The sequence below is a fragment of the Pseudomonas sp. HUK17 genome (assembly GCF_001566765.1).
In genome coordinates, this window is record NZ_LSMW01000015.1 from 167,087 (window position 1) to 222,052 (window position 54,966).

56 protein-coding genes and 4 tRNA genes (2 of these 60 only partly in view) are annotated in these 54,966 nt (G+C 65.7%); 39 read left to right on the plus strand and 21 right to left on the minus strand.

Annotated features, from left to right (window positions below):
* The 4 genes from pheT to AX284_RS11090 all read left to right on the plus strand — a co-directional run.
* Window positions 1-1,709 carry the 3' portion of a phenylalanine--tRNA ligase subunit beta gene (gene pheT / locus AX284_RS11075; protein WP_068385421.1) on the plus strand. It extends 670 nt beyond the left edge of the window, so 1,709 of the gene's 2,379 nt are visible here — the last part of the coding sequence; the start codon falls outside the window, past its left edge; the stop codon is at window positions 1,707-1,709.
* Window positions 1,710-1,712: 3 nt separating this feature from the next.
* Window positions 1,713-2,015, plus strand: coding sequence for an integration host factor subunit alpha (gene ihfA / locus AX284_RS11080; RefSeq protein WP_007159196.1), 303 nt, complete (start codon window positions 1,713-1,715; stop codon window positions 2,013-2,015).
* Window positions 1,996-2,355 (plus strand): MerR family transcriptional regulator, encoded by a 360-nt coding sequence (locus tag AX284_RS11085; protein ID WP_007159195.1) that lies wholly within the window; start codon window positions 1,996-1,998, stop codon window positions 2,353-2,355. Before ihfA ends, AX284_RS11085 begins: the two co-directional genes overlap by 20 nt.
* A gap of 64 nt (window positions 2,356-2,419) precedes the next feature.
* Window positions 2,420-2,496, plus strand: a tRNA-Pro gene (locus AX284_RS11090).
* 414 nt (window positions 2,497-2,910) lie between these two features.
* Here AX284_RS11090 and AX284_RS11770 read toward each other — a convergent pair.
* The 9 genes from AX284_RS11770 to dapA form a co-directional block, all read right to left on the minus strand.
* The gene (locus AX284_RS11770) at window positions 2,911-3,162 is read right to left on the minus strand and encodes a hypothetical protein (protein ID WP_082731546.1); all 252 of its coding nucleotides are present in this window, start codon (window positions 3,160-3,162) and stop codon (window positions 2,911-2,913) included.
* 243 nt (window positions 3,163-3,405) lie between these two features.
* The gene (locus AX284_RS11100) at window positions 3,406-4,167 is read right to left on the minus strand and encodes a DeoR/GlpR family DNA-binding transcription regulator (RefSeq protein ID WP_068385427.1); all 762 of its coding nucleotides are present in this window, start codon (window positions 4,165-4,167) and stop codon (window positions 3,406-3,408) included.
* 55 nt (window positions 4,168-4,222) lie between these two features.
* Window positions 4,223-4,906: an SDR family NAD(P)-dependent oxidoreductase gene (locus AX284_RS11105; RefSeq protein WP_068385429.1), complete on the minus strand. Its 684-nt coding sequence runs from the start codon at window positions 4,904-4,906 to the stop codon at window positions 4,223-4,225.
* An 11-nt stretch (window positions 4,907-4,917) separates the two neighbouring features.
* Window positions 4,918-6,048, minus strand: coding sequence for a sialidase family protein (locus AX284_RS11110; protein WP_068385432.1), 1,131 nt, complete (start codon window positions 6,046-6,048; stop codon window positions 4,918-4,920).
* Window positions 6,035-7,447, minus strand: coding sequence for a sodium:solute symporter family protein (locus AX284_RS11115; RefSeq protein ID WP_068385435.1), 1,413 nt, complete (start codon window positions 7,445-7,447; stop codon window positions 6,035-6,037). Before AX284_RS11115 ends, AX284_RS11110 begins: the two co-directional genes overlap by 14 nt.
* 60 nt (window positions 7,448-7,507) lie before the next feature.
* On the minus strand, window positions 7,508-8,527 hold the full coding sequence (pdxA, locus tag AX284_RS11120; RefSeq protein ID WP_068385438.1) for a 4-hydroxythreonine-4-phosphate dehydrogenase PdxA: 1,020 nt from the start codon (window positions 8,525-8,527) through the stop codon (window positions 7,508-7,510).
* The gene (locus AX284_RS11125) at window positions 8,520-9,773 is read right to left on the minus strand and encodes a four-carbon acid sugar kinase family protein (RefSeq protein WP_068385441.1); all 1,254 of its coding nucleotides are present in this window, start codon (window positions 9,771-9,773) and stop codon (window positions 8,520-8,522) included. The genes pdxA and AX284_RS11125 overlap by 8 nt, the downstream gene beginning before the upstream one ends.
* On the minus strand, window positions 9,770-10,936 hold the full coding sequence (locus AX284_RS11130; protein WP_068385444.1) for an iron-containing alcohol dehydrogenase: 1,167 nt from the start codon (window positions 10,934-10,936) through the stop codon (window positions 9,770-9,772). The genes AX284_RS11125 and AX284_RS11130 overlap by 4 nt, the downstream gene beginning before the upstream one ends.
* Window positions 10,937-10,948: 12 nt before the next feature.
* On the minus strand, window positions 10,949-11,824 hold the full coding sequence (gene dapA, locus AX284_RS11135; RefSeq protein WP_082731549.1) for a 4-hydroxy-tetrahydrodipicolinate synthase: 876 nt from the start codon (window positions 11,822-11,824) through the stop codon (window positions 10,949-10,951).
* Between the two features lie 362 nt (window positions 11,825-12,186).
* On the opposite strand from dapA, the gene AX284_RS11140 reads away from it, so the two are divergent.
* The 3 genes from AX284_RS11140 to AX284_RS11150 all read left to right on the plus strand — a co-directional run bounded on the left by AX284_RS11140 (window position 12,187) and on the right by AX284_RS11150 (window position 14,395).
* A complete protein-coding gene (locus tag AX284_RS11140) occupies window positions 12,187-12,663 on the plus strand; it encodes a GlcG/HbpS family heme-binding protein (RefSeq protein WP_068385447.1) in 477 nt (158 codons plus the stop codon).
* A gap of 11 nt (window positions 12,664-12,674) precedes the next feature.
* Window positions 12,675-13,073 (plus strand): hydroxyisourate hydrolase, encoded by a 399-nt coding sequence (uraH, locus tag AX284_RS11145; RefSeq protein ID WP_064306604.1) that lies wholly within the window; start codon window positions 12,675-12,677, stop codon window positions 13,071-13,073.
* Between the two features lie 548 nt (window positions 13,074-13,621).
* Entirely contained in the window at window positions 13,622-14,395 is a 774-nt protein-coding gene (locus AX284_RS11150; RefSeq protein ID WP_017638827.1) for an LPS biosynthesis protein, read from the plus strand.
* 77 nt (window positions 14,396-14,472) lie between these two features.
* Here AX284_RS11150 and AX284_RS11155 read toward each other — a convergent pair whose 3' ends face one another.
* The 3 genes from AX284_RS11155 to AX284_RS11165 all read right to left on the minus strand — a co-directional run bounded on the left by AX284_RS11155 (window position 14,473) and on the right by AX284_RS11165 (window position 16,698).
* Window positions 14,473-14,910, minus strand: a complete 438-nt coding sequence (locus AX284_RS11155) for a YqaA family protein (protein ID WP_037062948.1) — start codon at window positions 14,908-14,910, stop codon at window positions 14,473-14,475.
* A gap of 112 nt (window positions 14,911-15,022) precedes the next feature.
* Window positions 15,023-15,562: a DsbA family protein gene (locus AX284_RS11160; RefSeq protein WP_064306603.1), complete on the minus strand. Its 540-nt coding sequence runs from the start codon at window positions 15,560-15,562 to the stop codon at window positions 15,023-15,025.
* Window positions 15,563-15,654: 92 nt separating this feature from the next.
* The gene (locus AX284_RS11165) at window positions 15,655-16,698 is read right to left on the minus strand and encodes an SDR family oxidoreductase (protein WP_064306602.1); all 1,044 of its coding nucleotides are present in this window, start codon (window positions 16,696-16,698) and stop codon (window positions 15,655-15,657) included.
* A gap of 162 nt (window positions 16,699-16,860) precedes the next feature.
* Between AX284_RS11165 and AX284_RS11170 the strand changes: the two genes are divergently transcribed.
* On the plus strand, window positions 16,861-18,252 hold the full coding sequence (locus tag AX284_RS11170; protein ID WP_082731547.1) for a CoA transferase: 1,392 nt from the start codon (window positions 16,861-16,863) through the stop codon (window positions 18,250-18,252).
* A 34-nt stretch (window positions 18,253-18,286) separates the two neighbouring features.
* Here AX284_RS11170 and yghU read toward each other — a convergent pair whose 3' ends face one another.
* The 3 genes from yghU to AX284_RS11185 all read right to left on the minus strand — a co-directional run bounded on the left by yghU (window position 18,287) and on the right by AX284_RS11185 (window position 21,295).
* On the minus strand, window positions 18,287-19,120 hold the full coding sequence (gene yghU / locus AX284_RS11175) for a glutathione-dependent disulfide-bond oxidoreductase (protein WP_068385450.1): 834 nt from the start codon (window positions 19,118-19,120) through the stop codon (window positions 18,287-18,289).
* Between the two features lie 112 nt (window positions 19,121-19,232).
* Window positions 19,233-20,135, minus strand: coding sequence for an AraC family transcriptional regulator (locus tag AX284_RS11180; RefSeq protein WP_017638820.1), 903 nt, complete (start codon window positions 20,133-20,135; stop codon window positions 19,233-19,235).
* Window positions 20,136-20,200: 65 nt separating this feature from the next.
* Window positions 20,201-21,295 carry a GNAT family N-acetyltransferase/peptidase C39 family protein gene (locus AX284_RS11185; protein ID WP_068385453.1) on the minus strand — a complete coding sequence of 365 codons (1,095 nt, stop codon included), beginning with the start codon at window positions 21,293-21,295 and terminating at the stop codon, window positions 20,201-20,203.
* A 139-nt stretch (window positions 21,296-21,434) separates the two neighbouring features.
* Between AX284_RS11185 and AX284_RS11190 the strand changes: the two genes are divergently transcribed.
* Window positions 21,435-22,928: a RimK family protein gene (locus tag AX284_RS11190; protein WP_064306599.1), complete on the plus strand. Its 1,494-nt coding sequence runs from the start codon at window positions 21,435-21,437 to the stop codon at window positions 22,926-22,928.
* A gap of 121 nt (window positions 22,929-23,049) precedes the next feature.
* Here AX284_RS11190 and AX284_RS11195 read toward each other — a convergent pair whose 3' ends face one another.
* Together AX284_RS11195 and AX284_RS11200 are read right to left on the minus strand one after the other, a co-directional pair.
* Entirely contained in the window at window positions 23,050-23,247 is a 198-nt protein-coding gene (locus AX284_RS11195) for an SEC-C metal-binding domain-containing protein (RefSeq protein WP_017638816.1), read from the minus strand.
* Window position 23,248: 1 nt separating this feature from the next.
* A complete protein-coding gene (locus tag AX284_RS11200; RefSeq protein WP_064306598.1) occupies window positions 23,249-23,731 on the minus strand; it encodes an LEA type 2 family protein in 483 nt (160 codons plus the stop codon).
* A gap of 169 nt (window positions 23,732-23,900) precedes the next feature.
* Between AX284_RS11200 and AX284_RS11205 the strand changes: the two genes are divergently transcribed.
* Window positions 23,901-24,467: a hypothetical protein gene (locus AX284_RS11205; protein ID WP_068385456.1), complete on the plus strand. Its 567-nt coding sequence runs from the start codon at window positions 23,901-23,903 to the stop codon at window positions 24,465-24,467.
* Between the two features lie 12 nt (window positions 24,468-24,479).
* Here AX284_RS11205 and AX284_RS11210 read toward each other — a convergent pair whose 3' ends face one another.
* Both AX284_RS11210 and AX284_RS11215 read right to left on the minus strand, forming a co-directional pair.
* Window positions 24,480-24,944: a YchJ family protein gene (locus AX284_RS11210; protein ID WP_202401800.1), complete on the minus strand. Its 465-nt coding sequence runs from the start codon at window positions 24,942-24,944 to the stop codon at window positions 24,480-24,482.
* 10 nt (window positions 24,945-24,954) lie between these two features.
* Entirely contained in the window at window positions 24,955-25,452 is a 498-nt protein-coding gene (locus tag AX284_RS11215) for a DUF6231 family protein (RefSeq protein WP_068385463.1), read from the minus strand.
* A 135-nt stretch (window positions 25,453-25,587) separates the two neighbouring features.
* On the opposite strand from AX284_RS11215, the gene AX284_RS11220 reads away from it, so the two are divergent.
* The 4 genes from AX284_RS11220 (at window position 25,588) to AX284_RS11235 (ending at window position 30,277) form a co-directional block, all read left to right on the plus strand.
* The gene (locus AX284_RS11220; RefSeq protein WP_064306594.1) at window positions 25,588-26,247 is read left to right on the plus strand and encodes an OmpA family protein; all 660 of its coding nucleotides are present in this window, start codon (window positions 25,588-25,590) and stop codon (window positions 26,245-26,247) included.
* 90 nt (window positions 26,248-26,337) lie between these two features.
* Window positions 26,338-26,598, plus strand: a complete 261-nt coding sequence (locus AX284_RS11225; RefSeq protein ID WP_017638810.1) for a DUF1145 domain-containing protein — start codon at window positions 26,338-26,340, stop codon at window positions 26,596-26,598.
* 135 nt (window positions 26,599-26,733) lie between these two features.
* Window positions 26,734-28,878, plus strand: coding sequence for an ATP-dependent DNA helicase DinG (gene dinG / locus AX284_RS11230; RefSeq protein ID WP_068385466.1), 2,145 nt, complete (start codon window positions 26,734-26,736; stop codon window positions 28,876-28,878).
* Between the two features lie 253 nt (window positions 28,879-29,131).
* Window positions 29,132-30,277, plus strand: a complete 1,146-nt coding sequence (locus AX284_RS11235) for a serine hydrolase domain-containing protein (protein WP_068385469.1) — start codon at window positions 29,132-29,134, stop codon at window positions 30,275-30,277.
* A gap of 9 nt (window positions 30,278-30,286) precedes the next feature.
* Here the strand turns inward: AX284_RS11235 and AX284_RS11240 are convergent, their stop codons facing one another.
* The gene (locus tag AX284_RS11240; RefSeq protein ID WP_017639689.1) at window positions 30,287-30,880 is read right to left on the minus strand and encodes an NYN domain-containing protein; all 594 of its coding nucleotides are present in this window, start codon (window positions 30,878-30,880) and stop codon (window positions 30,287-30,289) included.
* A gap of 255 nt (window positions 30,881-31,135) precedes the next feature.
* Window positions 31,136-31,555 carry a hypothetical protein gene (locus tag AX284_RS11245; RefSeq protein WP_017639690.1) on the minus strand — a complete coding sequence of 140 codons (420 nt, stop codon included), beginning with the start codon at window positions 31,553-31,555 and terminating at the stop codon, window positions 31,136-31,138.
* Window positions 31,556-31,862: 307 nt separating this feature from the next.
* Here AX284_RS11245 and AX284_RS11250 point away from each other — a divergent pair, with 307 nt between their 5' ends.
* From AX284_RS11250 to AX284_RS11775, 25 genes are all read left to right on the plus strand, one after another.
* Window positions 31,863-32,708 carry an OmpA family protein gene (locus AX284_RS11250; RefSeq protein WP_068385472.1) on the plus strand — a complete coding sequence of 282 codons (846 nt, stop codon included), beginning with the start codon at window positions 31,863-31,865 and terminating at the stop codon, window positions 32,706-32,708.
* Between the two features lie 80 nt (window positions 32,709-32,788).
* Window positions 32,789-33,436, plus strand: coding sequence for a pyridoxamine 5'-phosphate oxidase (gene pdxH, locus AX284_RS11255; protein WP_068385475.1), 648 nt, complete (start codon window positions 32,789-32,791; stop codon window positions 33,434-33,436).
* 132 nt (window positions 33,437-33,568) lie between these two features.
* Window positions 33,569-34,033, plus strand: coding sequence for a glycine zipper 2TM domain-containing protein (locus AX284_RS11260; RefSeq protein WP_017639693.1), 465 nt, complete (start codon window positions 33,569-33,571; stop codon window positions 34,031-34,033).
* A 186-nt stretch (window positions 34,034-34,219) separates the two neighbouring features.
* On the plus strand, window positions 34,220-35,440 hold the full coding sequence (locus tag AX284_RS11265) for an aspartate aminotransferase family protein (RefSeq protein ID WP_017639694.1): 1,221 nt from the start codon (window positions 34,220-34,222) through the stop codon (window positions 35,438-35,440).
* Window positions 35,441-35,502: 62 nt separating this feature from the next.
* Window positions 35,503-36,522, plus strand: a complete 1,020-nt coding sequence (aruF, locus tag AX284_RS11270; RefSeq protein WP_068385478.1) for an arginine/ornithine succinyltransferase subunit alpha — start codon at window positions 35,503-35,505, stop codon at window positions 36,520-36,522.
* Between the two features lie 26 nt (window positions 36,523-36,548).
* On the plus strand, window positions 36,549-37,556 hold the full coding sequence (astA, locus tag AX284_RS11275) for an arginine N-succinyltransferase (protein ID WP_068385481.1): 1,008 nt from the start codon (window positions 36,549-36,551) through the stop codon (window positions 37,554-37,556).
* Window positions 37,557-37,565: 9 nt separating this feature from the next.
* The gene (astD, locus tag AX284_RS11280; protein ID WP_068385484.1) at window positions 37,566-39,029 is read left to right on the plus strand and encodes a succinylglutamate-semialdehyde dehydrogenase; all 1,464 of its coding nucleotides are present in this window, start codon (window positions 37,566-37,568) and stop codon (window positions 39,027-39,029) included.
* Window positions 39,026-40,387, plus strand: a complete 1,362-nt coding sequence (gene astB / locus AX284_RS11285; protein ID WP_068385487.1) for an N-succinylarginine dihydrolase — start codon at window positions 39,026-39,028, stop codon at window positions 40,385-40,387. The genes astD and astB overlap by 4 nt, the downstream gene beginning before the upstream one ends.
* Before the next feature lie 14 nt (window positions 40,388-40,401).
* Window positions 40,402-40,698: a hypothetical protein gene (locus tag AX284_RS11290; protein WP_017639699.1), complete on the plus strand. Its 297-nt coding sequence runs from the start codon at window positions 40,402-40,404 to the stop codon at window positions 40,696-40,698.
* A 37-nt stretch (window positions 40,699-40,735) separates the two neighbouring features.
* Complete coding sequence (gene astE, locus AX284_RS11295) at window positions 40,736-41,743, plus strand: succinylglutamate desuccinylase (RefSeq protein WP_037063295.1); 1,008 nt, start codon at window positions 40,736-40,738, stop codon at window positions 41,741-41,743.
* Between the two features lie 12 nt (window positions 41,744-41,755).
* On the plus strand, window positions 41,756-42,754 hold the full coding sequence (gene ltaE / locus AX284_RS11300) for a low-specificity L-threonine aldolase (RefSeq protein WP_068385490.1): 999 nt from the start codon (window positions 41,756-41,758) through the stop codon (window positions 42,752-42,754).
* Window positions 42,755-42,939: 185 nt separating this feature from the next.
* A complete protein-coding gene (gene alaS, locus AX284_RS11305; RefSeq protein ID WP_068385493.1) occupies window positions 42,940-45,564 on the plus strand; it encodes an alanine--tRNA ligase in 2,625 nt (874 codons plus the stop codon).
* An 84-nt stretch (window positions 45,565-45,648) separates the two neighbouring features.
* Window positions 45,649-46,884, plus strand: a complete 1,236-nt coding sequence (locus tag AX284_RS11310; protein ID WP_068385496.1) for an aspartate kinase — start codon at window positions 45,649-45,651, stop codon at window positions 46,882-46,884.
* Window positions 46,885-47,039: 155 nt separating this feature from the next.
* Window positions 47,040-47,225, plus strand: coding sequence for a carbon storage regulator CsrA (csrA, locus tag AX284_RS11315; RefSeq protein WP_007159101.1), 186 nt, complete (start codon window positions 47,040-47,042; stop codon window positions 47,223-47,225).
* 61 nt (window positions 47,226-47,286) lie between these two features.
* A tRNA-Ser gene (locus AX284_RS11320) sits at window positions 47,287-47,377 on the plus strand.
* 106 nt (window positions 47,378-47,483) lie between these two features.
* A tRNA-Arg gene (locus tag AX284_RS11325) sits at window positions 47,484-47,560 on the plus strand.
* Window positions 47,561-47,620: 60 nt separating this feature from the next.
* Window positions 47,621-47,697 (plus strand) — tRNA-Arg (locus tag AX284_RS11330).
* A 142-nt stretch (window positions 47,698-47,839) separates the two neighbouring features.
* Window positions 47,840-48,280 (plus strand): acyl-CoA thioesterase, encoded by a 441-nt coding sequence (locus AX284_RS11335; protein ID WP_068385500.1) that lies wholly within the window; start codon window positions 47,840-47,842, stop codon window positions 48,278-48,280.
* Window positions 48,281-48,282: 2 nt separating this feature from the next.
* Entirely contained in the window at window positions 48,283-49,281 is a 999-nt protein-coding gene (locus AX284_RS11340) for a tRNA dihydrouridine synthase (protein WP_068385503.1), read from the plus strand.
* Between the two features lie 154 nt (window positions 49,282-49,435).
* Window positions 49,436-51,439: an FUSC family protein gene (locus tag AX284_RS11345; RefSeq protein WP_068385506.1), complete on the plus strand. Its 2,004-nt coding sequence runs from the start codon at window positions 49,436-49,438 to the stop codon at window positions 51,437-51,439.
* On the plus strand, window positions 51,426-51,629 hold the full coding sequence (locus AX284_RS11350; protein ID WP_017639707.1) for a DUF1656 domain-containing protein: 204 nt from the start codon (window positions 51,426-51,428) through the stop codon (window positions 51,627-51,629). The genes AX284_RS11345 and AX284_RS11350 overlap by 14 nt, the downstream gene beginning before the upstream one ends.
* Window positions 51,630-51,657: 28 nt before the next feature.
* A complete protein-coding gene (locus AX284_RS11355) occupies window positions 51,658-52,560 on the plus strand; it encodes an efflux RND transporter periplasmic adaptor subunit (protein WP_017639708.1) in 903 nt (300 codons plus the stop codon).
* A 96-nt stretch (window positions 52,561-52,656) separates the two neighbouring features.
* On the plus strand, window positions 52,657-52,968 hold the full coding sequence (locus AX284_RS11360; protein ID WP_068385509.1) for a DUF485 domain-containing protein: 312 nt from the start codon (window positions 52,657-52,659) through the stop codon (window positions 52,966-52,968).
* On the plus strand, window positions 52,965-54,620 hold the full coding sequence (locus tag AX284_RS11365) for a cation acetate symporter (RefSeq protein ID WP_064306579.1): 1,656 nt from the start codon (window positions 52,965-52,967) through the stop codon (window positions 54,618-54,620). Before AX284_RS11360 ends, AX284_RS11365 begins: the two co-directional genes overlap by 4 nt.
* A gap of 201 nt (window positions 54,621-54,821) precedes the next feature.
* Window positions 54,822-54,966, plus strand: partial view of a DUF3309 family protein gene (locus tag AX284_RS11775; RefSeq protein ID WP_007159093.1) — the 5' portion only. It continues 14 nt past the right edge of the window; the window shows 145 of its 159 coding nt (coding positions 1-145); its start codon is at window positions 54,822-54,824; the stop codon falls past the right edge of the window.

The following is a 54,966-nucleotide window of genomic DNA, read 5'->3' on the forward strand; positions in this document are numbered from 1 at the left end:
ACCTGTCCCGTCCGACGCCGGACTGGATGGTCGAGCGCCTGCGCCGCAGCGGCGTGCGCAGCATCGACGCCGCCGTCGACGTCACCAACTATGTGATGCTCGAACTGGGTCAGCCCATGCATGCCTTCGATCTGGACCAGATCAAGGGCGGCATCCGCGTGCGCCTAGCCGATGCCGGCGAGCGCCTGGTACTGCTGGATGGCCAGGACATCGAACTGCGCAACGACACCCTGGTGATCGCCGACCACGAACGCGCCCTGGCCATCGCTGGCGTTATGGGGGGCGAGCACAGTGGCGTCGCCGCCGGTACCCGTGATCTGTTCTTGGAAAGCGCCTTCTTCGACACTATCGCCGTTGCCGGCAAGGCTCGCTCCTATGGCCTGCACACCGATTCCTCCCACCGCTTCGAGCGGGGCGTGGACTTCGAACTGGCACGCAAGGCCATGGAGCGCGCGACTCGTCTGCTGCTAGATATCGTCGGCGGCGAACCGGGTCCGGTGATCGAAGCGGTCAGTGCCGAGCACCTGCCGCAGGTCGAGCCGATCCTGCTGCGCGCCGAGCGCATCGAGCGCGTCCTGGGTCTGACCCTGGACGATGCTCAGGTCGAGCGTCTGCTCAGCGGCCTGGGTCTGGCCGTGGCGCGCCTGGAAGCCGGTCGTTGGCAGGTGGGCGTACCCAGCCACCGCTTCGACATCAGCATCGAAGTGGACCTGATCGAAGAACTGGCGCGCCTCTATGGTTACAACCAGCTGCCGATCCGTTTCCCCCAGGCCCGTCTGGCGCCGCAACCCCTGCCTGAAAGCAAGGGCGAGCTGAGCCAATTGCGTCGCCTGCTGGTGGCCCGCGGTTACCAGGAAGCCATCACCTACAGCTTCATCGACGAAAAGACCTTCCGGCTGTTCGCCCCTGAGGCCCAGCCGGTGATGCTGGCCAACCCCATCTCCACCGACATGGCCGCCATGCGCTCGTCGCTGTGGCCGGGCCTGGTCAAGGCCGTGCAGTACAACCTCAACCGTCAGCAGGACCGCGTCCGGCTGTTCGAGTCGGGGCTGAGATTCGTTGGTCAGCTGGAAGGCCTGGTGCAGGAAAACGTCCTGGCTGGCGCCGTCTGCGGTTCGCGCCTGCCGGAGAGCTGGTCGTCCGGACGTGAGGCGGTGGACTTCTTCGACGTCAAGGCCGATGTCGAGGCGCTGCTGGCTCAGTCCGGTGCGGGTAGCGACTTCCGCTTCGTCACAGGCGAGCATCCGGCGTTGCACCCGGGGCAGACCGCGCTGATCGAAAGGGCAGGGCAGCCAGTTGGCTACCTGGGCGCCCTGCACCCGGAAGTGGCGCGCGAGCTGGACGTGGATCGCCCGGTGTTCCTCTTCGAGCTGGCACTGGATGCCCTGACCACCGGCAGCCTGCCGCGCTTTGGCGAGCTGTCGCGCTTCCCGGAAGTGCGGCGTGACCTGGCACTGGTGGTGGACGAAGCCGTCGCCGCAGGCGACCTCTTGGCCGACATCCGCGGAAACGCCGGAGAAGGCCTCAAGGAACTGCGTCTGTTCGACGTCTACCAAGGCAAAGGTATTGATCCACATAGAAAAAGCGTCGCCATCGGCTTGACCTTGCAACATCCATCGCGCACATTAACCGATGAAGAAGTCAACGAAACGACGCAGAAAATCCTCGTTTCTCTGGAAAGAAGGTTCAACGCCACGTTAAGGAAATAGCGCATGGGGGCCCTGACGAAAGCTGAGATGGCCGAACGTCTGTTTGAAGAGCTCGGTCTGAACAAACGTGAAGCCAAGGAATTGGTCGAACTGTTCTTCGAAGAAATTCGTCATGCGCTCGAAAGCAACGAGCAGGTCAAGTTATCCGGTTTCGGCAACTTCGACCTGCGCGACAAGCGCCAGCGCCCCGGACGCAATCCCAAGACAGGGGAGGAGATACCCATCACGGCACGCCGTGTGGTGACCTTCCGCCCCGGGCAGAAACTCAAAGCCAGGGTCGAGGCCTATGCTGGAACCAAGTCATAACGACGAACTGCCGGTCATACCAGGCAAGCGCTACTTCACCATCGGTGAGGTGAGCGACCTTTGCCTGGTCAAACCGCACGTGCTGCGCTACTGGGAGCAGGAATTTCCCCAGCTGAACCCGGTGAAGCGCCGCGGTAACCGGCGCTATTACCAGCGTCACGACGTGCTGATGATCCGTCAGATCCGCTCTCTGCTGTACAACGAAGGCTTCACCATCGGCGGGGCGCGCCAGCGTCTCACCCAGGGCGACGAGACCCGCGATGAGGGTTCGCAGTACCACCAGCTCATCCGCCAGATGATCAGCGAACTCGAAGAAGTCCTCGTCGTACTGAAAAAGTGAAAAAAAGCTTCCATTAATCAAAGTGTTGCAGTAAGATGCACGCCGTTCCCTAGAGGAACACAGTCGGGGCGTAGCGCAGCCTGGTAGCGCACTTGCATGGGGTGCAAGGGGTCGAGTGTTCGAATCACTCCGTCCCGACCAAATTAACGAGAAGGCTCAAGCACTTAGTGGCTTGGGCCTTTTTCGTTTCTGGAACCAAGCCAAAATAGAATCAAAATCAGCTGGCGATTCGCTGGGTAGGGCTCCTGGTAGCTTTTGACCGTGTTGCTGCAAGGGTATTGCTGGTTACAAGCATACCTACCTTACTGAGTCTTCCACCCCGCCTGCTCATTGGTAATGACGTATAGAGACATCCAGCTCAGTTGAGCTCGGCATTACCTGCGCAGATGTTCTCACTATCGCCTGTGGCAGCTTATTCGATCTTGACTGCCCTTTGCGGGATACGCGCCTCGACCACAGCCTAAAGCATAATCCAACCTGCTTCCGGGCCAGCCGCTGCTTTGGACTAGCTAATAAAAATAGGAAGGCCCAGCGTTAGTACTGGGCCTCCTAATGTCATTCAGCGTTCTTAGCGGCATCTGCTCCAGCAGAGGTGAGCTTTATCGGTAGCACCAAAGAGCGATCGCCTTGAGCGTCGACGTGGACGTTGCCCTTATGAATCAGTCCATGCTCTTGCAGGTCCTGAAGAACGTCCATAACGGCATCTTCGCCGTGATGGTTATCGAGAATTTCACTACCCAGGCCCGATGGATGCGAGTGATACAGGCGGCGCAAGATTTCAGCTTTGAGTTCTGCATTGATAGCCATGTGGTCTCCTCGTATGTGTGCAAGGGTTATGACTACTAGCTAGATAATCAGTGCCTATGGGAGTGATATTCGGCAACTTTGAGGCATTGTCGTTGTGCAAGTCACCGGACATGACTTCGCTGTAGCCGAGGCCCTATCAGGTCTTGATCTAGGGAGGGAAGCTAGTGGCACGCGAATTTTTCGATGCGTAGGCTAATCGTTCTGTGGTGATGTCTGCCATGTGAATAGACATTGCCCTCTCTGTCAGGAAATGGTCTCTACCCGAACCAGTGCCTGCTGCCTGAAGGGGTTCAGGACGTCGGTCGCCGTAGCATCGGTAATTAGCGTCCAGTCCGTTTTGAGCGGCGTCCAGTGTTGCTGACGATCACGGCCGAGCTTGGTCGAGTCGGCGAGGACGAAGACTTCCGCGGCTTGCTGGATCATCAGCTCCTTGAGATAGGCCTGCTCGGTGCTGGCCTCACAGAGGCCGCGGCCGGCGACGACGCCGTCGGCGCTGAGGAAGACCTTGTCGGCCGACAACCGCTCGAGCATGGTGAAGGCCGCCGGGCCGAAGGTGGACATGCTGCCGGGGCGGAGGTCGCCGCCGAGCAGGGTGACGTGGCCTTCCGGCAGATCGCGCAGCATCGGCACCGCCAGCAGGTTGTTGGTGATGACGTGCAGGCCGCGTCTTTCGTTGAGCAGCTTGGCCAGGGCGGCGGTGGTGGTGCCGCCGTCCAGCACCAGGGTGTCGTGGTCGTTGATATGGGCGAGGGCGGCGCGGGCAAGCAGGGCCTTTTCCGGACCGGACTGGTTGCTGCGTTGCTCCAGCGACGGCTCGGGCTCACGGGTGCCGATATGGGTCGCCCCACCGTAGGTGCGCAGGATCTGGCCCTCTTCCGCGAGGGCAGTCAGGTCGCGGCGGACCGTGGCTTCCGACACCTCCAGATGCCGGCACAGGGTTTCGACATTGGTGTGACCGGCCAGAACCAGTTCGAGGATGGCCTGGCGACGTTTGGCGACCTTCATGGGGAATCCATCGGGAAAGACCGCGCTACTCTAGCGCAGTCGTGCTTCCCCCACATCACAGCGAGGCGCCGCCGCAGACCGTCAGCGTCTGGCCGGTGAGGGCGCCGGCATCCGGGCCGAGCAGGAAGGCGGTCAGGCCCGCGACCTCTTCGGGCTGCACGTAGCGTCCCAGCGGCGGCAGCCGCGGCGGTGTGCCGGCACGACCCGGATCACGCAGCATAGGCGTCTCGGTCGCCCCGGGCGCCACCAGGTTCACGGTGATGCCACGCGCGGCCAACTCCAGCGCCCAGGAGCGTACCAGGCCGACCAGGGCTGCCTTGGTGGCGGCGTACTGGCTGCGTCCGGCCGCGCCCTGCATGGTGCGGCTGCCGATCAACACGATACGGCCGCCTGCGGCGAGGCGCTCGATCAGGCGATCCACCAGGCGGCTGGCCACGGCGACGTGGAGGTGCCACATGGCAGCGCCATCGGCCGGGTCCAGGGCGCCCAGCGGCGCGGTGCGCATGAAGCCGGCGGCGTGGACGAGGGCGTCCAGCGGGCCGATGTTGGCCAGCACGGTATCCAGCGCCTGGGCATCGGCCAGGTCGACGCCGATCCAGGTCAGCGCCGGATGGGGCTGTTCCGGCGGGCGACGGCTGAGGCCCGTCACCCGCCAGCCCTCGGCGAGCAGCCGCTGGGTGATGGCGGCGCCGATGCCGGAGCTGACGCCGGTCACCAGGGCATGAGACTGAGTTGTCATCGCCGTCTCCTCTAACGCAGCGCGGCCAGCGGCAGGCGGACGTGCTTGATGCGTTGGCGGAAGTAGGTGAAGGCCAGGTGCACATCCCCATCGGCCGCCTGCACCAGGCTCGGGTAGGAATACTCGCGATTGAGCTTCTCGGTGGAGTTGTTGGTCAGGCAATAGCCATCGCCGGCCTCGACATCCAGGCGCCGCCAGCTTTGACCCTCGTCCGTAGACACGGCCAGGCTCATGGGGCCGCGTGGTACGCCCCAGATGGCGCTGCGCTCGCCGTCCTTTGCTACCGGATCGACGCGGCTGTCGCCATCGTCGATCTCGTCGTAGAGCGAGGCGCGGCGTTCGCTGTACTCGGCGGCGCTGGTGGGGTTGTAGGCCACCACCAGTTCGCCGCTGGCGAGGCGCACGAACTGGATGGAGGAGTTGTTGTTGGGCAGGGCCGTCGGGGTGGGGGCGCTCCAGCTGCGACCGCCGTCCTGGGAGCGGCTGGCGTGGATGAAGTCGGCCCAGCGACTGCGGAACAGTGCCAGCAGGCTGCCATTCCCCAGCAGCTGGATATTCATGTGCACGCAGCCGGTGCTCTCCGGTACCGCATGCTCGGTCCAGCTGCGGCCCTGGTCGCTGGAAATCAGCACGGCGCTGGTGTCATGGCTGCCCACCCATTTCTCGCCGGGGCGGGCGATGCAGTGGAAGATCGGCAGCAGCCAGTCGCCGTTTGAGAGCACCACCGGCGGCTGGCGAACGAAGGTCCCTAGGGTGTCGATCAGGGTCTCGATGGCGCCCCAGCTTTGGCCGCCATCGGTGGACAGCCGACGCCTGACGATGGCGGTGTCCTGGTTGCCGGCCACCTGGGCGGTCCACAGCAGCCACAGCGGGCCATTTGGCGCCTGGAACAGGATGGGATTCTGCTCGGAGCGAGTCGGGTCGTCCGACAGCTGCACGGGCTCGCTCCAGGTACCGATCTCCGGGTCGCGGCGGCTCAGCAGCACCGAGATGTCGGCCTTGCCTTCCTGGGTGCCGGCGAACCAGGTGCACAGCAGGGTGCCGTCAGGCTGAGCCAGCAGGTTGGCGGCGTGGTTCTGCGGATAGGGCGTTGGCAGGAAGCTGTCCTGGCGACCGGCGATGGCGATTTCAGTGGTTGGCATGGGGGACCTCGGCAGGGGCGGCTTTGGCGGCGGACTGGGGGAAGAGCCGTTCGATGACCACGACGATGGCGGGCGTCACCAGGGCAACGTACATGTTGTCGATGCCATAGGGATTGCCCAGCAGATACCAGACGCTGGTGGTGATGGTCGAGGCCAGCAGGCCCAGGGTCGCGCCGCGGTTGGTGGCGAACAGCGGCAGGTAGATCGCGATCATGGCGATCACCGCGATGGACAGGCGCAGTGCGCGGGTGAAGAACGACAGGTTCAGGATCTCGGGGACGAAGAACACGAAGAACAGCGGCACGAAGCCGATGATCAGGGAGATCACCCGGGTGGCCTTGAATTCACGTTCTGGCGTCGGCTTGCGCAGCGGCACATAGAAGTCCCTTACCACCAGCGAGGCGATGGCCAGGGCCACGGTGCTGACGCTGACAAAGATGGAGGCGACCAGGGAAATGGTCACCACCCCAGCCAGCACCGGGTGCATCGACTGCAGGAAGACCGGCAGGGCGTAGAGACTGCTCATCTCCGGGTGCAGGTACTTGGACGCGACCCCGATGAAGCCCAGCGCCAGGGAGATGGGGATGCACAGCAGCGAGGCATGGAAGGTGGAGCGTTGCGCGGCGCGCGCATCCTTGGTCGAGGAGATCGCCTGGATGATGAACTGGGTGGAGAAGATCGCTCCGACGGTACCGATGATCCAGGCGAAGATCTTGCTGCCGCCAATGGCGCCGTCCCAGGTGAAGTAGTGCTCCGGCATGTTCTGCATGACCGGGGTGAAGCCACCGGTCATGTGCAGGGCCACGCCCAGGACGATGAGCACGCCCACGTACTTGACCGAGGTGTGCAGGATGCTGACGTAGGCCACGCTCTTCAGCCCGCCGAAGACGTAGTACAGGGTACTGACGATGGCAGTGATGAAGGCCGCGGTGGGCAGGTTGATCTTGAGCACCGTGGCGATGGCCGCCGCGCCGCTGACGTAGTTGCCCACGTTCACCAGCAAGAGGGCGTAGATCATGATGATCGACACCATCAGCTTGGTGGACAGGCCGTACTTCTGGGCGATGAAACCGGAGATGGTGAATTCGCCGGAGGCATAGAGCTTTCGCGCCATCAGCAGGCCGAACAGCGGAAAGCCGATGGCCGCAGCGATCACCGACCAGGAGGCGGAGAAACCGCTTTCGAAGGCCGCCTGGGCGGTGCCCACCGTGGACTTGGCGCCGATGAATTCCGACATCATCAGGATGCCCACCACGAAGGCCGGCATGCTGCGCGCGGCCACCATGAATTCGCCGCTGGTACGGCTGCGCAGGCGGATGCTGAGCCAGGTGGTGAAGAGGATGTAGGCCACCACCATCCCGATGATGATGGCGGTGCTTTGCACGTCGAACGTTTGCATGCGAGTGACTCCGTTTGTTGTTGTTGGATAGCACTGGCGTTACGGGAAAAGCGGTACTCCTCAGGCGATGGCGGCCTGGCTGGCGCGATGCCGGCTGGCGAGTTCGGTGGCCTGGCGCAACGCCTCGATGAGGCTGCGCTCGTCGGCGATGCCCTTGCCGGCGATGTCGAAGGCGGTGCCGTGGTCCACCGAGGTGCGGATCACCGGCAGGCCGACGGTGACATTGACGCCCGCCTCCAGGCCCATGACCTTGACCGGCCCGTGGCCCTGGTCGTGGTACATGGCCACCACGCAGTCGAAATCGCCGCGACCGGCGCGGAAGAACAGGGTGTCCGCAGGCAGTGGGCCTTCCACGCGCCAGCCACGGGCGCGCAGCTCGTCGATGGCCGGCTGGATCTTGGTTTCTTCTTCCCCGTAGCCGAACAGGCCGTTCTCACCGGCATGCGGGTTGATACCGCAGACGGCGATCAGGGGATCCTGGATGCCGGCCCGATGCAGGGTGGCGTGGGCGCGTTCGATGGTGCGCTTGACCAGACCCGGCTCGATGCGCGCGATGGCATCGATGATGCCGATGTGGGTGGTGACGTGGATGACCTTGAGGATCGGCGTCATCAGCATCATCGACACCTCCTCGGTGCCGGTGAGGTGCGCCAGTAGCTCGGTGTGGCCCGGAAAGATATGGCCGCCCGCGTGCAGCGCTTCCTTGTTCAGCGGGGCGGTGCAGATGGCATCGAGTTCACCGGCGGAGGTGAGCTGCACGGTGCGTTCGATGTAGCGATAGGCGGCGTCGCCGGCCAGGGCGGACAGCTTGCCGTAGGGCAGGTCGGCGGGAATCAGCCCGAGGTCGATGCAATCCACCACGCCGGGCTGGAAGCGCGCCTGATCGGGACGCTCGATGGCGTTGATCTGCAGGCGGCCGCCGACGATGCGATTGGCATCCTCCAGGCGACCCGCGTCGCCAATGACCAGCGGGCGACAGCTGTCGTAGACCGAGGCGTGGGCCAGGGACTTCATGATGATCTCGGGACCGACGCCGGTGGCGTCACCCATGGTGATGCCGATGACGGGACGTTCAGACATGGTGGGCTTCCTTCTGCAGGGAGGCCATGGCGGCCTGTGCGGGTAGGCTGGCGCGCAGGTGGCGCCAGGCGTCGAGGAGGGTGTCGGATTGGCCAAAGCCGCCGGCCTTGGTCACTACCCGCAGGGCGCGACCACGCCAGCGGGTGCTGGCCAGCGCCACGCCCGGGGCGAGGGCGCCGTGCAGGTCCAGCGCCGTGATGCCGGACTGGGCGAGCAGGGCGCGTGCGGTCTCGCCACCGGTGGCCATGACGGCAGCGGCTTCCTGCAGTGCGGGCTGCAGCAGTTCGGCCAGGGCCTGGCTCAGGGTCACGGCCTGGCGCGGGTCGCGGGCCTGCTGGTCAAGGCTCACCAGGACGTCTTCGCCGCGGGCGAGCTGCCGAGCGAGGGCTGCGGCCAGCGCGGTACGCTCGGTGGCGCGCTGCGGCTCCAGCAGCCAGGCAGGGGCCAGCCGCTGCCAGTGTTGGCCGCTCCCCGCCACCAGCCGCTCGGCCTGGGCCTGGGAGTGTCGTGACATGCTGCCCACCACCGTGAGGATCGGGCCGTCGCCCTGGGGGCGCAGTGCGGTGTGGCCGGTTAGGCCCAGGGCAGCGGGCAGCGCCTCGGCCAGGCCTGCGGAGCCGACCCAGAACAGCTGCTGCGCCACGGGCGCGGAAGCCCGGGCCAGTGCCTCCAGGTCCGTTTGCCGCTCGGCGTCGCAGACCAGCGCGGGCAGGCCACTGTCCAGCGCGCGGCGCAGAGCGGCGGCCAGGGCCACCGGCTGACGAAGAGTGGCGAGGTCCAGCCGCGCACAGCTGATGCCGTGATCGGTCAGCTGGGCGACCAGGTCGGCACTGCCAGTCAGTCCCTCGTTGCGCCAGACATCGGTCTGATCGACCGGTACGCCGTCCAGGTACTGGATACCACCCTGAGTCGTGCGGCCCAGTGCCGGGTAGGCGGGCGCAACCAGGGCCAGGCCGCGCGGGATGAGGGCCGCCACCTCGGCGGCGACATTGCCACGCAGGGTGGAGTCGATCTTCTTGTAGAGCGCGGCGCCCGCCAACGCCGGGTGCCCGAGCAGGGCGGCGTGGCGCGCGGCGGCCGCGCGCGCGTCCAGGCGACGGCTGTCCAGGTCCAGTGCCGTCACCGGTGCCTGGGCATCCAGGGCCTCGGCGTCGAGCAGCACCCGGGTCGCCTGAGCCTTGGCGAAGCCGAGGGCGCAGTCGGCGGCGCCGCTGAGGTCGTCGGCCAGGATCAGCAGGCGGGTCATGGCAGCAACCGCCGGTACAGCGCCTGGATGTCGTCCAGGCTCAGCGGCTTGGGATTGTTGACCATCAGCCGGGTGACCTTGGAGGCCGCCACCGCCATGTCTGGCAGGTGCTCCTCACGCACGCCGAAGGCGGCCAGGTCCTGGGGGATCTCCAGGGTGGCGGTCCAGGCGGCGATCTGCTCGATCAGCTTGTGCGCGGCGGCCTCATTGCTGTCTTCCTCGCGGGCCAGACCGCAGACCACGGCCGCGCGCTTCAGGCGCGGCGCGCAGCTGTCCAGGTTGAAGGCCATGACGTGGGGCAGCAGCATGGCGTTGGCCACGCCGTGGGTGACGTGGAACTTGCCGCCCAGGGGGTAGGCGAGGGCATGGACAGCAGCGGTGCCGGCCGCGGTCAGAGCCACGCCGCCGTAGGTGGAGCCGAGCAGCATGTCGCTGCGGGCACCCACCGAGTCCGGTTGCTGGTAGGCCTCGACGATGCTGCCGGCGATCAGGCGCATGGACTCCAGGGCAAAGGTATCGCTGACCGGGTTGGCCTTGTTGGAGATGAAGGATTCCAGGGAATGGGTGAAGGCGTCCATCCCGGTAGCCGCGGTGATGGCCTTGGGCAGGCTCAGGGTCAGCAGCGGATCGAGCAGCACCAGGGCGGGCAGCAGGTGGCGGCTGACCACGCCCACTTTCAACTCTTCGTCGGGCAGGGTGACGATGGCATTGGGCGTCACTTCCGAGCCGGTGCCGGCGGTGGTCGGGACCAGCACGGTGGGCAGCCCGGCGCGGGCGACCTGGTCGATGCCGAGCATGGATCTGAGCGACTGCTCGTTGGTGAGCATGACCGCGAACAGCTTGGCGGCATCCAGCACCGAGCCGCCGCCGATGGCGAGCAGGGCGTCCGGTTGGCGCGGCGAGACCTGTTCGCGAAAGACCTGCTCGATGTTCTCAAGGGTCGGCTCGATCTCGACGTTGTCGATCACGGCCACGTCGATGTCGCGGGCGGCCAGTTGCGCCTTGACGCGCTCGGTCACGCCCAGGCCATGCATGGCGTTCTGGGTAACTAGCACCACGCGGCGCAGCGGGACATCGAGGAGGGCGAGCTTGTCGCCGAGCTGATCCAGGGCGCCGGCGCCGTGGACCAGGTGTTTGACGGTCTGGAAATGATAGAGGGACATGGGCGCTCCGGATCAGTCGCGATAGATGGCCAGCAGGCCTTCGAGCTTGTGCACCGTGGCTTCGTCCAGCGGCGCGACCGGGGCCCGGCAGGGGCCGACCGGGACGTTGAGCAGGTCGGCGGCCTTCTTCAGTACCGACGGCATGGTGCCCAGGGCGAAGGCATCGCGCAGCGGGCGCAGCTTTTCCTGGGCGGCGCGGGCGGTGGCGTGGTCGCCGGCCTGGAAGGCGTTCCAGATGGCCATGACGACCTGGGGCACGGCATTGGCCGTGGCCGCCACCGCGCCATCGCCGCCGGCCAGCAGGTTCCAATAGATGAGGGAGTCGGTACCGGCGAAGACGGCGAAGTCATCGCTGCGGTACTTCATCATCTGCACCAGGGCGTCGAAGTTGCCCGCGCTGTCCTTGATCCCCTTGATCTGCGGATGCTGGCTCAGGGCGGCCACAGCGCCGATGCCGATCGACATGCCGGTCTTGGCCGGAATGTTGTAGAGCATGAGCGGCAGTGGGGAGGCGTCGCCAATGGCTTCGTAATGAGTGATCAGCTCTTTCTGGCTGACAGCATTAAAGTAGGGCGTGATCACCGACAGGGCATCGACGCCGCGATCCGCCATCTTTTTGTTCAGTTCAATCACTTCGTGCGTCGCGAAGGCACCGGTACCGGCTACGACCGGGACCCGGCCGCCCGCGGCGTCCACCGTGAGCTCGGCGATACGCAACTTTTCGGCTTCGGAGAGGGCGAAGAACTCGCCGTTGGTGCCCAGTACGAACAGGCCGTGGACGCCGGCGCCAATCAGGTTTTCGATCAAACCGCGCAAAGCGTTTTCATCGACACGTTGTTGGGCGTCAAAGGGGGTAACGAGGGCGGGAACGATGCCGCGGAATTTCATGGTCATGCCTACCTTGTGATTGTTCTGATCACAATAAAGCATGTTTTGATCTAATCGATCAATAGAGGCCCGATGGTTTTGCGTGGTCGATGGGCCTGTGCACCTTTGGAAAGCAACGGCCCTTCGTGAGGCCACTGTCGGCTCGGGTCGCTGGTAATAAAGAGGGATAAAGGCAACAGGAGCCTCGGCGCGTTAACCACGCGCCGCGAGGCAGGAATGTTAATGCTGCGGGCGAGGGGTAACGCTGTCGGGTCGGGACAGCTATCCCGCTGATCCTTCTGACAAAATTGTCATTCTGCAGTACCCGTTCCTGACCGAACGATCAGGATAAGTTGGCGGGGTCATCTCCTGGACCTCGAATCATGTCGCGCTTTCTTTCCTCTCTCTCCCTCACGCTGCTGGGCGCTGCCGCCCTCGGTCAGGCGCAGGCGGCGTTGCCGCAGCATCCCGATCTCGACCTCGCGGCTGCCCAGCGTCTGGCGCAGGCCGCGCCCTGCAGCGCCGCGCTCGCGGTGCTCGACCGCAGCGGTCAACTGATCCTCCTGCAACGCGATACCCGCGTCGGGCCGCACAACGCCGAGGCGGCGCGGCGCAAGGCCTTTACCGCACTGTCCACCCGTACCCCGTCGCAGGCGTTGGCCGAGCGCGCCCGGCAGAACCCGGATGCGGCCAATCTCGTCACCCTGCCCGAGTTGCTGCTGCTCGGCGGTGGCATCCCCCTCTACGAAGGCGACCAGCTGGTCGGCGCCCTGGGCATCGCCGGTGCCGGCGGTGGCGGGGCGGACGAGCGCTGTGCGCTGGCGGCCGCCGAACACCTCAATCTCACCTCCCATCCCTGAAGGAAATCTCCATGAAGACGTTTGTCCTGTTGTCTGGTCTGGCCCTGTCCGGCTTCGCGATTGCTGCACCCAATCCCCTGAGCGTCCATGTGCTCAACCTGGAAGACGGCAAGCCGTCGGCGGGGGTGCACGTGACCCTGGAGCGCCAGGTAGGGCAGGGCTGGCAGCCGCTGGCGGAGCAGGTCACCAACGAGCAGGGACGGGTGCCGGCGCTGTTTCCCCAGGAAAAGACCTTCGAGAAGGGTGAATACCGGGTGGTCTTCAAGACCGGCGACTACTATCGCCAGCAGGGTCGCAGCGCCTTCTTCCCGGAAATCCCCGTGGTGTTCGACGTCACCCAGCCGGAGCAGCACTACCATATCCCGCTGTTGCTCAGCCCCTACGGCTTCAGCACCTACCGCGGTTCCTAGGGCGCCGGCGCGGCGTAAGTCCTCGCGCCTGTCCACCGCGCTCGTACAGGCACAGTGCGGCTGGCGGCAACCTCCAGCCCTGTGACCCTGCCATGCTTGGTGAGGGCCATTCGCGAGCGGTCGAGGCCCTGCGCGAATGGCGCCTCTCCGCGCGGTATTCCTGATCGTCGGAGCGGTGTCTCCGTTAAGGGGCAATCGGTCGTTCGCGAGGCTCCACGAGCGGCGCGATGTCGCTGGGGGCAGGGCGGATCTCCGGATCGTTCCAGGCCCTGGGCCGCCTCGGCTTCTACTGGCTCACAGACAAGTCTTTTAATTGCTATGGACACCACATTCGGTACAGGCACCTTAAGTGAGTCCTAAGCGGCAAAACGTAGCGTTGGTGGCGTCATTCACCAGGGTGCTCGTTTACTTTTTATCGGTACCGTTGAATATGTATGACTAATAACCTTCGTCATTGCCGTACAGGGAGCTGGTGGTATGCCACTCGAGCAGCTTTCAAACTGCCTGTCCAAGGTCCTTGATGCCGCGCGTCCAGGTGGGTCGCCGCTGTGAGCCAGGACTTCGCGCCCTTGCGCAACAGTCAACGTGGCCCGGTGCTCCTACTGGCCTCCGGACCTTCGGCTGCCGAACTCAACCTGGACGCCTGGCAGGATGTGCCGATCATTACCATGAACGGCGCCATCGCCAAGCTGAGCGGGACCGACATCCGCCCGCTCTTCTACGTCTGCAGCGACCTGAGCTTTGCCGAGCAGCAACCTGATCTCTACGCGCGCGGAATCGAGCAGGCGCAACGGCTTGCCCTGTGGCCCGCGGCGATCGAACGGCTCGCGGAAAGCCGGCAGGCCAAGGCTCATGCGTTGCGACGAGCGCCCAGTACCCGGCTGGAACACTACCTCGGGCTGGAACGCGACCAGGCCGAACGCACGCTCACCTTGCTCAGTCGCCGAGCGCGCGACATCGGTTTCAGCCGAGACATGGACTACGGCATCTTCGATGTCCGGACCGTTGCCTTCATCGCCTTGCAACTGGCCTATCACCTGGGCTTTAGCAAGATCTATCTGGCCGGTGTCGACCTCAATGCCCGGGCCCCACGCTTCTACGAAGGCAGCACAGGCGCGAGATCGCCCTGTGGTCTGGACGAGCACCTGTACAGCCGTATCCTGCCCGGGCTCAAGGTCATGCAGGACGTCATGACCGCCGAGGGCCGTCAGGTCTTCAACCTGTCGCGCTGCAGCTGCATTCCTGCGCAACTCATCCCACGCGCCGATCTGGCCTCCGTCGAGGCGACCTGGCTGGGTCAGCGGACCCGTCAAGCCGGCTGAGAGTGCGCGTTCAGTATTCCTGTGGCGTACCGAGAAGTCTGGACGTAAGGACGGAAAGACCTTCCTCGCGCGCTCGATCAGCGCCAACCCTGGGTAAGCCCCCAGACCACTACATAGCGCGTGGTCTTGGCCAGGGTCACCACCAGTAAAAAGCGCCACAGGGGTTCGCGCATCACGCCGGCGACCAGGGTCAGCGGATCACCGATCACGGGCGTCCAGCTGAGCAGCAGCGACCACCAGCCATAGCGCTGATAGGCCGCCTGAATGCGGGCAAGCCGTTTCGGCGATACCGGAAACCAGCGGCGTTGGCGAAAGCGTTCGAGGTGGGTGCCCAGCCACCAGTTCAGCGTCGAACCGGCAACATTGCCCAGGGTAGCGGCCAGCAGCAGGAGGGGCGTGGCATAGCGTTCGGTGAGCAGCAGCCCCGCCAGAGCGGCTTCCGACTGCAGGGGCAGCAGTGTGGCCGCGCCAAAGGCGAGGGCGGCCAGCCCGAGATAGACACTTAGAGCTTCCAGGGTAGAGCTCCAGCAGGAAAGGTCATGGGAGTCTGTCTCGGGTCGGAGGAACGCCGCCGAGCATAGCGTCAGGGACGAGGCTACACCTCCTCTCCGCCCTGAGCCCCGGTGTTCAATCCAGCCTGGCGATCCAGTCCGCGACCGAATCGCCGCTGCTCATGTCCGGCTGCACCAGGCCATCGATCATGAAGGTCGGCGAGACATGGATGCCGTTCTGCCGGGCGTACTTGCAGTGCCACTTGATGGCGTGCTGCAGGTCCGGCTTGGCGAAGGCGTCGGCCAGGGCCAGGCCGCTGTAACGCTCCAGACGCGCGATGATGTCGTTGGGTGTGGCCTCACGGTTGGGCCCGGTGGCGTGATCCTTGAACTCGAACTCCTCGCGGTGGGCGGCCACCGCCGCCAAGACCGCCTTGGCACTTTCCTTGCCACCTTCCAGGGTAGCGGCGGCCAGGACGCAGCGCACCACCACCCCGGAGAACAGGTGCCAGGGCTGGGATTGCAGGCGGATCTTCAGGGTGATCCGCTCAGGGCCGGCCTGGGCCAGCAGGTCGTCGAGCTTGTTGAAGGCCTTGACCGAGAAGGGACAGGTAGGCTCGAGAAAGACTTCGAAGGTGCGGGGGCCATGGCCCCAGGTGAGGGTGTCGGCGTACATCGTGTAACTCCAACGGAAGTGAGCGAGGCGGTGCGAATGAGACCATGCGCTGCCCCTAGCGTTTTCGACTGTTCAGGACGGCGCGAGACGGCTCAGGGAATGAGTCGACGCCGACGCATGTCCTCCAGGTGCGCGAGCAAGACCTCGTCGGACCTCAGGATCATCCGCCCGAAGCCAGCCTGCCGCGCCTTGGTCACGTCGAAGATGGCGTCTTTCTCGACATGGAAGATGAAGTCGCCGAAAGCGCCGGGTGCGATCCGTTCGGGATCGGCCTCGGCCAATCCTTCGCGCTCTGCCAGCGCCTGCCAGACCGGTTTCAGTGCGGTCAGGCGCTGGGCCAGGGAGATGGGTTGCGGCTCGCCCACCTCCAGCCCGAACCAGTCGGCCAGCTGCGGCCAGACGTGACTCCAGCGGAAGACGTCGCCATTGGTGAGGTTGTAGGCGCCATCGCGTTCTTCTTCCGCTGCCCAGACCGCGGCCTCGCCCAATAGCGGCGCGGCGGTGACGTTGACCAGGGCACCGCGATAGGCCTGCTCCGTTCCGGGAAACTGCATGGCCGTGCCGGTCTCGCGACAGAGCGCGCCATAGAGGCCGATGAGGTTGCCCAGATTCATGGCTGATCCCAGGGAATGGCCGATGACGATGTCGGGCCTCAGCGCCGTCCAGCGAATGCCATCACCTTCGAGACTGCGGACGAAGTCTTCGTGGCGGAAGTAGAGATTGGGCGGGAAGTGACGACTGTCGTCTTCGCGGGCCGGCGTCTTGTAGACCCCCAGGTGAGCGCCGTAGATCTTGCCGCCCTGGACGAAGGTGATGCGGGCCAGGGGTGCTCCGGCGCTACGCACCGCGCCCACCAGGTTCTCCAGCATGGCGGCGTTCTCGTCCGCCTCCACGCCTGGATCGGGGTTCGGCTTGAGGGCGCTGTAGAAGAGATGGGTCACGCCGGCCAGATCGGCCTTGGCCGCTGCCAGGCTGTCCTGGTCCAGCAGGTCGGCGGTCAGATGGGGAAAGCGGCTTGGGCCCTGTTTCGAGCGGCCAACGGTGGTAATGGACCAGCCGGCCTTGGCGAAGGCCTCCAGCACGGCCTGGCCGATGATGCCGCTGGCACCGGCGATGAGCAGCTGTCGTTCGGTCATGGGGTCTCCGATAGGGTGTGGTGAGGCGATGAAGGGGAGACCCTTGTGCCGGGCGATTTGTCCCCGCGTCGGGCTGGACGGTAGGCGGACGAACGCTGGTGTCCTGCTCGTACAGGCAGGGTTACTGTTGCAGTACTGCCTGCTGCCGCGGAGGACCTCGCCTTGGCCAACCCGTCCCGTACGCCTGCCGCCTTTCACGCCTTGCTCAGCGAACTCGTGGTCGCCCTTGGTATGCCTGCCGCCCAGGCGACGAACCTGCAGGTCCTGGGCGACGACAGCCTGGCCTCCTGCTTCCCGGTCAGCGATCTCGCCACGGCGGCGATCGGGGTCGCCGGCCTGGCCACCGCCGATCTGCTGGCCGAAGGGGCGCCCGGATTGCCGGTACAGGTGGACCGACATCTCGCCGCGGCCTGGTTCAAGACGTCCCTGCGTCCCCTGGGCTGGGAGTTGCCCGCCGTCTGGGATCCCATCACGGGTGATTACCGCACCTGTGACGGCTGGCTACGGTTACATGCCAATGCGCCCCACCACCGCGAGCGTGCCCTTGCCGTCCTGGGCTGTGCCAACCGCCAGGACGCCGTGGTACAGGCCACGGCCGGCTGGTCGGGCGAAGCCTTGGAGACGGCCATCGTCAACGCCGGAGGTTGCGCGGCGAGGCTGCGCAGCCAGGCGGAGTGGCAGGCGCATTCCCAGGGGCAAGCGGTGCGCGCCGAACCGCTGATCGCCCAGGAATGGACAGCCATTGCCACCGCGCGCGACTGGCGCCCTGATCCACAACGCCCCTTGCAGGGCATTCGCGTCCTCGACCTGACCCGCATCCTCGCCGGGCCCATCGCCACCCGCCTGCTGGCCGGGCTGGGCGCCGAGGTGCTGCGGATCGATCCGCCCGCCTGGGACGAACCGGCCCAGGCGCCCGAGGTCACCCTGGGCAAGCGCTGCGCGCGGCTCGATCTCAGGCGGCCCGCCGACCGCCAGAGGTTCGCGGCGCTGCTGGCCGAGGCGGACATCCTGGTTCACGGTTATCGCGCTGATGCGCTGGAGCAGCTGGGTTATGGAGACGTACAGCGACGCGCGCTCAATCCCAGCCTGATCGATGTGTCCCTCTGTGCCTACGGCTGGAGTGGTCCTTGGGCACTACGACGGGGCTACGACAGCCTGGTGCAGATGTCCTGCGGCATCGCAGCGGCTGGCAGTGCCTGGCAAGGGGTGGAGACGCCGGTACCCTTGCCGGTGCAGGCGCTCGACCATGCCACTGGCTATCTCATGGCTGCCGCTGCCCTGCGCGGGCTGGCACGGCGTCAACGGGAAGGGCTGGCAGTGACGGCGCGGCTGTCCCTCGCCCGTACCGCCGTGCTGCTGACCGAGCGACCAGGTGCGAGCGGTGGACCGATGTATCGAGGACCCGAGGCGCAGGACTACGGTGACGCTCGGGAACCCACCGCCTGGGGACCGGCGGTGCGCCTGCGGGCGCCGCTCAGGATCGGCGCGGTCGAGCTGCAGTGGCGTCGCCCCGCGACGCGACTCGGCTCCGCCACGGCGGACTGGGGGCGCTAGCGGCAGCAGATCCCTTCTGCCACCGCTCGTTGGGTCAGTCCAGGTCGCTGGCCGAATGCCGCTCGGCCAGTTGCTCGCCCGGCTCACCCCAGGTGCGATTGACCCTACGGCCACGCTGCACCGCCGGCCGCGCGGCGATGGCCTGGGCCCAGCGCTGCACGTGCTGGTAGTCCTGCACGGAAAGGAATTCCGCGGCGTTGTACAACTGACCCAGCACCAGGTTGCCGTACCAGCTCCAGATGGCGATGCCGGCGATGCCGTAGTCCTCGCCGGCCACATAGCGGCGCTCGGCCAACAGGCGGTCGAGGACATCGAGCTGGCGCTTGGCTTCCATGGCGTAGCGGTTGATGGGGTATTCGAGCTTTTCCGGCGCATAGGCATAGAAATGCCCGAAGCCGCCACCCAGGAAGGGCGCCGAACCCATCTGCCAGAACAGCCAGTTCAGCGTCTCGGTGCGACCGGCGTGATCCTTGGGAATGAAGGCGCCAAAGCTGTCGGCGAGATAGAGCAGGATGGCGCCGGACTCGAAGACACGCAGCGGTTCGGCGCCGCGACGATCCACCAGGGCCGGGATCTTGGAGTTCGGGTTGATCTCGACGAAACCGCTGGAAAATTGATCACCTTCCCCGATACGGATCAGCCAGGCGTCGTATTCGGCGTCGGTGTGCCCTAGCGCCAGCAGTTCCTCCAGCAGGATGGTCACCTTCATGCCATTGGGCGTACCCAGGGAGTAGAGCTGGAAGGGGTGCTCGCCGACTGGCAGCTCCTGGTCATGGGTCGCGCCGGCGATGGGGCGGTTGATGCTGGCGAAGTTGCCGCCGGAGGTAGTGGGGGTCCAGACGCGTGGGGGCGTGTAGGGTTCGCTCATGGTGGCTCTGTCCTCGGTCGACACGGATGGGTAGTTCGATCATAACCGAACTTTGCGCCAGGTCTGTTCAATGGCTCTCAAGCTGGCAACAAACCGGATCAAGGAAAGCCGTTCAGGCGTTCTGTTCGGTCAGGCGCTGCACCGTCAGGCTACGGTATTGCCGCGGGGTCATGCCTTTGAGCTGGTGGAAGCGTCGATTGAAGTTGGAGATGTTGTTGAAGCCGGCCTCGAAGCAGATATCGGTAACCGGCATGCTGCTGTGGGAGAGCATCTCGCAGGCCTTGCTGATGCGCAGGCTGTTGACGAATTCGACGAAGGTGCGACCGGTAGCCTGACGGAAGAAGCGGGAAAAATAGGTGGGCGTCATGCCCAGGTGCTCGGCCACTTCTTCCTGGGTGAAGTCACGCTGGTAGTGATCGAAGATGAAATTCAGCGCCCGGTTGGTGCGATCCACCGCCTGTTCGCTGGCCGTGGCCGGTTCGACGCTGCCGGACAGCAGCTGATAGCGCTCCGACGTGGCCAGCGCCTCCATCAACACCAGAAAATGGCCGAGGCGGGTGGCACCGCCGCTCTCGGAGATCTGCTGCAGCAACACCTCGGCGCGGGCGATCAATTGCGGATCCTGGAATTCGATGCCATAGCGGGCACGTTCCAGCAGCGGTGCCAGGCCGCTAAGTTCGGGAAACACCGCCGTGGCGTTATCCACCGTCTCGTTGGTGAAGTTGACCAGCATGTCGCGCTTGGCCACCACCTCGCCCTCGGCGACGCGGCTGATCCAGTTGTGTGGCAGATGCGGACCGGTCAGGAACAGGCTGCCCGGATAGAAGTTGCCGATATAGTCGCCAATGAAGGCGGTCCCCGAACTGGCCACGATCAGGTGCAGCTCGTATTCCTTGTGGAAATGCCAGCGCACCAGCGGGCAGGGAAAGCCATGCTCCCGGTAGATGACCGAGTGACCGCTCAGGTCCTCCATCAACTCGTAGGAAGGGTTGTTCTTGCGCAAGGCCTGACTCATGGACCGCCCCGTCATTGTTCTTGGTCCTGATCCTGGCCCTGTTCGCGCCACCGTGCAACCCCGCCTCACCCTGCCCGCAGGACTACCGCCGCACGCAGCTTGCCGCGACCAAAGCGACTCATCTTGTCGAATTCGGCGTGGGACACGGGAATGTGCTGGCAGTCCAGTTCGCGACGGTGCTGGCTGTGGTCGACATCGGGATCGTGCAGGTAGACGAAGTCCTCGTCGCAGTCGGTGACCAGCACCCAATGAGGTCCCTTGGCCTTGGTCAGCCGGAAGGAGCTGATCAACACCAGTGGAAAAGCGCCCTCGGCGACCCAGGCGGCCACGTCCAGGCGGGTACGGTAGAGCCGCTCGATGGGCGATTGCTTGACCTCGGCGCTGAAGTCCTCGTGCACCAGACGCATGACCTCCTTCTTCTCCTCGCTGCGCACGCCGTCGAGGAACAGCGGGCCGCGCGTATTGACCTGCAGGGTCACCTTGAAGCCACGGCGCAGCGCCGCCAGGGCCAAGCCATGGGGGCCGCAACCACCATGGCCCGCAGTCATGTAGATGGTCGTGGCTTCGCGCCACAGTCGCAGCTCCTCGCGCCGCTCCAGCGGGCGGCCCGGCTGCAGCGCGCCCATGGCCATCAGCAGGCTGGCCGGGCCGCAGGTGAAGTCGGTGGTCTGACGATAGAAGGGCACCGGTCGGGCCTGGCCCTCGCGCGGCTGGCGGATGCGCTTCTCGAAGCGCAGCGCCTGGCTGTGGTCTTCGTAATAGTCCTCCACCGTGGCGAAGGGCAGATAGCCGTTGCGCTCGTAGAGGGCGATGGCGGCGGCGTTGTCCGGTCGGACCTCCAGGCGCAGGTAGGCGCAGTCGCGCTCCACCGCCTCGGCTTCGGCAGCCTCCAACAGGCGCTGGCCCAGGCGATGACCGCGCGCGTCCGGATCGACGGCGATGGAATAGAGCCGGGCGAGAGAAGTGTTCTGGTGGAACAGCACCAGGGCGTAACCGGCCACCTGGCGGTCGTTTTCCGCCAGGATCAGGACCGCGTTCGCACGGGTGAGCATGTAGTGGAAATTGCGCCGGGAAAGGCGGTCATAGCTGAAGCAGCGGGCTTCCAGATCGACCAGTGCCGCCAGATCGTCCAGCCCGGCGGGCCTGAGCATGAAACTCATCGCGAAGGATTCTCCTGGAGCAGAGCGGGCAGCCTGGCATGGTTAAGCAACGGTTAATAGCACCCGCGTTACAACAGTTGGAGTGGTCCGGCGGCATCCGGGTTTCCACCGGGACCACGCCCCGCAACCAGGAGGTCCAGTGAGCAAGCTGTATATCGTCGTGGAACGCAAGGAAGACTGGTCGTCCTACTATCCCAGCGAAGACGTCATCACCGCCCAGGAATACCTGGAGCAATCCAACGAACAGGACAATGGCAAACGCGTGCAGGTGATCAACCTCTGCCGCAGCCAGAAGTACCTCGGCCACGGCTACTACTGTTCGCTGCTCGCCGAAGCCCGGGGGCACAAGGTCATCCCCTCGGTGCGTACCATCAGCGAACTGGCGCGCAAGTCGCTCTATGGCCTGGCGCTGGAGGACCTGGACAAGCTGCTGACCAAGGCGCTGGCCGGTCATCCCTACGGTAGCGCCGACGGCTTCACCCTCACGCTCTATTTCGGCAACACCGACATCGCGCCTCTACAGGATCTGGCGCGCCAGGTATTCGAGGCCTTTCCCTGTCCGCTGCTGCTGGTGGAATTCCGCCGCGACCGCGCTGGCTGGCACATCGGCGGCCTCAAGCTGGGCAGCATCCACAAGCTGCACGAACAGCAGGAAGATCAATTCGCCAACGCCCTTGACGGTTTCAGTCGCCGCGTCTGGCTCAAGCCGGGGCGGCGTGAAAAATATCGTTTCGACCTGGCCATCTTGCATGACCCCAAGGAAGCCTTTCCGCCGTCAGATGCCAAGGCGCTGAAGAATTTCGTGCGCGTCGGCAAGCACCTGGGGCTGGACGTGGAGCTGATCGAAAAGAAGGATTACGCGCGGCTGGGTGAATTCGACGCCCTGTTCATCCGCGAGACCACCGCTATCGACCACCATACCTATCGCTTTGCCAAGAAGGCCGAAAGCGAGGGTCTGGTGGTGATGGACGATCCACGCTCGATCCTCAGATGCACCAACAAGGTCTATCTGGCCGACCTCTTGCGCGCCCACAAGCTGGACATGCCGGCGACCGAGATCCTCTACAAGGACAATCCCGGCCAGCTCGAAGGCCTCGGCGAGCGGCTGGGCTTTCCGCTGGTGTTGAAGATTCCCGATGGCTCCTTTTCCCGGGGCGTCATCAAGGTCGAGGACGCGGCGCAGCTGCGCAAGGCCAGCGCCGAGCTGTTCGAGCGCTCGGTGCTGCTGCTGGCCCAGGAGTTCTTCTACACCGAATACGACTGGCGCATCGGTGTGCTGAACCAGGAGCCGATCTTCGCCTGCCAGTACTTCATGTCCAAGGGCCACTGGCAGATCTACGACCACAGCGCCAGCGCCACCGAGGTCAGCGGCGATTTCCGCACTCTGGCGGTGCAGGACGCGCCCCATGCGGTGGTCGAACTGGCGGTACGCACCGCCAATCTGATCGGCGATGGTCTCTATGGCGTGGATCTGAAACAGGCGGGCGACAAGCTGGCGGTGATCGAGGTCAACGACAACCCCAACATCGATTGCGGGGTAGAAGATCTGGTGCTCAAGGACGATCTCTACGCCCTGGTGCTGGAGGAATTCATCCGGCGGCTGGAATCGCAACGCGGCGGACAACCCTGGTAACGCGCCAGGGTCGTGGAGGGGTAGGTTGGGTTGAGCGTAGCGAAGCCCAACAGTCCAGGCTGACTCCGCTATGTTGGGCTTCGACGGTAGAACCGCCTCAGCCCAACCTACGGAAACGGGCTCAGGCGCCGTGGCACTTCTTGAATTTCTTCTCGCTGCCGCACGGGCAGGGATCGTTGCGACCCACTTCCTTCAGCGGATTGCGCACCGGCTCCTGGGCATGACCATGGTTGCAGTGCGGGCCGTGGACGTGGTGCCCATGGCCATGGTCGTGATCGTGGTCGTGATTGCAATCGGGACCGTGGACGTGTTGGTTCATCTCATAACTCCGGGATGTAGGCGCCAGGCACGAACTGTCCCTGGCGAGAAAAATGGACACTGCGGCCGAACAGCCAACCGGTCTTCACCCGGCCACGCAGGCGGTAACTGATCGGCTGCTCAGGGTCTTCGAGCATGCGGCCCACGTCCTTCACGTAACGCCACAGATTGGTCTGCACCGGTACGGAGAAGCTGCGTCGACCGTTGGCGGGAACTGACGCATGCAGGTTGGCGACGCCCTGGGACAGCAGCAGATCGTTCAGGTAGACGGTGTAGGCCAGGCTACGTACGGGCAGGGCGCTGTCGTTGGGATTCTGGACGCGGAAGTGCAGCACGAAATCCTGGCTCCACAGCCGCGCACGGATCAGCTCCACGCCGGTCAGTTCGACCTGAGGCTCGTCATAGTTGCGCCCGATGTAGGTACAACCGCCAAGGCTGCTCAGCAGGACGCCGAGCAGGGTGATGAACAAGGCCTGGCGAAGCATGCGGCACTCCCGTTTTCTGCGCAGTTTAACAAGCACCGATTGCTGCACAAGTCGGGGCCGCTTCGGCACAGGCTAACAAAAAAACGCCTGGGCCAGGCGACCGTGCGGACTGGACCACTCCGGCGCGACGTTGCATCCTGCAGCTCTTGCCGTGACCGAGGAGGTTGTCATGTCCGCCGTGCTCTATGAAATCGCCTTCCAAGGCGAACTGGTCGCTGGCGCCGATGCGCAGCAGACCCGACAGAATCTGATGCGTCTGTTTCAGGCGGATGAACAGCGCATCGCCGTGCTCTTTTCCGGTCGCCGCATGATCATCAAGAACCGCCTCGATGCCGCCACGGCCGAGCGCTATCGCGCCACCCTGGCCCAGGCGGGGGCGCTGGTGGAGGTCGTGCCCATGGCCGAGACGATCGAGCCGGCTGCCGCACCTGCCGAGTCGCGGGGGCCTACCCCAGCCCCCGCGGCGACCGCCTCGCGACCTTCCGCCGAGCGTGGATCTCTGTCGGTTGCTCCCCGGGATGCCGTGATGGCGGCCTTCGTTGATATCCAGGCGCCGGATTTCGGCCTGGCACCGGTGGGCGCCGATCTCCAGGATGAGGCCGCACCCGTGGCGTCGCCGCGAGTCGATCTCTCACACCTGAGTCTGGCGCCGGTGGGCAGCGACCTGGGGCCGGCGTCCGAGCCGCTACCCGTAGCGGTCCCTGATACCGATCACCTGACGCTGGTCAAGGAATGAGCGCGGCCGGCGTTACAGGAAGCCGGCGCAGCACTTCTTGAACTTGGCGCCGCTGCCACACAGGCAGGCGTCGTTGCGACCCGGCAGGGGGCGTACGGTCGGATCGAGGAAGTACCAGCGTCCCTCGCGCTGGACGAAGCCCGAGTGCTCTTCATGGCGATGGGCGCCGCGCCCATCCTCCCAGCGCGCCACGAAGCTGACCCGGGCATGGGCGGGATCCCCCGGCTCGGGGCGATGCTCCAGCACCTGCAACCCTTGCCAGCGACTGCCCAGACTCCAGGCCGCCAGGGCCTCCCGGTCCAACTGCTCCTGCTGGGCAGGCGCCGTGGTGGTTACCAGGTAGTCGATCAGCCCTAGCACATAGGCGCTGTAGCGCGAACGCATCAGCCATTCGGCATTGGGCGCCGGAGTTCCGGCATGAAAGGCTCCGCAACAGTCGCCGAGCGAGCGGTCCGAGCCACAGGGGCAGGGGGCCATTAGTTGCATCTCACCACCAGTACTTGCCGAAATTCTGCGGATTGGCCCAGAACTTGGCATTGAGCCAGTCCGGGACCTGCTTGTAGTCGTGCAGATCATAGCTGAACAGGGTGACCACCTGGCCCTCGCGGGCGAAGCGCTCGCTGGCCTGCAGGGCGAGGGCGTAGAAGTCTGTCACCTGCCAGTCGCTGGCGGCCAGGTCCACCAGCACCGCCAGGCGCGAGGTGTTGAGGTTGCGCAGGCCGCCGAGCAATTCGCGGCCCTGGCGCAGCGGCAGGTGTTCCAGGCAATCGGCGACGATCACCAGGTCGTAGCGCTCGGCCAGCAGCGCTGGGTCATCCAGGGGCACCGCTGCCTGCACCACCTGGCAGTGCGGATGGGCCTCGGCATAGGCCTCAAGCGCTGGCAGCGGCTCGCGCGCCACACAGAGCAGGCGCTTGGGCTGGTGGTGCTCGAGCAGGCTTGCCAGAGCCTGTTGCGGGGTGCGGGAGGAGAATATGTTTGCCATTAAGGGAACCCTAATCAAATCGCGATTGACTAAGCAACCAGCGTTGTCAAGATGTGTACGCCACCATTAGTCTGACAGCGCCATAAAACGAAAGACGAGCCTAACTCGCGGCACCCGGTCTATAGGAGACCCTTCATGAGCAAGAGCATCGCAAGGACAGCTTTACCCCTCATCCTGGCAAGCACCGTGCTGGCTGGTTGTGCGGGCGGCGTACAGAAATCCGATTGGCCGGTGTGCGCAGCGGTCGGCGCCCTGGTCGGCGGCGCGGCAGGTGCTACTCAGAGCGGTAACGTCGCCGGCATGGCGGCCCTGGGTATCGGCACCACCGCTGGCGCCTATTGCTGGGTGCATGGTAAGGGCAACGAGCAGGTCGCTCGCATGGAACCCGCCCCGGCCCCGGCTCCGGCGCCCGCACCGGCTCCCGCACCGGCACCGCTGCCCAAGCAGGAAGTGATCACCGCCCGTGACCTGCACTTCGCCTTCGACTCCGCCGAGGTCAGCCCGCAGGATCGTGCTCAGCTCGATGGTATCGCCGGCCGTCTGCGTGGCGAAGCCGCCAGCACCCGCCTGTCGATCACCGGTCACACCGACAGCAAGGGTACCGATGCCTACAACCAGCGTCTGTCCGAGCGTCGTGCCAAGTCGGTCAGCAACTACCTGATCCAGGCCGGTGTGCCGGCGGCCAGCGTCGTGTCCGTGAAGGGCATGGGCGAGCGTCAGCCAATCGCCACCAACGAGACCGCTGAAGGCCGTGCCACCAACCGCCGCGTCGAAATCCAGATCGACCGCGAGTGATGCACCGGCGGCGGACCCTGGTCCGCCGCCTTTACTTTTTCCGGCGATAGGCGTTATGGTCCGATCCATCTCGTCCTCCTGCTGGAATCCATGAAAACCCTGTCCCTTACCGGCAAAGTCCTCCTCCTGCTGTTCTGGCTCGCCGCAGCCGCCGCCCTCGCTCTGCCTCTCGCTCGTCCTTTCCCCGAATTGCTCGCGCTGGTCGCCCTGGCCCTGCTGCTGCTCCATCTGGGCGAAGTCTTCGCCAGCCGTCGTGCCTTGCGTCTGCGTCGCCACCCCTGGCTCGACCGCCTGAGCCTGTTGATCTTTGGCGCCTTTCATCGCCTGCCCCCTCAGCTGCCGAGCGCCTGATCGGCCTGCGACCACAACGTCGGGCGCATCCTGACGACAGGCGCGTTATCATAGCGCCCAAGATCCATTACTGTAGATGCATACAGCGCTCGTCCGCCGGACGTGGCGCTGCTTTGCCATCGCCCGGAACCAGGCATGCTCAGCACCGAACTCAAGACCCAGATCCAGGGCGCCTACACGCGTTTCCTCGAAGCCAAGTCGCTCAAGCCGCGCTACGGCCAGCGATTGATGATCGCGGAAACCGCCAAGGGCCTGGGCGCCATCGCCCAGGACGAGGAGGGCCATCGCGAAGGTGAGCCGGCCGTGGTGGCGGTGGAGGCGGGCACGGGTACCGGCAAGACCGTGGCCTACGCCCTGGCCGCCATCCCCGCGGCCAAGGCGGCTGGTAAGCGCTTGGTCATCGCCACGGCGACGGTGGCACTGCAGGAGCAGATCGTGCACAAGGACCTGCCGGACATCCTGCGCAACAGCGGGCTGTCCTTCAGCTTCGCCCTGGCCAAGGGCCGTGGCCGCTACCTGTGTCTGTCCAAGCTCGATATGCTGCTCCAGGAAGGCCAGGCGCAGAACGCCACCGCCCAGCTGTTCGCCGAGGATGGCTTCAAGATCGACGTGGACGAGGCGTCCAACGAATTGTTCGGCAAGATGATCGAGCGCCTGGCCGGCAATCGCTGGGACGGTGATCGCGACAGCTGGCCGGAAGCCATCGAGGACGTGCAGTGGTCGCGCATCACCACCGACCACAGCCAGTGCACCAATCGCCATTGCCCGAATTTCCAGCAGTGCGCCTTCTACCGGGCGCGCGAAGGCATGACCAAGGTCGATGTCATCGTCACCAACCATGACCTGGTACTGGCCGACCTGGCCCTGGGTGGCGGTGCCATCCTGCCGGATCCGCGCGACACCCTCTATGTGTTCGACGAAGGCCACCACCTGCCGGACAAGGCCATCGGCCACTTCGCCCATTTCACCCGGCTGAGATCCACCGCCGAGTGGCTGGAGCAGATCGCCAAGAATCTCACCAAGCTGTTGGCCCAGCACCCCCTGCCGGGCGATCTCGGCCGGCTGGTGGAGCAGGTGCCGGAGTTGGCGCGGGAAATCCGCACCCAGCAGCAATTCATGTTCACCGCCTGCGAGGCTCTGGCCGATTTCCGCGCCGGCGAGGACATGGAAGGCCGGGAACGGCCGCGCCACCGCTTCGTCGGCGGGGTCATTCCCGAAGACCTGCGGGAAATGGGCATCGAGCTCAAGAAAGGCTTCGCCAAGCTCACCGATCTGTTCACCCGCCTGACCGAGATGCTCAAGCAGGCCATGGACGGCGAGTCCAGCATTGGCCTCGCCAGCTACCAGGCCGAGGAGTGGTATCCGCTGTTCGGCAGTCTGCTGGCCCGCGCCCAGGGCAACTGGGAGCTGTGGACGGCCTTTACCTGCGAAGACCCGGAAGACAGCCCGCCCATGGCGCGCTGGATGACCCTGGCGGAAACGGGTTCGCTGTACGACATCGAGGTCAACGCCAGCCCCATCCTCGCCGCCGAGATGCTGCGGCGTCATCTGTGGAACGTCGCCTACGGCGCCCTGGTGACCTCGGCGACCCTGACCGCCCTGGGCACCTTCGACCGCTTCCGCATGAGATCAGGCCTGCCGCGCTCGGCGGCCACCGCCGTGGTGCCCAGCCCGTTCCGTCACGCCGAGGCCGGGGTGCTGCGGGTGCCGGATCTCAAGGCCGATCCGCGCAATGCGGCCGAGCACACCGCGGCCATCGTCCGCGAATTGCCGGCCATGCTGGAGGGCGCGCGTGGCGCCCTGGTGCTGTTTTCCTCGCGGCGGCAGATGCAGGACGTCTTCGACGGCCTGGAACGGGACTGGCGCAAGCGGGTGCTGATCCAGGGCAACCTGTCCAAGCAGGAGACCCTCAACAAGCACAGGAAGCGCGTCGATGACGGCGAGGCCAGCGTGCTGTTCGGTCTTGCCAGCTTTGCGGAAGGGGTCGACCTGCCCGGTGCCTACTGCGAGCACGTGGTCATCGCCAAGATCCCCTTCGCCGTGCCGGACGATCCGGTGGAAGCCGCCCTGGCCGAGTGGATCGAGGCTCGCGGTGGCAATCCCTTCATGGAGATCGCCGTGCCCGATGCCTCGCTGCGGCTGATCCAGGCCTGCGGTCGGTTGCTGCGTACCGAGCAGGACAGCGGCACCATCTCGCTGCTGGATCGCCGCCTGGTGACCCAGCGCTACGGCAAGGCCATCCTCAATGCGCTGCCGCCGTTCCGGCGGGAGATCCAGTAAGGGGTGGCCCTGGCTACGATAAGCCGTAGGTTGGGCTGAGACGGCTCTATCGTCGAAGCCCAACAGGCCTGACGCCGAGGCAATGGCCGTTGGGCTTCGCTACGCTCAACCCAACCTACCGCTGAACGCCTACGCAGACAGCTCCCACTCCCTCGGGGAGAGGGTTGGGGTGAGGGCGTCCCGCTTGGCGGTATGATCAACTGCCTGATCGTGGCCCCGTGCCCGGCAATACCTCATCTACCCAGGAAAACCCATGACCGTCCACGGCTATCACGACCTGAGATTCGAATCCGTCCGCGAGGCCTTCGCCGAGTTGCTGGCCGCCGGCCAGACCCGCGGGGCGGCGCTGTGCGTCCAGGTCGGTGGTGAAACCGTGCTGGATCTCTGGGGCGGGATGGCCGACAAGGACGGCCAGACGCCCTGGCACACCGATACCCTGCTCAATCTGTTCTCCTGCACCAAGGCCTTCACCACGGTGGCGGCGTTGCAGTTGGTGGAGGAGGGCAAGCTGGCCCTCGATGCCCCGGTCGCCGAACGCTGGCCGGCATTCGCTGCGGCCGGCAAGGCCGACATCACTCTGCGCCATTTGCTTAGTCATCGCTCCGGCGTCTCCGCCTTGCGCGAACGCCTGGCGGGTGACGCCCTGTACGACTGGGACACCATGACCGCCGCGGTCGCCGCCGAGGCACCCTGGTGGACGCCCGGCACCGCCCATGGCTATGCCCCTATCACCTTTGGCTGGCTGCTGGGTGAACTGATCCGTCGCGCCGACGGCCGTGGCCCGGGCGAGGCCATCGTGGCCCGGACCGCCGAGCGCCTGGATCTGGATTTCCACATCGGTCTGCCGGCGAGCGAAGACGAGCGCGTCGCCCATATCGTACGCGGCAAGGGGGTGCTGGGTGATGCCGCCGCGCAGCGCCTGCTCAAGACCACCATGAGCGATCCGGGCGCCTTGCCGACCCTGGCCTTTGGCAATCCATCCGGCGTGCTCACCAGCACCAACAAGGCGGAGTGGCGCCGCTTCCATCAGCCGGCCGCCAACGGCCACGGCCATGCACGCAGCCTGGCCGGCTTCTATGCCGGCCTGCTGGCTGGCGATCTGCTGGAATGGGAGACCTTGAGCGAGGCTTTGGTGGAGCACAGTCAGGGCGAAGACCGTACGCTCTTGACGCCGACCCGCTTCGGCCTAGGCTTCATGCTCGATCAACCGGACCAGGCCAACGCCACCTATGGCCTCGGGCCTCAGGCCTTCGGCCATCCGGGGGCGGGCGGCTCGACCGGCTTCGCCGATCCGGAGCGCGAGGTGGCCTTCGGCTTCGTCACCAACACCCTGGGACCCTATGTATTGATGGATCCGCGCGCCCAGGCCCTGGCACGCGCGGTAGGGGAGTGTCTTTGAGGCGCTGGGCTAGCGGGCGATGGCCGTCTCGATGTCCTTGAATTCGATCACCCGGACATAGGGCGCGATCTCGCCGCTGATAGAGAAGTGCGCGCCGATCACCGTGACCTCCACGCCTTCGTTTTCCACCAGGTATTGCACCACCTCGTGGAAATCGCCGTCGCCCGCCACCAGGTAGAGCTTCTTCCAGCCGCGCTTGGCATGGGAGCGCATCAGGTTGAAGGCCAGGCCGACATCGACGCCTTTCTGGCTCTTGGTGGTGTACTGCTCGCCCGTCACCGGATGCAGGATCGGCCCTCCGCCCGCCGAGGTAGGCCATTCGTGGGCCTTGCTCTGCAGCCAGTAGAGCTTGACCCTCAGGCCTGCACCCTTGGGCGGCGCCGAGCTGAGAAACTTGTTGAAGTTGGTCTGGGCGACGGTGGGCGGGTCGCTATCGCAGTTGAAGTAGTAGGCGTCGCCTATGGGTTCGCCCGCATCCTCTTCGATGAAGAGCCGTAGTTTGAGATAGTCGAATTTGGCGCCGTATACCGAGCCGTTCCAGGCGCTCAGGGCGTAGGCACCGTCGACAAACCAGGCGACGCCCGTTCGAGTTGTAGTTGCCATCGTATTGCTGGGACCAGGTCTTTTACCGTTGATGGGCGCACACCCGCACGCGGGATGCGCGGCGTCTATTGTGGGCTTAATTCCCGGTTTTCGCTGCAGCTAACGAGCGGCATCTTCCGATACCGCGAGCTAGAGCGGCTGCGGACGGGGGAGCGGACGGGGGAGCGGCCTTTGGATCGCCGTTTGCGTCGTGCCAGGTCGCCAGCGCCCGCATGATCGCCTAGCCATCGCGGGTGACAACTGGCATAGGTGAGGTCACGTCACAGTGGCTTCCCGCCCATCGTTGGCGTGGGCTGCATCGACGATCAGCGCCGGCTGCAGCAGCCGGATTCGTGGTGCCACATGGTAGGCCCCGTCGTCGTTATGCCTCAGGTAGAGACGCTGGCAGCCCAGGCACCGCCATAGCGTGCTCTGGTTGTAGGGATGGAAGCGCGGAGCGATGGGGGCGGCATTCGACCAGTAGTGGGTGCCTGCCGGATGATACTCCTCGAGGATCGCCTCCTCAGGCGCGTGGCGCCCCAGGGTGCCGATCTGCGCAAAGTCCGTTTCCCGGTAGCCCACCGGCCAGGCGGTCCATCCCGAAAGATCCCGCTGCTGGCAGCGGCACGCCTGCGTGATGGCGTCGGACCTGGCGGCCAGGTCCTTGAGCGTCGCGACATCGACGAAGCCTTCCATGATCAAGCCTCCTGCTGGCCTGGTGCCTTTGCTGGAAACGGATGCGGACTCACGGCTGACCCCTCTTGTCGCTTCGGGCCCTCGGAGAACCATCGAGTGAGGTACGCAGGACCGAGCGGATTTTCCCCTTGTCTTGAGCAAGGACACGCCACTGGTCGGCATACACGCAAATTTCGTGACTCCACCGCTTTGCCCGGCGTAGGTTTGCGGCCACAATCTCGAAACTACTTTAAGTTCACTCATGCCGCCGGCTCTGGCCGGGGCATTGATTCACTCTGTCCTCCGGCTCGCCGATGGGAAACTTTGCATGAAGCTGATCAAATCCACCACCCTCATTCTCTGCATGGGCGTATCTGCCTGCAGTTCCTTCCAGGGCACTGGCGACCAGGCCACTGCGCCTGCCAAGCCAGGCACTGCTCAAGCCAGCACCGCCGCCAACGGCGGACACTGGTGGTGGCCGTTCGGCGGTAGCGACAAGGCTGCCGAACCGGTCAAGCCGGTGGCCAAGGCCGCCGAGCCCAAGGCCGACACCAAGGTCGTGGCGAAGGCACCGGCGGCCAAGCCGGAGCAGGCCGCTGCGGCGGGTGAGAAGGGCGGTCACTGGTGGTGGCCCTTCGGTAGCGAAGACGTCAAGCCCGTCGCCAAGGCGGAAGCGCTCAAGCCGGTACCGGTCAAGGTCAGCAAGGCCTGGCTGGACGAGCACGAGCAGAAGCTGCGCGTGGCCGTGGCCGGCAGCAACGTCAAGGTCGAACGTCGCGATGATGCGCTGGTGCTGGTGGCGCCGGTCGATAGCTCCTTCAACCCGGATCGCGCCGAGATGCTGCTGCCGGTGATGCTCGGCCCACTGTCGCGCTCGGCCAAGTCGGTGAGCGTGGACGAAGACAGCGCCGTCATCGTGCTCGGTTTCAGCGACAGCACCGGTGCCGCGGCGCTCAACGACAAGATCAGCCTGCAGCGCGCCCAGGCCGTGGCGGCCATCTTCCGTCTCAGCGGCTACAGCGGCAATCGCCTGATCGTGCGTGGCCTGGCCGCCGCTCATCCGCGTGCCGACAACACCACCGCCGCCGGCCGTGCTGTCAATCGCCGGGTCGAGGTGCTGATCCAGCCGCGCGCGACCGTGCTGGCCAGCCTGCAGTCCTTGGCGGCGCGCTAGCTACAAAGCTTGTCCTGAAGCAGGCGAGCCAGGCGGGACTTGGTTAAGCTAGGTCGATACCGACCTAGCAGGAGACTTCCATGTCACCGTCCCTCGCCGATATGCGTCGCGACTACACCCGCGACGGCCTGACCGAAGCCCAGGCACCCGCGGATCCCTATGCCCTATTCGGGCAGTGGTTCGAAGAGGCGGTACGCACCGAGCAGCCGCCCGTCGAAGCCAACGCCTGCTGGCTGGCTACCGTCGATGACGAGGGGCAGCCCCATTGCCGCGTGCTGTTGCTCAAGGGCGTCGATCCCCAGGGCTTCGTCTTCTACACCAATTACGACAGCGCCAAGGGCCAACAAATGGCCAGGCAGCCGCGCGCGGCCATGACCTTCTTCTGGCCGGCGCTGGAACGCCAGGTGCGCATCGAAGGCCTGGTGGAGCAGGTGTCGGTCGAGGAGTCCGACGCCTACTACCGGGTCCGCCCACTGGGTAGTCGCCTGGGGGCCTGGGCCTCGCCGCAGAGCCAGGTCATCGCCGACCGTCACGAACTGGAGCAGCGTCTGGCCACGGTGCAACAGCGCTTCGCCGACGGCGAGCCGAGCCGACCGCCGTTCTGGGGTGGCTATCGCCTGAGGCCCCAGCGCATCGAATTCTGGCAGGGCCGCTCCAGTCGCCTCCATGATCGGCTGGACTACCAGCGCCTCGACGGTGAGTGGCAGCGCCAGCGCCTGGCGCCTTAAGGCGTTCGCAAGGTACCCGGGTTACAGTCACCGGAAACCTCCCTGGATGCCCTGGGTCAAGGATAATAGCGATCTGCGCCTGCATCCTTGTGGGTGCGGCCAGTGTCTTTCAACTGCCCTTGGAGTTGCCCCATGAACAGAGTCCTTCAGCTCGCCGCCTCCCTGACCGCCGTCGCCCTGCTGGCCGGCTGCGCCTCGGATCAGTCCGGCGACGTCTATTCGCGTGACGAGGCCCGGCAGGTGCAGACGGTCCGTACCGGTACCATCACCGCCCTGCGTCCGGTCACCATCGAGGGCACCAAGTCGCCCATCGGGGCCGGGGCTGGTGCCGTGGTCGGCGGTATTGGCGGGAGTGCCATCGGCGGTGGCCGTGGCAGTTTCGTGACCGCCATCATCGGTGCGGTGGCGGGCGGCCTGCTGGGCTCGGCCACCGAAGAGGGCTTTACCAAGGCCAACGGCGTTGAGATCACCGTGAAGGAAGATGACGGCGGCTCGCGTGCCTATGTGCAGGCGGTCAACAAGGGTGAGATCTTCCGCGTCGGCGAGCGGGTGCGCATCCTGACCGTCAACGGCACCAGCCGCGTCGCGCCCAACTGATTTCTCGGGCGTACCGGAAGGTACGTCCTTGCCCTTCCAGAGCGGGTGTCCGAATCGCTAGACTGCGAGTCGGACGCCCGTTTGCGTTTTCGCCCGTAAATAGTTGTCGCCTGGGCGCAATGCCGCGCCCGGAGGTCGTCCTACAATCCCCCTCAGTCACCGCCGTGATCGGCAGGAGAAACCCCGATGTCCGCTTCTCAACCCAACGTGCAACGCGCCGCCTTCGATGAGGTGATGGTCCCGACCTACGCCCCTGCCGCGTTCATTCCGGTGCGAGGAGAGGGCTCCCGCGTCTGGGACCAGGCCGATCGCGAGTACGTGGATTTCGCCGGCGGCATCGCCGTCAGCGCCCTGGGCCATGGCCATCCGGCGCTGATCAACGCCCTGACCGAGCAGGCCGGCAAGCTCTGGCACGTCTCCAACATCTACACCAACGAGCCCGCCCTGCGTCTGGCGCGCAAGCTGGTGGATCACACCTTCGCCGACCGGGTGTTCTTCGCCAACTCCGGCGCCGAAGCCAACGAGGCGGCCTGCAAGCTGGCCCGGCGCTATGGCCATGACGTCAGCGGAGGCAGCCGCTACGAGATCGTCGCCGCCACCAACAGCTTCCACGGCCGTACCCTGTTCACCGTCAGCGTCGGTGGCCAGCCCAAGTATTCCGATGGTTTCGGTCCCAAGATCGAAGGCATCCGCCATGTGCCCTTCAACGACCTGGCCGCTCTCGAAGCCGTGGTGTCGGACAAGACCTGCGCCGTCATCCTCGAACCCATCCAGGGCGAGGGCGGCGTACTGCCGGCCGACCAGGCCTACCTCGAAGGCGCCCGCCGCCTGTGCGACGCCCAGGGCGCGCTGCTGATCTTCGACGAGGTGCAGAGCGGCGTCGGTCGTAGCGGTCATCTCTATGCCTACCAGCACTATGGCGTGGTGCCGGACATCCTCACCACCGCCAAGAGCATCGGCGGTGGCTTCCCGCTGGCGGCCATGCTGACCACCGACAAGGTCGCCCAGCATTTCAGCGCGGGCGTGCATGGCAGCACCTACGGCGGCAATCCGCTGGGCTGCGCCGTCGGCGCCGCGCTGCTGGACATCGTCGCCACGCCGGAAACCCTGGCTGGCGTAGCCGCTCGCCATCAGCGCTTTGTCGCCGGCCTGGAGCAGCTCAACGCCCGCTATAGCCTATTCGAGCAGGTTCGCGGCCTGGGTCTGCTGATCGGCGCGGTGCTCAACGACAGCTGGAAGGGGCGTGCCAAAGACATCGTCACCGCCGCCAACGAGGAAGGCCTGATGATCCTCCAGGCCGGCCCGGACGTGCTGCGCATGGCGCCAAGCCTGATCATCCCCGAGGCCGACATCGACGAAGGCCTGGCCCGCCTGGATCGCGCCCTGGCGCGCCTCACCCAAGGCTAATCTCCGGACGCGGGACGCGTACCGCTGGCATCCAGGGATGGATCCGTACACAAGGAGTTCTCATGCTGGTAATGCGCCCTGCGCGCGCGGCGGATCTGCCCCTGGTCCAGCGGCTCGCCGCGGATAGCCCGGTTGGCGTCACCTCGCTGCCCGACAACCCCGAACGGTTGCGCGACAAGATCCGCACCTCGGAGTCGTCGCTGGCGGCCGAGGTGGGCTTTCATGGCGAGGAGAGCTATTTCTTCGTGCTCGAAGACACCACCAGCGGCGAGCTGCTGGGCTGTTCGGCCATCGTCGCCTCGGCGGGCTTCTCCGAACCCTTCTACAGCTTTCGCAACGAGACCTTCATCCATGCCTCGCGCGAGCTGAAGATCCACAACAAGGTGCATGTGCTGTCGCTCTGTCACGACCTGACCGGCAACAGCGTGCTGAGCAGCTTCTACGTCCAGCGCCCGCTGCTCGACACCCCCCACGCCGAACTCAACTCCCGTGCCCGGCTGCTGTTCATGGCCGCCCACCCGGCGCGTTTCGCCGAGACGGTGGTGGTGGAGATCGTCGGCCTGGCGGACGATGACGGCGAATCGCCGTTCTGGAACGGGGTAGGGCGCAACTTCTTCGACCTGGACTACACCACCGCCGAGCGGCTGTCCGGGCAGAGGAGCCGCACCTTTCTCGCCGAGTTGATGCCGACCTATCCGCTCTATGTGCCCCTGCTGCCCGACAGTGCTCAGGAAGCCATGGGCCAGGTGCACCCGCGCGCGCAGATCACCTTCGACATCCTCAGTCGCGAAGGCTTCGAGACCGACAACTACATCGACATCTTCGATGGCGGCCCGACCTTGCACGCCCGCACCACGGCCATCCGGTCCATCGCCGAGAGCCGTCTCGCACCGGTGAGCGAAGGCGCAGCAGCGCCCGAGGACGCGCCCTGGTTCCTGATCGCCAACGATGGCCTGGAGAACTTCCGGGCGCTGGCCACGCCACTGAGCTGGGCTCCCGGTGAGTCCGTCGTCCTTTCCCCCGAGCAGATCGCCACCCTGGAGATCGCCGAAGGCGACCGGGTTCGTCTGGTAGCGCTGTAGCCGACCCTAGCGTCTTTGGAGGTCCGATGATCGTCCGTCCCGTTACCCGTGCCGATGTGCCCGCGCTGCTGCAACTGGCGCAAGCGGCCGGTGCCGGTCTCACCACGCTGCCCGCCAGCGAAGAACGCTTGGCGCAGCGGGTGGAAAACGCCGAACGCAGTTTCCTGCAGCAGGCGCAGCCTGCCGATGCCGACTATCTCTTTGCCCTGGAAGACGAGGGTGAGGTCATCGGCATCGCCGGGATCGCCGCCGCCCTGGGGCTGCGCGAGCCCTGGTACAACTACCGGGTCGGCCTGACGGTGAGCGCCTCGCGTGAACTGGACATCCACCGGCAGATTCCCACGCTGTTCCTGGCCAACGACATGACCGGCAGCTCCGAGCTCTGCTCGCTGTTCCTGCGCGCCGATCGCCGTGGTGGGGCCGCCGGGAGGCTGCTGTCCAAGTCGCGCTTCCTGTTCATCGCCGAGTTTCGCGAGCTGTTCGCCGAGCGCATCATCGCCGAATTGCGCGGCATGTCCGACGGTAACGGCCAGTCGCCGTTCTGGGAGGGCCTGGGCCGGCATTTCTTCAAGATGGAATTCTCCCAGGCGGACTATCTCACCGGCATCGGCAACCGCGGCTTCATCGCCGAACTCATGCCGCGCTTTCCGCTGTACACCTGCTTCCTGTCGCAAGAGGCGCGTCAGGTGATCGGGCGGGTGCACCCGGACACCGAGGCGGCTCGTCGGCTGCTGGAGGCCGAGGGCTTCAACTACCAGGGCTACGTCGACATCTTCGACGCTGGCCCGACCCTGGAGGCGGAAACCACCAAGGTGCGGGCGATCCGTGACAGCCAGCGCCTGGTGCTGGCGGTGGGTACGCCTGGCGATGACGCCGAGGTCTATCTGATCCACAACCGCAAATGTCAGGACTGCCGCATCACCAGCGCCCGTGCTCGCCTGGCCGCCGGCACCCTGGTGGTCGACCTGGCCACCGCCCGCGAGCTGCGGCTGATGGCCGGCGCCCAGGTGCGCGCCGTGCGCCTGATGCCTTGAGGAGACGTCATGGATAGCCTCTATATCGCTGGTCAGTGGCGCCCCGGGCGGGGCGAGGTATTCAGCTCCGTCGATCCCTATGACGGCATCCCGCTCTGGCAGGGCGCGGCGGCGGACGCGGACGACGTCGATCAGGCCCTTGCCGCCGCGCGCGAGGCCTTTCCGACCTGGGAAAGCCGCGGGCCGGCCGCTCGTCTGGCCATCCTGCAGGCCTTTGCCCAGGTGCTGCAGGCTCGCCGTGCAACCTTGGGGCGCGCCCTGGCCGAGGAGACCGGCAAACCCCTGTGGGAAGCCGATACCGAGATCGGCAGCATGATCGCCAAGGTGGCCATCTCCGCCCAGGCGGAAGCCGCGCGCAGCGGCGAACGTGCGGCGACGGTAGCCGATGCCCGCAGCGTGACGCGCCATCGTCCTCATGGCGTCCTGGCGGTCTTTGGCCCCTACAACTTTCCCGGCCATCTGCCCAATGGGCATATCGTGCCGGCGCTGCTGGCCGGCAATACGCTGGTGTTCAAGCCTAGCGAGCTGACGCCGCGCTTCGCTGCCCTGACCCTGGATTGCTGGATCGCCGCCGGGCTGCCAGCGGGCGTGCTCAACCTGATTCAAGGGGGGCGCGCCACGGGTGAGGCCCTGGCCGCGCATCCCGGTCTGGACGGTATCCTCTTCACCGGTTCCAGCGCCACGGGCGCGGCCCTGCACCGCCTCAATGCGGACCGTCCGCAGCGGCTGCTGGCCCTGGAGATGGGCGGCAACAATCCGCTGGTGGTGGAGCCGGTGGCCGATCTGGACGCCGCCGTGGTGACCATCGTTCAGTCGGCCTTCCTTTCCGCCGGGCAGCGCTGCACCTGTGCCCGTCGCCTGCTCGTGCCCCAGGGTGACTGGGGCGATGCGCTGCTGGCGCGTCTGGCAAGCGTCAGCGCGGGTCTCAGTACCGGCCGCTTCGACGCCGATCCGGCGCCTTTCATGGGCACCGTCATCTCCCTCGCCGCTGCCCAGACTCTGCTGCGGACTCAGGCCCAGCGCCTGGCGCAGGGTGGCCGCGCGCTGCTGGAGATGCGTCAGCCGGATGCGACGCGCGCGCTGCTTACCCCGGGCATCCTCGATGTCTCGGGGATCCCTGAATTGCCCGACGAGGAAGTCTTCGGTCCGCTGCTGCAGGTCCAGCGCTATACGGACTTCGACCATGCCCTGGCGCTGGCCAACGCCACCCGCTTCGGCCTCGCGGCCGGGTTGCTGGCCGACGATCCGGCCACCTACGAACGGTTCTGGCAGGGCGTGCGCGCCGGCATCGTCAACTGGAATCGTCCGCTTACCGGGGCGGCCAGCGCGTCGCCCTTCGGCGGCGTCGGCGCCTCCGGCAATCATCGTCCCAGCGCCTACTACGCCGCGGATTACTGCGCCTTCCCGGTCGCCTCGCTGGAGAGCGACGCCCTGAGCCTGCCTGCCCAATTGCCCCCAGGATTACACCTATGAGTCACCTCGCTCTCGCTGCTCGGGAGGTCAATTTCGACGGCCTGGTCGGTCCGACCCACAACTATGCGGGCCTGTCCTATGGCAACGTGGCCTCCCAGGCCAGCAAGCAGCAGTGTTCGAATCCGCGCGAGGCGGCACGTCAGGGCCTGGCCAAGATGCAGGCGCTGATGGAGCTGGGTTTCGAGCAGGGGGTCCTCGCGCCCCACGAGCGGCCCGACATCGCCTCTCTGCGCCGCCTGGGCTTCGCCGGCAGTGATACCCAGGTGCTGGAAAGCGCCGCGCGCGAAGCCTTGCCGCTGCTGCTGTCCGCCAGCTCCGCCTCGGCCATGTGGACCGCCAACGCCGCCACCGTCAGCCCGAGCGCCGACACCCATGATGGCCGGGTGCATTTCACCCCGGCCAACCTGGCCTGCAAATTTCACCGCAGCCTCGAACCGACCACCACGGCGCGCATCCTCCAGGCGATGTTCCGCGATCCCGCGCATTTCCAGCACCATGCGCCACTGCCCTCGGTGGCCCAGTTCGGCGACGAGGGCGCGGCCAACCACACCCGCTTCAGCCACGACCACGGCGCCCCGGGCGTGGAGTTCTTCGTCTTTGGCCGTAGCGCCTTCGATCCGCGCTATCCCGAGCCCCATCGCTATCCGGCGCGCCAGACCCTGGAAGCCTCCCAGGCCATCGCCCGGCTGCACGGGCTGAGCGAGGAGGGCGTGGTGTTCGCCCAGCAGAATCCGGCGGTGGTGGACCAGGGCGTCTTCCACAACGACGTCATCTCGGTGGGCAACGCCCAGGTGCTGTTCCATCACGAAGACGCCTTTCTCGACAGCGACCGCGTGCTGGACGAACTGCAAGGCAAGCTCGCCCGGCGCGGCGGCCAGCTGCAGCGTCTCTGCGTGCGCCGCAGTGAGATCAGCGTCGGTGACGCCGTGCGTTCCTACCTGTTCAACAGCCAGTTGCTGGATCGGCCGGGGCAGGGCGCGCTGCTGGTGGTACCCGACGAGTGCCGGCAGAATCCGGCGGTGTGGGACTACCTGCAGGCCCAGGTCAATAGCGCGGGGCCCCTGGGCGAGGTCAAGGTGTTCGACCTCAAGCAAAGCATGCAGAACGGCGGCGGACCCGCCTGCCTGCGGTTGCGGGTGGCCCTCAAGCCCGACGAACTGGAGGCGGTGAATCCAGGGGTGCGCTTCACGCCGACGCTGCACACCCAACTGCTCGACTGGGTGGATCGCCACTACCGCGACCGCCTGGCGCCTGCGGATCTCGCCGATCCTCAACTGCTGGACGAGGTCCGCACTGCCCTCGACGAGCTGACCCAGTTGCTGGGCCTCGGCTCGGTCTATCCCTTTCAATTGACCTGACGTCCGGAGTTCCCATGAGCAACCGTCTCGACCTGATCCTCGAACCTACCGCCGACGAGCAGCAGACGCTGCAAGTCCAGCGCCTGGCCATCCGCCTGGCCGGCCGCGACCTCTGGCTGGAAGCCGACGGCAGCGGCGGTCTCAACATCTTCGCCGACTCCCAGGACGACGAAGAACAGACCCCGGTCCTGGTGCTGCGGCCCCAGGCCCTCAATGCCCTGGGCCTGTCCATCGCCCTGGAAACCTTCGCCGACGAAGGCGATGAGAATCATGTGCATGACGCCGATTGCGGTTGCGGCCACGATCATTGAGTATCTAGCTCCGACACGTCGCTCAGCGGAGTAGAGCATGGCTGCATCTGAACGTTATCGGTTGGCGCTTGGCCGCCTGCTGGACCTGACCCTGGCCGGCCGCGAGCCGACCGAGAAGATTCAACTGACTGCCGACGGCACCCGTCTCCACTGGCTGACCGAAGGCGTGCTGGAAGTCACTCCGCCGGTGGCGCGCGACAACCACCTGGACCTGCTGCTCTCGGCGGGTATCCATGGCAACGAGACGGCGCCCATGGAGCTGCTCGACGAGTTGCTCGGCGGCATCGCCAGCGGAGCCCTGCGTCCTGCCTGCCGAATGCTGTTCATGTTCGGCAATCCCGATGCTATGCGCCGCGGCACCCGCTATGTCGAGCAGGATCTGAATCGCTTGTTCAACGGTCGCCATGCCCAGGCCGAAGGCTCCGAGGCCCAACGTGCCAACGATCTCGAGCGCCTGTCCGCGCAGTTCTTCAGCAAGCCTGATCGGGCCCGACTGCACTACGACCTGCACACCGCGCTGCGCGCCTCGGCGCTGCCGCGCTTCGCCCTCTATCCCTGGAGTGCCGGGCGCGAGCATTCGGAAGCCGAGTTGCAGCGCCTGGAAGCCGCCGGCATCGAAGCCGTGCTGCTCTATGACAAACCCGGTATCACCTTCAGCGCCTACACCTACGCCGAATGCCAGGCCGAAGCCCTGACCCTGGAGCTGGGCCAGGCCCGTCCCTTCGGCGAGAACAGCGAACTCGACCTGAGCCGCCTGCGGCTGCTGCTCGAAGCCCTGATCGAAGGCCGTGAAGCCGAACTGCCGCCGCCGGATTCCTCGCTGCTGAGATTCCGGGTCGCGCGCCAGGTGTACAAGTCCAGTCCGCGCTTCCAGCTGCACCTGGCCGACGACGTGGCCAACTTCTCGCCGCTGCGCCAGGGTTCGCTGCTGGCCGAGGATGGCAGCGAGCGCTGGATCGTCGACGAGGCCGAGGCGCGCATCATCTTCCCCAACCCCAAGGTCGCCGTCGGCCTGCGGGCCGGGCTCATCGTGGTCCCGGCATAAGGAGCGGCCTGCATGATCGATCTGCGCAGCGATACCGTCACCCAGCCCACGCCGGCCATGCGCCAGGCGATGCTGGACGCCGAACTCGGCGATGACGTCTATGGCGAAGACCCGACTGTCACCCGGCTGGAGCAGCGTCTGGCGGGCGATCTCGGCCTGGAGGCCGGACTCTTCGTGCCCAGCGGCACCATGAGCAATCTGCTCGGCCTGCTGGCGCACTGCGAGCGGGGCGACGAATACCTCGTCGGCCAGCAGGCCCACACCTACAAGTACGAAGGCGGGGGCGCCGCGGTGCTCGGCTCCATCCAGCCGCAGCCCATCGAGATGGCGGCCGACGGCAGCCTGGACCTAGATCTCGTGCGCAGCTACATCAAGGCCGATGACTTCCACTTCGCCCGCACGCGATTGCTGGCGCTGGAGAACACCATGCACGGCAAGGTCCTGCCGCTGGCCTATCTGGCGGCGGCAAGGGCCTTCACCCGGGAGCACGGCTTGGCCCTGCACCTGGACGGCGCGCGGCTGTACAACGCCGCGGTCAAGCTGGGCGTACCGGTGCGCGAGATCAGCCAGCATTTCGATTCGGTGTCGATCTGCCTGTCCAAGGGCCTCGGTGCGCCGGTGGGTTCGGTGCTCTGCGGCGATGCTGCCCTGGTCGCCAAGGCGCGTCGCTGGCGCAAGGTGGTCGGTGGCGGTATGCGCCAGGCCGGCATTCTGGCTGCGGCGGGGCTGCATGCCCTCGATCACCAGGTCGAGCGTCTGGCCGAAGACCACGCCCATGCCGCCCGGCTCGGCACTGCCCTGGCCGAACTCGGCTACCAGGTGGAGCCGGTGCAGACCAACATGGTCTACGTCGCCATGGGTAACGAAGCACCCGCCCTGCAGGCCTTCCTCGCCGAGCGCGGCATCCGCATCAGTCCGGCTCCACGCCTGCGGCTGGTCACCCATCTGGACGTCAGCGCCGCCGATATCGAGGCGGCCGTCGCCGCTTTCGCCGCCTACCGCCGCCGCTAAGTCTTCCGACGACGTTTTTCCTGCGCAACCGGGGCGACACCGGGGCGCAGGCGTCGATATACTCCCAGGCATGCGTGTCCGTTTTCCGCACGTGCCGCGTCTGCGGCGCCCGCTCCGTTCGTCTCGTCTGCGATCCAGTCGGATGCCCGTCACGCGCGTCGAAAAGCCCATTGTCTGGAATGAATATGAAAAGCGCCGAAATCCGTGAAGCCTTCCTCCGCTTCTTCGAAGAGAAGGGGCACACCCGGGTCGCCTCCAGTTCGCTGATCCCCGCGAACGATCCGACCCTGCTGTTCACCAACGCCGGGATGAACCAGTTCAAGGACTGCTTCCTCGGCATGGAAAAGCGCAGCTACACCCGCGCCGCCACCAGCCAGAAGTGCGTGCGCGCGGGCGGCAAGCACAACGACCTGGAGAACGTCGGTTACACGGCGCGTCACCACACCTTCTTCGAGATGCTGGGCAACTTCAGCTTCGGCGACTACTTCAAGCGCGACGCCATCACCTTCGCCTGGGAATTCCTCACCTCGCCCCAGTGGCTGGGTCTGCCCCGGGAAAAGCTCTGGGTCACCGTCTACGCCACCGATGACGAGGCCTACGACATCTGGACCAAGGAAGTCGGGGTGCCCGCGGCGCAGATGGTGCGCATCGGCGACAACAAGGGCGCGCCCTATGCGTCGGACAACTTCTGGACCATGGGTGACACCGGTCCCTGCGGTCCCTGCACCGAGATCTTCTTCGACCATGGCCCCGAGATCTGGGGCGGCCCGCCCGGTTCGCCGGAAGAAGACGGCGATCGCTACATCGAGATCTGGAACAACGTCTTCATGCAGTTCAACCGCACCGCCGATGGCGTCCTGCATCCGCTGCCGGCGCCCAGCGTCGACACCGGCATGGGTCTGGAGCGGGTGAGCGCCGTGCTGCAGCACGTGCATTCGAACTACGAGATCGACCTGTTCCAGCAGCTGCTGGCAGCCTCCGCCGAGGCCATCGGTTGCGCCAACGACGACGCCCCGTCGCTCAAGGTGGTGGCCGACCACATCCGCTCCTGCAGCTTCCTGATCGCCGATGGCGTGCTGCCGTCCAACGAAGGCCGTGGCTATGTGCTGCGCCGCATCATTCGCCGCGCCTGCCGCCACGGCAACAAGCTGGGCGCCAAGGGCACCTTCTTCCACCAGATCGTCGCCGCCCTGGTGGCCGAGATGGGTCAGGCCTATCCCGAGCTGGTCCAGCAGCAGGCCCACATCGAGCGTGTGCTGCGTACCGAGGAAGAGCAGTTCGCCAAGACCCTGGAGCAGGGCCTGAAGATCCTCGAACAGGATCTGGCGCAGCTGCAGGGCGACACCATCCCCGGCGACGTGGTGTTCAAGCTCTATGACACCTACGGCTTCCCGGTCGACCTGACCAACGACATCGCCCGCGAGCGCAACCTGAATCTCGACGAGGCCGGCTTCGAACGCGAGATGGAGGCCCAGCGCGAGCGGGCCCGTTCCGCGAGCGCCTTTGGCGTGGACTACAACAGCCTGGTCAAGGTCGAGGGCGAAACCCGCTTCCTGGGCTACGACACCACCAGCGCCTCGGGCACCATCGTCGCCCTGTACCGTGCCGGTCAGCCAGTGGACAGCCTGGCCGAAGGCGAAGAGGGCGTGGTCATCCTCGACCAGACACCGTTCTACGGTGAATCCGGTGGCCAGGTCGGCGATACCGGTTTCCTGGAAAGCGCCGGCGTTGGCTTTGCCGTGCGCGACACCACCAAGACCCAGGGCGCCTTCCTGCACCATGGCGTGGTGACCAAGGGCAGCCTCAACGTCGGCACCGCGCTCATGGCCCAGGTGGATGCCGGTCGCCGCCAGGGTATCGCCCTGAACCACTCCGGTACCCACCTGCTGCACGCCGCGCTGCGCCAGGTGCTGGGCGACCATGTCCACCAGAAGGGCTCCCTGGTCAACGACCAGCGCCTGAGATTCGACTTCAGCCACTTCGAGGCCATCAGGCCCGAGGAGCTCAAGCGCATCGAGACCATCGTCAACGAAGAGATCCGCAAGAACAGCGCGGTGACCACCGAGGTCATGGCCATCGACGAGGCCAAGGCCCGTGGCGCCATGGCGCTGTTCGGCGAGAAGTACAGCGACGTGGTACGCGTGGTCGGCATGGGCGGTGAATTCTCCGTCGAGCTGTGCGGCGGTACCCACGTCGCCCAGACCGGCGACATCGGCCTGCTCAAGCTGGTCAGCGAAGGTGGCGTGGCCTCCGGCGTACGCCGCGTGGAAGCCATCACCGGCACCGCGGCCCTGGCCTACCTCAACGGCGCCGAGGAGCAACTGCGCGAAGCCGCCAGCCTGCTCAAGGGCAGTCGCGACAACGTGCTGGACAAGCTGGCCGCGCTGGTCGAGCGCAATCGCCAGCTGGAGAAGGAAATCGAGCAGCTCAAGGCCAAGGCCGCCAGTGCCTCGGCCGGTGACCTGGTGGACCAGGCGCAGGATGTGAAGGGCGCCAAGGTGCTCACCGCGCGTCTCGACGGCCTCGACGGCAAGGCGCTGCTGGCGCTGGTCGACCAGCTCAAGAACAAGCTGGGCAGCGGCATGATCCTGCTCGGTGGCGAAGCCGACGGCAAGGTGGTGCTGGTGGCCGGCGTCACCGCCGACCTGACCGCCAAGCTCAAGGCCGGCGAGCTGATGAAGCGCGCCGCGGCCGTGGTCGGGGGCAAGGGCGGTGGTCGTCCTGACATGGCCCAGGGCGGCGGCACCGATGCCAGCCAGCTCGCAGCGGCCCTGGCCTGTGCCGGCCAGTACGCCGAGGAAAGCCTCTAAGAGCGCTGCGGGTCGCCGGGGAGGGCGGCCCGCTTCCTCCCTCAACAACATGAATCAGATTTTTCTGCGGACGGGCAGCAAGCAATGGCATTGATCGTACAGAAATTCGGCGGTACCTCGGTGGGTACGGTGGAGCGTATCGAGCAGGTCGCCGACAAGGTGAAACGCTTCCATGAAGCGGGCGACCAGATCGTCGTGGTGGTGTCGGCCATGAGTGGCGAGACCAACCGCCTGATCGGCCTCGCCAAGCAGATCATGGAGCAACCCGATCCGCGCGAGCTGGATGTCATGGTCTCCACCGGCGAGCAGGTCACCATCGGTCTGCTGACCATGGCGCTGCTCAAGCGCGGCGTCCAGGCGGTCTCCTACACGGGCAGCCAGGTGCGCATCCTCACCGACAGCGCCCACACCAAGGCGCGCATCCAGCAGATCGACGATGCCCGCATCCGCGCCGACCTCAAGGCGCGCAAGGTCGTGGTCGTAGCCGGCTTCCAGGGCGTCGACGAGCAGGGCAACATCACCACCCTGGGCCGTGGTGGCTCCGACACCACGGGCGTGGCCCTGGCGGCCGCGCTGAAGGCCGACGAATGCCAGATCTACACCGACGTCGACGGCGTCTACACCACCGATCCGCGCGTGGTGCCCCAGGCCCAGCGCCTGGACAAGATCACCTTCGAGGAAATGCTGGAAATGGCCAGCCTCGGCTCCAAGGTGCTGCAGATCCGCTCGGTGGAATTCGCCGGTAAATACAACGTGCCGCTGCGCGTGCTGCACAGCTTTCAGGAGGGTCCGGGCACCCTCATTACCCTTGATGAAGAGGAATCCATGGAACAGCCGATCATCTCCGGCATTGCCTTCAACCGTGACGAAGCCAAGCTGACCATTCGCGGTGTGCCGGATACCCCCGGCGTGGCCTTCAAGATCCTCGGCCCGATCAGCGCGGCCAACATCGAAGTCGACATGATCGTGCAGAACGTCGCACACGATAACACCACCGACTTCACCTTCACCGTGCACCGCAACGACTACCAGGCGGCCCTGGAGATCCTCAAGCGCACCGGTGTCGAGATCGGTGCCCGTGAGTCCGTGGGCGATATCAAGATCGCCAAGGTCTCCATCGTCGGCGTCGGCATGAGATCCCACGCCGGCGTGGCTAGCCAGATGTTCGAAGCCCTGGCCAAGGAGAGCATCAACATCCAGATGATCTCCACCTCCGAGATCAAGGTGTCGGTGGTCATCGAGGAGAAATACCTCGAGCTGGCCGTTCGCGCGCTGCACACCGCTTTCGAGCTCGACGCCCCCGCACGCGGCGCCGAGTGACCCGCCAAGCGAGGTCCCTGCCACAGGGGCCTCATCTATCGCGGCTCTTGCGGAACTTTACTTGCATGGACAGAGGTCAATAGCGACTAGAGGGTCCATTCAGGGATCGTTTCGGTTCATACGTGCAGACTGAGTTAAAGCTTAAGGAGAATGGAATGCTTATTTTGACTCGTCGGGTTGGTGAGACCCTGATGGTGGGTGACGAAGTCACCGTGACGGTACTGGGAGTCAAGGGCAACCAGGTCCGCATTGGCGTCAATGCACCCAAGGAAGTCGCGGTTCATCGCGAGGAAATCTACCAGCGCATCCAGAAGGAAAAGGACCAAGAACCAAACCACTGATTTTTTTTGAATTTTTCTCTTTGCAAACGGGCAAACCTTCGATATAGTTTCGCCCCGTTGCGGTGAGGTGGCCGAGTGGCCGAAGGCGCTCCCCTGCTAAGGGAGTACACCTCAAAAGGGTGTCGAGGGTTCGAATCCCTCCCTCACCGCCATTTGCTTCAAACTGGCTCCGCTGTACTGACCAAATGGTAAGTACCTGATAAACAAGCAAATTTGCTTGACACGTCAGAAACGGAAGCTAGAATACGCAGCTTCAACGCACTCGTAGCTCAGCTGGATAGAGTACTCGGCTACGAACCGAGCGGTCGGAGGTTCGAATCCTCCCGAGTGCGCCAAATCGACGAAGCCTCTGGCTTCAGCAGTACCAGCGGTGTTCTGGCTAAACTCACCGAAACGCACTCGTAGCTCAGCTGGATAGAGTACTCGGCTACGAACCGAGCGGTCGGAGGTTCGAATCCTCCCGAGTGCGCCAAACATGAAGAAGGGCCTGCAGCGATGCAGGCCCTTTTTTATTGTCCGCGGATTCATGCCAGTATCCGCGACCGATGACCTGGCCAGGATCCCGTTCGGCCTGGCCTTCCGTCTTTCGACCTTGCCCGCGAGAGGGTCTCATCATGCAGTGGGACAGACCGACGCCCCATCTCCTGCCGCTGCGCATCGGCGCCGAGCACATTGATGGCCTGGGCCATGCCAACAATGCCGTCTACGTGAGCTGGCTCGAACAGTGTGCCTGGCAGCACTCGGCTGCACTGGGCTTGGATCTCGCCACCTTCCAGCGCCTGGACCGTGCCATGGCCGTGGTGCGCCACGAGATCGACTACCTCAGCAGTGGTTACCAGGACGACGAACTGATGCTGGGCACCTGGCTGGTGGACTGGGATCGCCGCCTGCGCATGACCCGCCAGTTTCAGCTGCAGCGCCCGGCGGATGGCGTGACCCTGTTGCGCGCCCGGACGACCTTCGTCTGCATCGAGCTGTCCTCCGGCAAGCCCAAGCGCATGCCACCCGAGTTCCTGGCCGGCTATGGCCAGGCGCTGCCCAACGAGGACGTCTGAGCATGGAGATCGCCCTGGCGCCCATGGAGGGCCTCGTCGACGACATCCTGCGCGAATTGCTGACCGAGGTCGGCGGGCTCGACTGGTGCGTGAGCGAATTCATTCGCGTCTGCGATCGCCTGCTGCCGGCAGCGGCCTTCGCCAAGCTGGCTCCGGAGCTGGGGCAGGGCGCGCGGACACCTTCGGGTACCCCCATGCGGGTGCAATTGCTGGGCTCGGATCCAGCCTGCCTGGCCGACAACGCAGCCTTCGCCTGCACCCTGGGCGCACCGGTGATCGACCTCAACTTCGGCTGCCCGGCCAAGACCGTGAACAAGTCCCGCGGCGGCGCGGTGCTGCTCAAGGAGCCGGAACTGCTCAACCGGATCGTCGAGAGCGTGCGTCAGGCCGTTCCGGCGCACATTCCGGTCACCGCCAAGATGCGCCTGGGCTATGACAGTCCGAACAGCGCTCTGGCCTGCGCCGAGGCCCTGGCGGAAGGCGGCGCGGCGCAACTGGTGGTCCATGCACGAACCAAGGTCGAGGGCTATCGGCCGCCGGCGCACTGGGAGTGGGTGGCGCGGGTGGCCGACCGGGTGTCCGTACCGGTGCTGGCCAATGGCGAGATCTGGACTCTGGATGATTACTGGCGCTGCCGCAGTGTCAGCGGTCAGGCCTCGGTCATGCTGGGCCGCGGCCTGGTCTCGCGACCGGATCTGGCGCTGCAGATCGCCGCTGCCGTACGCGGCGAGGAGACGGCTGCGCAAAGCTGGGCCGAGATCCTGCCGCGAGTGCAGCGCTTCTGGGTCATGGCGCAGCGCAAGCTGGCGCCGCGCTACGCCCCAGGGCGCCTCAAGCAGTGGCTGGGCATGCTGACGCGCAGCTATCCCGAGGCGGCGGCTCTGTTCGCCCAGGTGCGGCGTGAATCCGACTGCGCCCTGATCGACCGCCTGCTCGGCATGGCTGGACAAAACCCGGGCAATCTTGATCTCGATCAAGAACGCCGGCTGCAACTCGTCTAGTCTGCAGGGAGTGGTGACGACGGAGCGTCGTCGCTCGAGCACGCAAGGCACTTCAGGCGACCCCCGGGTCGCCTTTTTTTCGTCCGGGCGACCCGCTGGAACTTCGCCCGGGTCGCGCGGCCTATGCTGGATCCCCTGCAGACCAAGAGCCGACGTGCGCCTACCCTGGACGGTCTTTCTCGCACCCACGCCGGCGGCGCTCCTCTTTGCCGGCAAGACCCTGTTCGCCGCCGGACTGGCGCTCTGGCTGGCCTTTCGTTTCAGCCTCGAGCAACCAGTCTGGGCCTGCATGACGGTGATGATCGTCTCCCAGCCGCTGTCCGGCATGGTGCTGGCCAAGGGATTGTTCCGCCTGCTCGGCACCCTCGCTGGCACCTGCATGGCGGTGGTACTCATGGGCTTCTTCGCCCAGACGCCCTGGCTGTTCCTGTTGGCCCTGGCGGGTTGGATGGCCCTCTGCACGGCCGCCTCGACCCTGCTGCGCAACCATGTCGCCTATGGCTTCGTCCTGGCCGGCTATACGGTGGCGATCATCGGTCTGCCCGCCATCGCCCATCCGCTGACGGTGTTCGACCAGGCGGTGGCCCGCTGTACCGAGATCTGCCTGGGCATCGTCGTGGCCTCGGCGGTCAGCGCGCTGTTCTGGCCGCAGCGCGTGGAGCAGAATCTGGCCGCTCAGGCGCGGCGCACCTGGGAGCAGGGCGTGGCCGCCGCGCGGGCGGAGCTGGCGGAGGCCCAGGACGCCACCCAGGGCCTGCTGGCCATGCTCGGCCAGGTGGTGGCGGTGGACGCCCAGCGCGACCATGCCTGGTTCGAAGGCCAGCGTGGCCGGCAGCGTGCCCGGGCGCTGCGCCTGCTCTCGCGCGACCTGCTCAGCCTGCTGCGCACCGCTCGCGGCGCCATGCGCCAGTGGCGTGGCCTGGACGAGTCGCGAAGGGGCGCGCTGCAGCCCTGGCGCGACGAACTGCTGGTGACCCTGGCCGACCCCCAGGCTCCCGCTCTGGAGGCCCTCCTGCAGCGTCTGCGAGAGGCTGCCGGCACCGCCCCGGAGCTGGACAACGACCAGCGCTACCTGCTGGCCCGCTTCGCAATCCTGCTGGACAAGATTTTGCTCGCCGGTCGAGCCCTGGACAGCGTCCATACGGCGCAGCTCAGCGCCGTGGCGCCCTCGGCATTGGCCCGCCATCGCGATGTCCAGACGGCGCTGCTCTATGGCCTGCGCAGCGCCTGTGCGCTGCTGGCCGTGGGCGTCTTCTGGCTGGCCAGTGCCTGGCCCTCGGCGCCGGGTGCCATGCTCATGGCCGGCGTCATCTGCAGTCTGTTCGCCAATCGCGACAACGCCGCGACCATAGGTCTCGGGTTCCTGCGCGGCATCCTCTATGCCGCACCGGTCGCCATCCTCGTCAGCCAGGTGCTGTTGCCGCAGATCAGTGGCTATCCGCTGCTGTGCCTGGTACTGGGGGTGCCGCTGTTCTTTGCCGCCCTGGGGATGGCCGGTCCACCCAGCGTGGTGGGCACCGCGACGGCCTTCGCCATCCACCTGCTGGTGCTGGTTTCGCCCAACAATCACGGCCAGGTGGAAATGGGCGCCTTGCTCAACCAGTTGCAGAGTCTGCTGATCGGGGTGGGCGCGGCGGTGCTGATGTTCCGGCTGATCAGCCTGCGGACGCCGCGGCGTACCAGTCGCCGGATCCTGGAGGCCACCACCTACGACCTGCAGCGACTGACCAGGGTCCCTCTGGCCAATGCCGAGACCTGGTTCGGTGGACGCATGGCGGATCGCCTGTTGCTGCTGGCGCGGCATATCGATCAGCTGTCGGCGGGCGAGCGCGGGCGCTGGGAGCAGGGATTGCTGGCGCTGGACCTGGGCAACGAATTGCTGCACCTGCGCGCCTGCCTGGCCGATGCCCAGGGCGAGGTGGCGCGGGCGCGGGATGCCTTTCTCGCGCGCTTTGCCGAACAGCTGGAAGTGGGCTTCGGTGACCTCCAGCCGGGCGCGCTGGACGCCGCAGCGGAGCGTTTGCGCCAGGCGCTGGACCAGGCGCCGGACGATGAGCCGCATCGACTGGCGCGCGGTGCCATCGGCCAGCTCCAGCAGACCTGGCGCAGCTGTTGTCTAGAGGCGGTAGTGGAGGAGGGCGCGGATGAATCTGCATGAATGGGCCATCGGCGGGGTCTACCTGGGGCCGCTGTTCGTCTATGGCGTCCTGGCGCTATTGCTGACGGCCCTCTCGCTGTGGCTGTTGCAGCGCAGCGGCCTCGGCCGCCATCTCTGGCACGGCGCCCTGTTCGGCTGCGCGCTGTTCGTGCTCTGGCTGGCCGGCATCGTGGCCGTGCTGGCCACCTGAGCCCTATGACAAGAGGATCGCAAAGGCGATGCACAAGACCCTGCGTGTGGCGATAACCCTGATCGTGGTACTGCTCGCCATCCTGGCCGGCACCTGGCTGTGGCATTTCTATCTCTATACGCCCTGGACGCGCGATGCGCGGGTACGGGCCGATGTGGTGGTGGTCGCGCCCGACGTGTCCGGCTGGGTGACCCGTCTGGCGGTGGTGGACAACCAATTGGTCAAGCCGGGCGATCTGCTCCTGCAGATCGATCAGCAGCGTTATCAGGCCAATCTCGCCCATGCCAAGGCGGTGGCCGAGACGCGCCAGCAGCAATTGCGTCTGCGCGAGAGCGAGGCGGCCCGGCGCCAGCGCCTGGGTACCAGCGCCATCAGCGCCGAGGACCGCGAGACCGCCCAGGTCAATGTCGCCGTCGCCCGCAGCCAGTACCAGGAAGCCCTGAGCGACGTGAACCTGGCCCAGATCAACCTGGATCGCAGCCGGGTGCTGGCGCCGCGGGAGGGGCGGATCACCAACCTCAGATTCGCCGAGGGCAACTATGTGCAGACCGGCCAGGCGGTGATGGCGCTGGTGGATACCAAGTCCTTCTACGTCATGGCCTATTTCGAGGAGACCAAGATCCCCTCTATCCACCCCGGTGATGCGGTACGGGTGCGCCTGATGAACCAGGCGGCGCCGCTGCAGGGGCGGGTGGCGAGTATCAGCAGCGGCATCACCGATCGCAATGCTGCCAATGATGCCCAGTTGCTGGCCAACGTCGAGCCGACCTTCAACTGGGTGCGCCTGGCGCAACGCATTCCGGTGCGCATCGAACTGCTGGACGTACCGGCGGATATCCACCTCAGCGCGGGGATGACGGCGAGCGTCTCGGTGCTCGATGGCGAGGGTCACCACCCGCTGCAGGGCTGGCGTCGGCTCTGGGATTACTGAGGTCGGAGAAGGTACGACTAAAGTCGTCTGGAAGCCTTACCGGGCGGGCCTAGAGTAGAGCTCGACGCTCCCGTCATGCTGTAAGGAACAACAATAATGAATGACAGCACCTACCGGCGGATTGAAGCCAGTCCGCGTTTCCAAGAACTGGTGACCAAGCGCGGGCGCTTTGCCTGGACGCTCTCCGCCATCATGCTCGGACTCTATTCCGCCTTCATTCTCCTGATCGCCTTCGCCCCCAGGGTCCTTGGTACCCGTATCCATGCGGAGACCGCCATGACCTGGGGTATCCCCCTGGGCGTCGGTCTGATCCTTTCGGCCTTCATCCTGACCGGCATCTATGTACGCCGGGCCAATGGCGAATTCGATCGGCTCAACGCGGAAATCCTCCGGGAGGTGCAGCCATGAGACGTCTTTCCCTGGCCGCTGCACTGCTGGCCCTCTCGCCTTCGCTGTGGGCGGCCGACGCCATCAGCGGCGCGGTCCAGCGCCAACCCCTGAACGTCTCCGCCATCCTGATGTTCGTGGCCTTCGTCGGCGCCACCCTGGGTATCACCTACTGGGCCTCCAAGCGCAACCGCTCGGCGGCGGACTACTACGCCGCTGGCGGGCGCATCACCGGTTTCCAGAATGGTCTGGCCATCGCCGGTGACTACATGTCGGCCGCCTCTTTCCTGGGCATTTCCGCCCTGGTGTTCACCTCCGGCTACGACGGCCTGATCTACTCCATCGGCTTCCTGGTGGGCTGGCCGATCATCCTGTTCCTGATCGCCGAGCGCCTGCGCAACCTGGGCAAGTACACCTTCGCCGACGTGGCGTCCTATCGCCTCAAGCAAAAGGACATCCGTACCCTGTCCGCCTGCGGTTCGCTGGTGGTGGTCGCCCTCTACCTGATCGCCCAGATGGTCGGTGCCGGCAAGCTGATCCAGCTGCTGTTCGGCCTGGACTACACCCTGGCCGTGGTGCTGGTGGGCATCCTCATGGTGCTCTACGTCCTCTTCGGCGGCATGCTGGCCACCACCTGGGTGCAGATCATCAAGGCGGTGCTGCTGCTGTCCGGCGCCAGCTTCATGGCCTTCATGGTGATGAAGCACGTCGGCTTCGACTTCAACCGACTGTTCGCCGAAGCCATCGCCGTGCATCCGAAAGGCGAGGCCATCATGAGCCCCGGCGGCCTGGTGAAGGATCCGATCTCGGCCTTCTCCCTGGGTCTGGCGCTGATGTTCGGCACCGCCGGCCTGCCGCACATCCTGATGCGCTTCTTCACCGTGAGCGACGCCAAGGAAGCCCGCAAGAGCGTGTTCTACGCCACCGGCTTCATCGGCTACTTCTACATCCTGACCTTCATCATCGGCTTTGGCGCCATCCTGCTGGTCAGCACCAACCCGGCCTTCAAGGACGCCGCCGGCGCCCTGCTGGGCGGCAACAACATGGCGGCGGTGCACCTGGCCAACGCCGTGGGCGGCAGCATCTTCCTGGGCTTCATCTCGGCGGTGGCCTTCGCCACCATCCTGGCGGTGGTGGCCGGTCTGACCCTGGCCGGTGCTTCGGCGGTCTCCCATGACCTCTACGCCAGCGTGATCAAAAAGGGCAAGGCCAACGAGAAGGACGAGATTCGCGTCTCCAAGATGACCACCGTGGCGCTGGGCGTAGTCGCCATTGCCCTGGGCATTCTCTTCGAGAAGCAGAACATCGCCTTCATGGTGGGCCTGGCCTTCTCCATCGCCGCCAGCTGCAACTTCCCCATCCTGCTGCTCTCGATGTACTGGAAGCGCTTGACCACGCGGGGCGCCATGATCGGTGGCTGGCTCGGCCTGATCACCGCGGTGGCCCTGATGGTGCTCGGCCCGACCATCTGGGTGACCATCCTCGGTCATGCCAAGCCGATCTACCCCTATGAATACCCGGCGCTGTTCTCCATCGCCGTGGCCTTCGTCGGCATCTGGTTCTTCTCCATCACCGACAAGTCGGCGGCTGCCGAAGAAGAGCGCGCGCGCTTCTACCCGCAGTTCGTGAGATCCCAGACCGGTCTGGGGGCCAGCGGCGCCGTCTCGCACTGATAGATACCTGCACCAAGACCGAGCCCGGATCCCTGATCCGGGCTTTTTTTTCCGGGAACACCGGTGGATCGAGGGATGGCAGAGGTCGCCTGACGACTTCGGAATTTTCCGCCGCTGGCGCGGGTCCATGGAACAGGCCCGTCGCTTCGTAGCAACCTGTTACGACGGCGGTCGACCCCTGGCCTTCATGGAGAATGGCAGATGACTCTCTCGACCATCCTGGTTCTGGTGCTGCTGGTCCTGCTCATCGGCGGACTTCCGGTATTCCCCCATTCGCGCAGCTGGGGCTATGGCCCGTCCGGCATCGTGGGCGCCATCCTGGTGGTCCTGCTGGTGCTGCTCTTGC

Excerpts from the sequence above, each read along its gene's own strand:
- ihfA (WP_007159196.1), top strand. The coding sequence starts at position 1,713 with ATGGGGGCCCTGACGAAAGCTGAGATGGCCGAACGTCTGTTTGAAGAG.
- AX284_RS11085 (WP_007159195.1), top strand. The coding sequence starts at position 1,996 with ATGCTGGAACCAAGTCATAACGACGAACTGCCGGTCATACCAGGCAAG.
- AX284_RS11770 (WP_082731546.1), bottom strand. The coding sequence starts at position 3,162 with ATGGCTATCAATGCAGAACTCAAAGCTGAAATCTTGCGCCGCCTGTAT.
- AX284_RS11100 (WP_068385427.1), bottom strand. The coding sequence starts at position 4,167 with ATGAAGGTCGCCAAACGTCGCCAGGCCATCCTCGAACTGGTTCTGGCC.
- AX284_RS11105 (WP_068385429.1), bottom strand. The coding sequence starts at position 4,906 with ATGACAACTCAGTCTCATGCCCTGGTGACCGGCGTCAGCTCCGGCATC.
- AX284_RS11110 (WP_068385432.1), bottom strand. The coding sequence starts at position 6,048 with ATGCCAACCACTGAAATCGCCATCGCCGGTCGCCAGGACAGCTTCCTG.
- AX284_RS11115 (WP_068385435.1), bottom strand. The coding sequence starts at position 7,447 with ATGCAAACGTTCGACGTGCAAAGCACCGCCATCATCATCGGGATGGTG.
- pdxA (WP_068385438.1), bottom strand. The coding sequence starts at position 8,527 with ATGTCTGAACGTCCCGTCATCGGCATCACCATGGGTGACGCCACCGGC.
- AX284_RS11125 (WP_068385441.1), bottom strand. The coding sequence starts at position 9,773 with ATGACCCGCCTGCTGATCCTGGCCGACGACCTCAGCGGCGCCGCCGAC.
- AX284_RS11130 (WP_068385444.1), bottom strand. The coding sequence starts at position 10,936 with ATGTCCCTCTATCATTTCCAGACCGTCAAACACCTGGTCCACGGCGCC.
- dapA (WP_082731549.1), bottom strand. The coding sequence starts at position 11,824 with ATGAAATTCCGCGGCATCGTTCCCGCCCTCGTTACCCCCTTTGACGCC.
- AX284_RS11140 (WP_068385447.1), top strand. The coding sequence starts at position 12,187 with ATGTCGCGCTTTCTTTCCTCTCTCTCCCTCACGCTGCTGGGCGCTGCC.
- uraH (WP_064306604.1), top strand. The coding sequence starts at position 12,675 with ATGAAGACGTTTGTCCTGTTGTCTGGTCTGGCCCTGTCCGGCTTCGCG.
- AX284_RS11160 (WP_064306603.1), bottom strand. The coding sequence starts at position 15,562 with ATGTACGCCGACACCCTCACCTGGGGCCATGGCCCCCGCACCTTCGAA.
- AX284_RS11165 (WP_064306602.1), bottom strand. The coding sequence starts at position 16,698 with ATGACCGAACGACAGCTGCTCATCGCCGGTGCCAGCGGCATCATCGGC.
- yghU (WP_068385450.1), bottom strand. The coding sequence starts at position 19,120 with ATGAGCGAACCCTACACGCCCCCACGCGTCTGGACCCCCACTACCTCC.
- AX284_RS11180 (WP_017638820.1), bottom strand. The coding sequence starts at position 20,135 with ATGAGTCAGGCCTTGCGCAAGAACAACCCTTCCTACGAGTTGATGGAG.
- AX284_RS11185 (WP_068385453.1), bottom strand. The coding sequence starts at position 21,295 with ATGAGTTTCATGCTCAGGCCCGCCGGGCTGGACGATCTGGCGGCACTG.
- AX284_RS11195 (WP_017638816.1), bottom strand. The coding sequence starts at position 23,247 with ATGAACCAACACGTCCACGGTCCCGATTGCAATCACGACCACGATCAC.
- AX284_RS11200 (WP_064306598.1), bottom strand. The coding sequence starts at position 23,731 with ATGCTTCGCCAGGCCTTGTTCATCACCCTGCTCGGCGTCCTGCTGAGC.
- AX284_RS11205 (WP_068385456.1), top strand. The coding sequence starts at position 23,901 with ATGTCCGCCGTGCTCTATGAAATCGCCTTCCAAGGCGAACTGGTCGCT.
- AX284_RS11210 (WP_202401800.1), bottom strand. The coding sequence starts at position 24,944 with ATGGCCCCCTGCCCCTGTGGCTCGGACCGCTCGCTCGGCGACTGTTGC.
- AX284_RS11215 (WP_068385463.1), bottom strand. The coding sequence starts at position 25,452 with ATGGCAAACATATTCTCCTCCCGCACCCCGCAACAGGCTCTGGCAAGC.
- AX284_RS11220 (WP_064306594.1), top strand. The coding sequence starts at position 25,588 with ATGAGCAAGAGCATCGCAAGGACAGCTTTACCCCTCATCCTGGCAAGC.
- AX284_RS11225 (WP_017638810.1), top strand. The coding sequence starts at position 26,338 with ATGAAAACCCTGTCCCTTACCGGCAAAGTCCTCCTCCTGCTGTTCTGG.
- dinG (WP_068385466.1), top strand. The coding sequence starts at position 26,734 with ATGCTCAGCACCGAACTCAAGACCCAGATCCAGGGCGCCTACACGCGT.
- AX284_RS11235 (WP_068385469.1), top strand. The coding sequence starts at position 29,132 with ATGACCGTCCACGGCTATCACGACCTGAGATTCGAATCCGTCCGCGAG.
- AX284_RS11240 (WP_017639689.1), bottom strand. The coding sequence starts at position 30,880 with ATGGCAACTACAACTCGAACGGGCGTCGCCTGGTTTGTCGACGGTGCC.
- AX284_RS11245 (WP_017639690.1), bottom strand. The coding sequence starts at position 31,555 with ATGGAAGGCTTCGTCGATGTCGCGACGCTCAAGGACCTGGCCGCCAGG.
- AX284_RS11250 (WP_068385472.1), top strand. The coding sequence starts at position 31,863 with ATGAAGCTGATCAAATCCACCACCCTCATTCTCTGCATGGGCGTATCT.
- pdxH (WP_068385475.1), top strand. The coding sequence starts at position 32,789 with ATGTCACCGTCCCTCGCCGATATGCGTCGCGACTACACCCGCGACGGC.
- AX284_RS11260 (WP_017639693.1), top strand. The coding sequence starts at position 33,569 with ATGAACAGAGTCCTTCAGCTCGCCGCCTCCCTGACCGCCGTCGCCCTG.
- AX284_RS11265 (WP_017639694.1), top strand. The coding sequence starts at position 34,220 with ATGTCCGCTTCTCAACCCAACGTGCAACGCGCCGCCTTCGATGAGGTG.
- aruF (WP_068385478.1), top strand. The coding sequence starts at position 35,503 with ATGCTGGTAATGCGCCCTGCGCGCGCGGCGGATCTGCCCCTGGTCCAG.
- astA (WP_068385481.1), top strand. The coding sequence starts at position 36,549 with ATGATCGTCCGTCCCGTTACCCGTGCCGATGTGCCCGCGCTGCTGCAA.
- astD (WP_068385484.1), top strand. The coding sequence starts at position 37,566 with ATGGATAGCCTCTATATCGCTGGTCAGTGGCGCCCCGGGCGGGGCGAG.
- astB (WP_068385487.1), top strand. The coding sequence starts at position 39,026 with ATGAGTCACCTCGCTCTCGCTGCTCGGGAGGTCAATTTCGACGGCCTG.
- AX284_RS11290 (WP_017639699.1), top strand. The coding sequence starts at position 40,402 with ATGAGCAACCGTCTCGACCTGATCCTCGAACCTACCGCCGACGAGCAG.
- astE (WP_037063295.1), top strand. The coding sequence starts at position 40,736 with ATGGCTGCATCTGAACGTTATCGGTTGGCGCTTGGCCGCCTGCTGGAC.
- ltaE (WP_068385490.1), top strand. The coding sequence starts at position 41,756 with ATGATCGATCTGCGCAGCGATACCGTCACCCAGCCCACGCCGGCCATG.
- alaS (WP_068385493.1), top strand. The coding sequence starts at position 42,940 with ATGAAAAGCGCCGAAATCCGTGAAGCCTTCCTCCGCTTCTTCGAAGAG.
- AX284_RS11310 (WP_068385496.1), top strand. The coding sequence starts at position 45,649 with ATGGCATTGATCGTACAGAAATTCGGCGGTACCTCGGTGGGTACGGTG.
- csrA (WP_007159101.1), top strand. The coding sequence starts at position 47,040 with ATGCTTATTTTGACTCGTCGGGTTGGTGAGACCCTGATGGTGGGTGAC.
- AX284_RS11335 (WP_068385500.1), top strand. The coding sequence starts at position 47,840 with ATGCAGTGGGACAGACCGACGCCCCATCTCCTGCCGCTGCGCATCGGC.
- AX284_RS11340 (WP_068385503.1), top strand. The coding sequence starts at position 48,283 with ATGGAGATCGCCCTGGCGCCCATGGAGGGCCTCGTCGACGACATCCTG.
- AX284_RS11350 (WP_017639707.1), top strand. The coding sequence starts at position 51,426 with ATGAATCTGCATGAATGGGCCATCGGCGGGGTCTACCTGGGGCCGCTG.
- AX284_RS11355 (WP_017639708.1), top strand. The coding sequence starts at position 51,658 with ATGCACAAGACCCTGCGTGTGGCGATAACCCTGATCGTGGTACTGCTC.
- AX284_RS11360 (WP_068385509.1), top strand. The coding sequence starts at position 52,657 with ATGAATGACAGCACCTACCGGCGGATTGAAGCCAGTCCGCGTTTCCAA.
- AX284_RS11365 (WP_064306579.1), top strand. The coding sequence starts at position 52,965 with ATGAGACGTCTTTCCCTGGCCGCTGCACTGCTGGCCCTCTCGCCTTCG.